This window comes from Methylotuvimicrobium sp. (assembly GCF_050611805.1).
Classification (GTDB): domain Bacteria; phylum Pseudomonadota; class Gammaproteobacteria; order Methylococcales; family Methylomonadaceae; genus Methylotuvimicrobium.
The window spans coordinates 1-46,707 of the sequence record NZ_JBNGHF010000038.1 but is presented as its reverse complement, the minus strand read 5'-3'; the positions used below and the strand labels follow the sequence as shown (position 1 = coordinate 46,707).

45 protein-coding genes, 1 tRNA gene and 1 pseudogene are annotated in these 46,707 nt (G+C 44.3%); 30 read left to right on the top strand and 17 right to left on the bottom strand.

Annotation, left to right across the window (positions count from 1 at the left end):
- Nucleotides 1-535: 535 nt before the first annotated feature.
- Nucleotides 536-988 carry a nucleoside deaminase gene (locus ACRJJO_RS16410; protein ID WP_341328790.1) on the top strand — a complete coding sequence of 151 codons (453 nt, stop codon included), beginning with the start codon at nucleotides 536-538 and terminating at the stop codon, nucleotides 986-988.
- Between the two features lie 16 nt (nucleotides 989-1,004).
- Here ACRJJO_RS16410 and ACRJJO_RS16405 read toward each other — a convergent pair whose 3' ends face one another.
- The 3 genes from ACRJJO_RS16405 to ACRJJO_RS16395 all read right to left on the bottom strand — a co-directional run bounded on the left by ACRJJO_RS16405 (nucleotide 1,005) and on the right by ACRJJO_RS16395 (nucleotide 4,555).
- Entirely contained in the window at nucleotides 1,005-1,976 is a 972-nt protein-coding gene (locus ACRJJO_RS16405) for a COX15/CtaA family protein (protein WP_431066733.1), read from the bottom strand.
- Nucleotides 1,977-2,184: 208 nt separating this feature from the next.
- Complete coding sequence (locus ACRJJO_RS16400; RefSeq protein ID WP_431066732.1) at nucleotides 2,185-3,027, bottom strand: HDOD domain-containing protein; 843 nt, start codon at nucleotides 3,025-3,027, stop codon at nucleotides 2,185-2,187.
- 538 nt (nucleotides 3,028-3,565) lie between these two features.
- The gene (locus tag ACRJJO_RS16395) at nucleotides 3,566-4,555 is read right to left on the bottom strand and encodes a YgfZ/GcvT domain-containing protein (RefSeq protein ID WP_431066731.1); all 990 of its coding nucleotides are present in this window, start codon (nucleotides 4,553-4,555) and stop codon (nucleotides 3,566-3,568) included.
- A 245-nt stretch (nucleotides 4,556-4,800) separates the two neighbouring features.
- On the opposite strand from ACRJJO_RS16395, the gene ACRJJO_RS16390 reads away from it, so the two are divergent.
- From ACRJJO_RS16390 to ACRJJO_RS16370, 5 genes are all read left to right on the top strand, one after another.
- The gene (locus ACRJJO_RS16390) at nucleotides 4,801-5,226 is read left to right on the top strand and encodes a protein YgfX (RefSeq protein WP_431066730.1); all 426 of its coding nucleotides are present in this window, start codon (nucleotides 4,801-4,803) and stop codon (nucleotides 5,224-5,226) included.
- Between the two features lie 167 nt (nucleotides 5,227-5,393).
- Entirely contained in the window at nucleotides 5,394-6,485 is a 1,092-nt protein-coding gene (gene ychF / locus ACRJJO_RS16385) for a redox-regulated ATPase YchF (RefSeq protein ID WP_431066729.1), read from the top strand.
- Nucleotides 6,486-6,538: 53 nt separating this feature from the next.
- A tRNA-Met gene (locus ACRJJO_RS16380) sits at nucleotides 6,539-6,615 on the top strand.
- A gap of 533 nt (nucleotides 6,616-7,148) precedes the next feature.
- On the top strand, nucleotides 7,149-7,679 hold the full coding sequence (locus tag ACRJJO_RS16375; RefSeq protein ID WP_431066728.1) for a CIA30 family protein: 531 nt from the start codon (nucleotides 7,149-7,151) through the stop codon (nucleotides 7,677-7,679).
- Nucleotides 7,680-7,691: 12 nt separating this feature from the next.
- Complete coding sequence (locus ACRJJO_RS16370; protein WP_431066727.1) at nucleotides 7,692-8,120, top strand: dirigent protein; 429 nt, start codon at nucleotides 7,692-7,694, stop codon at nucleotides 8,118-8,120.
- A gap of 185 nt (nucleotides 8,121-8,305) precedes the next feature.
- Here the strand turns inward: ACRJJO_RS16370 and ubiD are convergent, their stop codons facing one another.
- Genes ubiD through ACRJJO_RS16345 form a run of 5 tightly spaced genes read right to left on the bottom strand, consistent with a single transcriptional unit; the run spans nucleotide 8,306 to nucleotide 15,900 of the window.
- Nucleotides 8,306-9,766, bottom strand: a complete 1,461-nt coding sequence (gene ubiD / locus ACRJJO_RS16365; RefSeq protein ID WP_431066726.1) for a 4-hydroxy-3-polyprenylbenzoate decarboxylase — start codon at nucleotides 9,764-9,766, stop codon at nucleotides 8,306-8,308.
- On the bottom strand, nucleotides 9,763-11,802 hold the full coding sequence (prlC, locus tag ACRJJO_RS16360) for an oligopeptidase A (protein WP_431066725.1): 2,040 nt from the start codon (nucleotides 11,800-11,802) through the stop codon (nucleotides 9,763-9,765). The genes ubiD and prlC overlap by 4 nt, the downstream gene beginning before the upstream one ends.
- A 16-nt stretch (nucleotides 11,803-11,818) precedes the next feature.
- Entirely contained in the window at nucleotides 11,819-13,192 is a 1,374-nt protein-coding gene (locus ACRJJO_RS16355) for an HDOD domain-containing protein (RefSeq protein WP_431066724.1), read from the bottom strand.
- A gap of 3 nt (nucleotides 13,193-13,195) precedes the next feature.
- Nucleotides 13,196-14,542 (bottom strand): HDOD domain-containing protein, encoded by a 1,347-nt coding sequence (locus ACRJJO_RS16350; RefSeq protein ID WP_431066723.1) that lies wholly within the window; start codon nucleotides 14,540-14,542, stop codon nucleotides 13,196-13,198.
- Between the two features lie 5 nt (nucleotides 14,543-14,547).
- On the bottom strand, nucleotides 14,548-15,900 hold the full coding sequence (locus tag ACRJJO_RS16345; protein WP_431066722.1) for an HDOD domain-containing protein: 1,353 nt from the start codon (nucleotides 15,898-15,900) through the stop codon (nucleotides 14,548-14,550).
- Nucleotides 15,901-15,957: 57 nt separating this feature from the next.
- On the opposite strand from ACRJJO_RS16345, the gene ACRJJO_RS16340 reads away from it, so the two are divergent.
- On the top strand, nucleotides 15,958-17,688 hold the full coding sequence (locus ACRJJO_RS16340; protein WP_431066721.1) for a hypothetical protein: 1,731 nt from the start codon (nucleotides 15,958-15,960) through the stop codon (nucleotides 17,686-17,688).
- Here the strand turns inward: ACRJJO_RS16340 and ACRJJO_RS16335 are convergent.
- The 4 genes from ACRJJO_RS16335 to ACRJJO_RS16320 all read right to left on the bottom strand — a co-directional run bounded on the left by ACRJJO_RS16335 (nucleotide 17,685) and on the right by ACRJJO_RS16320 (nucleotide 21,484).
- On the bottom strand, nucleotides 17,685-18,611 hold the full coding sequence (locus ACRJJO_RS16335; RefSeq protein ID WP_404361360.1) for an ExeA family protein: 927 nt from the start codon (nucleotides 18,609-18,611) through the stop codon (nucleotides 17,685-17,687). The two genes, ACRJJO_RS16340 and ACRJJO_RS16335, sit on opposite strands and share 4 nt — an antisense overlap.
- A gap of 247 nt (nucleotides 18,612-18,858) precedes the next feature.
- Nucleotides 18,859-19,299, bottom strand: coding sequence for a hypothetical protein (locus ACRJJO_RS16330; protein WP_431066720.1), 441 nt, complete (start codon nucleotides 19,297-19,299; stop codon nucleotides 18,859-18,861).
- Between the two features lie 509 nt (nucleotides 19,300-19,808).
- Complete coding sequence (locus tag ACRJJO_RS16325; protein ID WP_431066719.1) at nucleotides 19,809-20,471, bottom strand: zf-TFIIB domain-containing protein; 663 nt, start codon at nucleotides 20,469-20,471, stop codon at nucleotides 19,809-19,811.
- Nucleotides 20,472-20,476: 5 nt separating this feature from the next.
- Nucleotides 20,477-21,484: an SPFH domain-containing protein gene (locus ACRJJO_RS16320; protein WP_431066718.1), complete on the bottom strand. Its 1,008-nt coding sequence runs from the start codon at nucleotides 21,482-21,484 to the stop codon at nucleotides 20,477-20,479.
- Between the two features lie 410 nt (nucleotides 21,485-21,894).
- Between ACRJJO_RS16320 and ACRJJO_RS16315 the strand changes: the two genes are divergently transcribed.
- The 7 genes from ACRJJO_RS16315 to ACRJJO_RS16285 all read left to right on the top strand — a co-directional run bounded on the left by ACRJJO_RS16315 (nucleotide 21,895) and on the right by ACRJJO_RS16285 (nucleotide 27,720).
- Nucleotides 21,895-22,455, top strand: coding sequence for a gamma carbonic anhydrase family protein (locus tag ACRJJO_RS16315; RefSeq protein ID WP_431066717.1), 561 nt, complete (start codon nucleotides 21,895-21,897; stop codon nucleotides 22,453-22,455).
- Between the two features lie 8 nt (nucleotides 22,456-22,463).
- Nucleotides 22,464-23,507, top strand: a complete 1,044-nt coding sequence (gene dusA / locus ACRJJO_RS16310; protein WP_431066716.1) for a tRNA dihydrouridine(20/20a) synthase DusA — start codon at nucleotides 22,464-22,466, stop codon at nucleotides 23,505-23,507.
- A gap of 39 nt (nucleotides 23,508-23,546) precedes the next feature.
- Nucleotides 23,547-24,089 carry a GTP cyclohydrolase I FolE gene (gene folE / locus ACRJJO_RS16305; protein ID WP_404361354.1) on the top strand — a complete coding sequence of 181 codons (543 nt, stop codon included), beginning with the start codon at nucleotides 23,547-23,549 and terminating at the stop codon, nucleotides 24,087-24,089.
- Nucleotides 24,090-24,134: 45 nt separating this feature from the next.
- Nucleotides 24,135-24,326, top strand: a complete 192-nt coding sequence (locus tag ACRJJO_RS16300; RefSeq protein WP_404361353.1) for a hypothetical protein — start codon at nucleotides 24,135-24,137, stop codon at nucleotides 24,324-24,326.
- Nucleotides 24,323-25,936, top strand: a complete 1,614-nt coding sequence (locus ACRJJO_RS16295) for a MutS-related protein (RefSeq protein ID WP_431066715.1) — start codon at nucleotides 24,323-24,325, stop codon at nucleotides 25,934-25,936. The genes ACRJJO_RS16300 and ACRJJO_RS16295 overlap by 4 nt, the downstream gene beginning before the upstream one ends.
- 343 nt (nucleotides 25,937-26,279) lie before the next feature.
- Nucleotides 26,280-26,852, top strand: a complete 573-nt coding sequence (locus tag ACRJJO_RS16290; RefSeq protein WP_431066714.1) for a transglycosylase SLT domain-containing protein — start codon at nucleotides 26,280-26,282, stop codon at nucleotides 26,850-26,852.
- A gap of 13 nt (nucleotides 26,853-26,865) precedes the next feature.
- Nucleotides 26,866-27,720, top strand: a complete 855-nt coding sequence (locus tag ACRJJO_RS16285; RefSeq protein WP_431066713.1) for an HDOD domain-containing protein — start codon at nucleotides 26,866-26,868, stop codon at nucleotides 27,718-27,720.
- Nucleotides 27,721-27,746: 26 nt separating this feature from the next.
- Here ACRJJO_RS16285 and ACRJJO_RS16280 read toward each other — a convergent pair whose 3' ends face one another.
- Entirely contained in the window at nucleotides 27,747-28,331 is a 585-nt protein-coding gene (locus ACRJJO_RS16280) for a Maf family protein (protein ID WP_431066712.1), read from the bottom strand.
- Between the two features lie 59 nt (nucleotides 28,332-28,390).
- Here ACRJJO_RS16280 and ACRJJO_RS16275 point away from each other — a divergent pair, with 59 nt between their 5' ends.
- The 14 genes from ACRJJO_RS16275 to ACRJJO_RS16210 all read left to right on the top strand — a co-directional run bounded on the left by ACRJJO_RS16275 (nucleotide 28,391) and on the right by ACRJJO_RS16210 (nucleotide 39,387).
- Nucleotides 28,391-28,915, top strand: a complete 525-nt coding sequence (locus ACRJJO_RS16275) for a YceD family protein (RefSeq protein ID WP_431066711.1) — start codon at nucleotides 28,391-28,393, stop codon at nucleotides 28,913-28,915.
- On the top strand, nucleotides 28,915-29,097 hold the full coding sequence (rpmF, locus tag ACRJJO_RS16270; RefSeq protein ID WP_083877628.1) for a 50S ribosomal protein L32: 183 nt from the start codon (nucleotides 28,915-28,917) through the stop codon (nucleotides 29,095-29,097). The genes ACRJJO_RS16275 and rpmF overlap by 1 nt, the downstream gene beginning before the upstream one ends.
- 93 nt (nucleotides 29,098-29,190) lie before the next feature.
- Nucleotides 29,191-30,219, top strand: a complete 1,029-nt coding sequence (gene plsX / locus ACRJJO_RS16265; protein WP_431066710.1) for a phosphate acyltransferase PlsX — start codon at nucleotides 29,191-29,193, stop codon at nucleotides 30,217-30,219.
- A complete protein-coding gene (locus ACRJJO_RS16260) occupies nucleotides 30,216-31,184 on the top strand; it encodes a beta-ketoacyl-ACP synthase III (protein WP_431066709.1) in 969 nt (322 codons plus the stop codon). The genes plsX and ACRJJO_RS16260 overlap by 4 nt, the downstream gene beginning before the upstream one ends.
- A gap of 11 nt (nucleotides 31,185-31,195) precedes the next feature.
- Nucleotides 31,196-32,146, top strand: coding sequence for an ACP S-malonyltransferase (gene fabD, locus ACRJJO_RS16255; RefSeq protein ID WP_431066708.1), 951 nt, complete (start codon nucleotides 31,196-31,198; stop codon nucleotides 32,144-32,146).
- Nucleotides 32,139-32,867, top strand: a complete 729-nt coding sequence (fabG, locus tag ACRJJO_RS16250; RefSeq protein WP_431066707.1) for a 3-oxoacyl-ACP reductase FabG — start codon at nucleotides 32,139-32,141, stop codon at nucleotides 32,865-32,867. Before fabD ends, fabG begins: the two co-directional genes overlap by 8 nt.
- Nucleotides 32,868-33,008: 141 nt before the next feature.
- The gene (gene acpP / locus ACRJJO_RS16245; RefSeq protein WP_014148504.1) at nucleotides 33,009-33,239 is read left to right on the top strand and encodes an acyl carrier protein; all 231 of its coding nucleotides are present in this window, start codon (nucleotides 33,009-33,011) and stop codon (nucleotides 33,237-33,239) included.
- Nucleotides 33,240-33,470: 231 nt separating this feature from the next.
- Nucleotides 33,471-34,715 carry a beta-ketoacyl-ACP synthase II gene (gene fabF / locus ACRJJO_RS16240; RefSeq protein ID WP_431066706.1) on the top strand — a complete coding sequence of 415 codons (1,245 nt, stop codon included), beginning with the start codon at nucleotides 33,471-33,473 and terminating at the stop codon, nucleotides 34,713-34,715.
- Nucleotides 34,716-34,743: 28 nt separating this feature from the next.
- Nucleotides 34,744-35,574 (top strand): aminodeoxychorismate lyase, encoded by an 831-nt coding sequence (gene pabC, locus ACRJJO_RS16235; RefSeq protein ID WP_431066705.1) that lies wholly within the window; start codon nucleotides 34,744-34,746, stop codon nucleotides 35,572-35,574.
- The gene (gene mltG / locus ACRJJO_RS16230; RefSeq protein WP_431066704.1) at nucleotides 35,568-36,560 is read left to right on the top strand and encodes an endolytic transglycosylase MltG; all 993 of its coding nucleotides are present in this window, start codon (nucleotides 35,568-35,570) and stop codon (nucleotides 36,558-36,560) included. Before pabC ends, mltG begins: the two co-directional genes overlap by 7 nt.
- Nucleotides 36,560-37,201: a dTMP kinase gene (gene tmk / locus ACRJJO_RS16225; protein ID WP_404361436.1), complete on the top strand. Its 642-nt coding sequence runs from the start codon at nucleotides 36,560-36,562 to the stop codon at nucleotides 37,199-37,201. Before mltG ends, tmk begins: the two co-directional genes overlap by 1 nt.
- Nucleotides 37,185-38,174, top strand: a complete 990-nt coding sequence (locus tag ACRJJO_RS16220) for a DNA polymerase III subunit delta' (protein WP_431066703.1) — start codon at nucleotides 37,185-37,187, stop codon at nucleotides 38,172-38,174. Before tmk ends, ACRJJO_RS16220 begins: the two co-directional genes overlap by 17 nt.
- A gap of 8 nt (nucleotides 38,175-38,182) precedes the next feature.
- Entirely contained in the window at nucleotides 38,183-38,536 is a 354-nt protein-coding gene (locus ACRJJO_RS16215; protein WP_404361339.1) for a PilZ domain-containing protein, read from the top strand.
- A 71-nt stretch (nucleotides 38,537-38,607) separates the two neighbouring features.
- Entirely contained in the window at nucleotides 38,608-39,387 is a 780-nt protein-coding gene (locus tag ACRJJO_RS16210; protein ID WP_404361338.1) for a TatD family hydrolase, read from the top strand.
- A 13-nt stretch (nucleotides 39,388-39,400) separates the two neighbouring features.
- Here ACRJJO_RS16210 and ACRJJO_RS16205 read toward each other — a convergent pair whose 3' ends face one another.
- Nucleotides 39,401-40,183 (bottom strand): methyltransferase domain-containing protein, encoded by a 783-nt coding sequence (locus ACRJJO_RS16205; RefSeq protein WP_404361337.1) that lies wholly within the window; start codon nucleotides 40,181-40,183, stop codon nucleotides 39,401-39,403.
- A gap of 95 nt (nucleotides 40,184-40,278) precedes the next feature.
- Between ACRJJO_RS16205 and ACRJJO_RS16200 the strand changes: the two genes are divergently transcribed.
- Both ACRJJO_RS16200 and ACRJJO_RS16195 read left to right on the top strand, forming a co-directional pair.
- Nucleotides 40,279-41,013 (top strand): PEP-CTERM/exosortase system-associated acyltransferase, encoded by a 735-nt coding sequence (locus ACRJJO_RS16200; RefSeq protein WP_404361336.1) that lies wholly within the window; start codon nucleotides 40,279-40,281, stop codon nucleotides 41,011-41,013.
- Between the two features lie 4 nt (nucleotides 41,014-41,017).
- Nucleotides 41,018-43,888 (top strand): EAL domain-containing protein, encoded by a 2,871-nt coding sequence (locus ACRJJO_RS16195; RefSeq protein ID WP_431066702.1) that lies wholly within the window; start codon nucleotides 41,018-41,020, stop codon nucleotides 43,886-43,888.
- Here the strand turns inward: ACRJJO_RS16195 and ACRJJO_RS16190 are convergent.
- The 3 genes and pseudogenes from ACRJJO_RS16190 to ACRJJO_RS16180 form a co-directional block, all read right to left on the bottom strand.
- Nucleotides 43,885-45,099 carry a hypothetical protein gene (locus tag ACRJJO_RS16190; protein ID WP_431066701.1) on the bottom strand — a complete coding sequence of 405 codons (1,215 nt, stop codon included), beginning with the start codon at nucleotides 45,097-45,099 and terminating at the stop codon, nucleotides 43,885-43,887. The genes ACRJJO_RS16195 and ACRJJO_RS16190 overlap by 4 nt on opposite strands.
- 14 nt (nucleotides 45,100-45,113) lie before the next feature.
- Nucleotides 45,114-45,572 carry a hypothetical protein gene (locus ACRJJO_RS16185; RefSeq protein WP_431066700.1) on the bottom strand — a complete coding sequence of 153 codons (459 nt, stop codon included), beginning with the start codon at nucleotides 45,570-45,572 and terminating at the stop codon, nucleotides 45,114-45,116.
- A gap of 697 nt (nucleotides 45,573-46,269) precedes the next feature.
- Nucleotides 46,270-46,628 (bottom strand): annotated as a pseudogene (locus tag ACRJJO_RS16180) (SIR2 family protein); the annotation flags it as partial.
- Nucleotides 46,629-46,707 lie beyond the last annotated feature (79 nt).

Here is a 46,707-nt window from a genome sequence, read left to right as displayed (position 1 = left end):
CGGACAGTCGTCCGTCTGGATCGGACATGCTACGCTTAGCGTACGATTTTTTCCGGATTCTGTGGGCTTGACTAGTAGATTAAAGGAGCCAAAGCCGTTCAGGGGGAATCCGTACAGCATCCATACGCAAGATGCTTGACTGGAAAATAAGCCATCGGCAATAGACCTAACGGGCTAAAATTTGGCTACTGCTATACGGCGACACCATGTAAATAGCGTTTAGGAGTAAAGCAGAGAAAAAATTTAAAGGTCGCTACATAGTCCGTTGCCGTCACTCGGGATCAAAGTATCAAAGTCTTCTTTTGGCCGTTCCCTTCCTTTAGAATGTGTAAAACATCGGTCTGCATTCTATTAAAATGAAGCATACCTGATTAGGATGTTACTCATTTACGAAGGAATCCTTACGGTCCTCCAAACTATCCTTCACCCTTCGACAGGGCTCTCCTGAGCGTAGCCGAAGGGCTCAGGGCGAACGGTAGTTTGAGGCTCTCAACTGCTCTTTTTAGGTTAAAACACCATTCACTAGGAGTTGCTGATGAATTATTTGGATATGTTATCCGTGGCTTTGGAAGAAGCCCGTGCGGGATTTGATGAAGGCGGCGTTCCGGTTGGTGCGGCATTATTCGATTGCGAAGGCCGTGTGCTTGGTCGGGGGCGTAATCGGCGAGTTCAAGACGGCGATCCATCGATACATGGCGAAACCGACGCATTTCGTAAAGCGGGGCGGCAAACGAACTACCGCGATAAAATTCTCGTGACGACCTTAGCTCCTTGTTGGTATTGCTCCGGATTGATTCGACAGTTTAATATCGGCACCGTTGTTGTCGGCGAATCGGTCAATTTTTCAGGGCATTTGGATTGGCTCAGGGAGGCAGGAGTCAATGTCATCGAGTTGCACGATGCCGATTGTATTGAGCTAATGCGCCGTTTTATCGAGCAATCGCCGCATATCTGGTTTGAAGATATCGGCGAATACGTTGGTGCTTAATCCTAAATCCGGCGGCTTAATCTTTCTGCTTGGAATAGATCAAGCAGATATAAATAAAAAACTGCGTACCGAAAATTAGATTGGCCATCAATAAATGTATCGGTTGCGCGCTAGCGGGAAAACCGAGTCTGTCGAGGCTGACTCCGGCCAGAATTGCAATGACGACCATGGCGGTCAAGGCTATGCCGAGTGTATGCAGTAGTCTGTTTTGAGCGGGCGAGCGATACAGTTTCCAGGCCAGCCATAGATTTGTAAACAAGATAATCGACGAAAACGAGCGGTGTACATAAAAAATGATGGGGAGGTCATCGCGCCAATATTGACGGTCGATATAGGCATGTTCGTTAGCAATTAGATCGACGGCTTCTCGAACTTGCGTGCCCATTGCTACTTGAATCAAGGTCATGGCCAATGCGGCGGTCAACACGCCCTTGAAAACATGGGGCAGCGACTGTGTATCAAGGCTTTGAAAAAACTCCCGCTGCGATCTTGCTATCACGTAAATTAGCAAAGCCACGATGAACAATGCCAATAGCATATGTAAGGTTATCATCAGCGGCTTTAGATTGCTGGCGACAACCACGGAACCTAGCCAAGCTTGAAAGCCGACGATAAAAACCACCGCCAAGCAAAGATAAAATACCGTCTTATCGGACTTGAGATAAATACGGGACGACCAAGCGGTCAGTAAAATCAGAATTCCAATGCTGGCGCCGGTTAAGCGATTTAGATACTCGGTCCAAGTTTTGACCGGATTGAAATCGGTGTTTTGATAACCTCGTTCGGCATAGATGGTTTTGTAGTCCGGCGGAAGCTGAGAAATGTCGGTTGGGGGAATCAATTTGCCGAAGCAAGTCGGCCAGTCAGGGCAACCCATTCCGGCGCCTGATGCGCGAACGATGCCTCCGACCAGGATCAAGAAGTAAACAGCGAAAATGGTAATGGTTCCGATGCGTCTGAACCTGAGTGCGGCTTCAATATCAATCATTGGTGTGATCTATAAGTTTTTGAGAGGATATCAGTGATACTTTTGGTTAGCCGAATCTCGGCACCGGATTGCCCGTCATAAGCATTGCTCCAAAAGTAGCTATGATTTTGAAACATCGACAATGATCTATGGGATTTAGACGCTGCCTAAGTACGGGTTTTGCATAACGCCACGGATGTTGTGTAGTAGGGCAATGCAGGAGCGAAAATCAGGAAAACATAGACTGTGCAATTTCTATTTCTTCGGATAATCCTTCTATTTCCAGAATTTCAGCATCGGAAGACAGACCCAGCTTGGCAAATGCCGGCACGGTAGACCAGTCAACCCGTGTTGCAGGATGATCGGTCCCGGCTATGCTTTGTAAAAAAGCCACTTGTACAAGATCAACATAATCGGCTTTTTCACCCGAGTCATAGCCAAAGTTAACGTATTGATACGGCACGGCTTTTAACTCATCGGGAAAGGTCCATGTATCCATAATGATTTTTCCAACGGCCGGATGGGCTTTTTCCAGCAATTTTTCAAGACGTGAAGGGCTGTCTCTGAATTCCGGAATATCTTCTACCAGCATCAAAATTGGCAATTTGCCAATTTGGTGAATGAGCCCTGCTAGCATAGCTTCATCGGGATTTAGATGCCGGGTGCATGTTGCCAATGCTCTACTGATGGCCGAGACATTGATACTTTGTTCCCAGGACTGTCTGAAGTAATGCTCAAGCACTGTTGAAGTCGGGCTGAACATTTGTTGCATTACCAGGCTGCTTATCAATGAGCTAATGGTTTTAAGCCCTAGACGCGTGACCGCCATTTGAATGCTCTTGATCTCGTTGACTCCGCGATATAAAGGGCTGTTAGAGACTTGAATCAAGCGCGTAGACAAGGCTGCGTCGGTGACAATCATGTCTGCTAATTGCTGTGCCGTTGCTTCGCCTTTAGCTACTGCGTCGCGAACCTTTAACGCAATGTCAGGGAGAGTTGGCAATATCAGGCGATTGGCATCCAGTTCTTTTTGAACATGGTCAAGAAAAGCCTGGACTGATTTAAATTGCATTCGAGTTCAAGTTCCCATCAAAGATTTACAGTTTAAATTCAAATAGCTGTCCAAGTAGGAAAGCAGCCGTCAAGCCTAAGTTTTCGAAAAAACCATTTTTAGCTAAGGATTTCGTGAAAAATAACTTCCTGGAGCTATGAGTTTTGTAGCGGGTTCGGTAACTCACTTGACAGGACTCCGTGAACCCAGCACCTAAATTATCTAAGATAGTTAACCATAGCCAATGGGCTATGGAATTTAGGTGCTGGGTGAATACGTCCGTGTAGGTTTCACGGCGGCGACTGATTGCCATGGATGGCATGAATGCAGATTTTGCAGGAACAAAAATCTGCCCTGCCACCGACACCTGCCAATCGAGTTACCGAACCTGCTTACCTTGCATTAAAATTTTGAGGCTCTCAACTGCTCTTTTTAGGATAAAGCGCCAGCTATTTACTTAAAATCCATAACCCAGTCATTTTATCCGACATGAAAATCGGTAAATTTCGACATCCAACGTCAAGCATGGACGCGATCGCTCAGCACCAATTCCATAGAATTATAGCGTTATTAGCCTGATTTTGTCCTTAGTCGTTGTATCAAGCATTAAGTTTTCGCTATCGAGTTCGCAATTCGGAAGAACTGCAAGCAGCTTAATGGTATTTCGTTCCTTTTGAGCGCGCAGGATTTTTCCTATCGTTTGACCGCTGTCGTCGAGAATAGCCGTTTTCGGAGGCGGCACTTCCGCGGCAGCGGATTCGGCTAAGAACAGCATTCTTTTCGTTTTTCCAAGATAATGTGTGCGCGCTACGATTTCTTGTCCGGTATAACAGCCCTTGTTAAAACTGATGCCGCCTAATTGATCGAGATTCAGCATTTGCGGAATAAATTCTTCGCTAGTTTCCTTATCGACCCACGGTATTCTGTCTTCGATATCGAATAGCCGCCATTGCTCAGGGTTGCTTGCATGGTAGCCTTGTTCTTGGGTAAGCGAGGACCATAGTTCGATGGCTTGTTCCGCCGATTCAACGGCTATATAACGTGATTTCGATGAAGGCAGTTTTATCAAGCGGAAGGGCTCGGCAAGCATGTGAAGTTCATGCTCCGGAACGGGCGAAAAAGAGTTTGACGAGCTTTTGTTAATCCCAACTAGGCAATACTCGTCTCGGCTATCGATCAGCTGCACATCGGCCCGTAAAATATATTTTCGTAGTTTTTCGATGATGCTATCGAGTAATTCGGAAGGCAAGATTAGAAGGAAGCCGTCGTTCGACTTGAATACAAGAAAATTGGCGATAACGCGCCCTTTAACATTGCAAAAGGCTCCGAAACTGCACTTTTGTTCGGTGAGTTCGTCGATATTGCAAGTTACTTGGCCTTGAAGAAATCGGCCTGCATCGGTGCCGGTGACTTTTAACACGGCTAGATCGATAACCGGACAAACCTGCCCGGTTTGTTTGTCTAAATCGTCGATTTTTTCTATGTTGGCAGTCTCGGTATTAATTCGAGTCTGCTGTTCAATAAGAAAGGATTTCCAAGCTTGATTCATGAATTATCGCTAGAGTTAATTGAAAGTTTCCGATTATATACTTCGCGCGGTCACATTTGCGATTTTCTGACGCGCTCTTTTGTCCGATAGCGGCGTTACGAAAACAGTTACATAGCTTGCTATGCGCCTGTTTTCGTGCCTTGCTACCGAACAAAATAGCATTGCCATAAAAGCCGCAAACATGACCGCACGAAGTATACTTCTGTCTGTTTAATGCTTGAAAAATATCAAACCATCGTTATTGTATGAAACATTTAGAGTTGGTAACGCTGCAAATCGGAATGTCGAAACGAGAGAAAAAAATTCTATTGCTCATGCACTTGATGTCTTTGCTTGCGATTGCGCTCAGTGCTATCGAGCCTTATGTTCAATGGCTGTTGATTGCGGTTGTTATCTTTAGCGGCATTGTCTCTCGACGCCGCTATTTTATTGGCGATACCGAACGCTTGCTTAGATATTCCGAAGATTACGGCTGGCAGCTTTTCACAGGGGATAGCTTCGCTCAAATTCGGATTCTCGGATCAACGGTCTTGACGCCGCTTGCGATTTTTTTTCATTATGAATTGCAAGGTAAAAACCATTACCAGGTCATTTTTAACGATGTCATGGACGAAATCGATTTTCGAAGACTAACCGTATATCTAAAAATAACCGTTTCAACAGAAGAGTAGGAAATCGGTTTTTATGCGGCATTTTTTTTGGTTCGCTCCTGCTTTAAGGCTTACCGCTTAAATATCCGGCGAATGTTGTTTCATCAATCCGTCCGGGAATTGTATAATTACGAGTTTTTTATCATCAAAGCAACTATCCCAATTGCTTAAACACTTCAGAGACCTCTATGGCGCTATATTGCGGAATCGTCGGATTGCCTAATGTCGGTAAATCAACTTTATTCAATGCTTTAACCAAGGCGGAAATCGCCGCCGAAAACTACCCTTTTTGTACTATCGATCCCAATGTCGGTGTTGTTGCCGTGCCAGACCCGAGGTTGGATAAACTCGCTGAAATCGTCAAGCCTCAACGTGTACTGCCAACCACGATTGAATTCGTCGATATCGCCGGATTGGTTGCCGGTGCTTCGAAAGGCGAGGGGCTGGGCAATCAATTTCTTGCCAATATTCGCGAAACCGATGCTATCGCACATGTCGTCCGTTGTTTCGAAGACGATAATGTCATTCACGTTGCCGGAAAAATCGATCCGATAGCCGATATCGAAGTCATCAATACCGAATTGGCGCTGGCCGACATGGCGACCGTCGAAAGGGCCTTGCAGCGGGCAGCCAAGGCGTCAAAATCCGGCAACAAAGACGAACTAGCCAGAAAAGCCGTATTGGAAAAAGTTAACGAACATTTGAACACCGGCGAACCGGTTAGGGCGATGGATTTATCCGATGATGATATGGCCCTGATTAAAGACTTGTGTCTGTTAACTGTTAAACCCACGATGTACATCGCCAATGTTCAAGACGACGGTTTTGAAAACAATCCGATATTGGACAAAGTAAAAGCATTCGCCGACAAAGAAGGTGCCATGGTCGTACCGGTATGCGCGGCAATCGAAGCGGAAATCGTGCAGCTTGATGAAGACGAAAAACAAGAATTTCTTGATGATTTAGGGTTGGACGAGCCGGGTTTGAATCGAGTCGTGCGTGCTGGTTACCGGCTGCTTAATTTATCGACGTATTTCACGGCGGGCGTCAAAGAAGTTAGGGCTTGGACTATACACGTCGGCGCCACGGCTCCGCAAGCTGCAGGAGTCATTCATACCGATTTTGAAAAAGGTTTTATCCGCGCCGAAGTTATTTCCTATGAAGACTTCGTTACTTACAAAGGTGAGCAGGGCGCAAAGGATGCCGGTAAATGGCGTCTCGAAGGCAAAGATTATGTCGTTAAAGACGGCGATGTCATGCATTTTCGCTTCAACGTTTGACAAAACAAGAGCGGGTCTCTATAATGCCCGCTCTTTTGCAAGACCTCTTCAATGGCGATGTAGCTCAGCTGGTTAGAGCACGGGATTCATAACCCCGGGGTCGGTGGTTCAAGTCCACCCATCGCCACCATTAAATCAATAAGTTAGTGAACTTTTGATTTTGTTATATTATCAGTTGCAACCGATTTCGCAACGATTCCATTAAGAATTTTTCATGTTCCGCTAGAAGCTAGATTTTTAAATGAGCGTAGCTCGTGACTATCGTACTTCGCACGATTCTTTTTCAAATTTCTGACGCGCTCTTTTGTCCGTCTTCTTCGTTACACAGTATATGTGATTCGCCTATTTGCGAGTCTTGAATACGAACAGAAAATTCTGTCAGTTGCGTAACTTATTTCATGCCCATCCTTTACTAGCGGCACTTTCATGTGATCAAGCTGATTCGATCATAAGTGAATCTGCTATCGCTTCTCAGTCGAGTAACCGCACCCTCTTCGGAACCGGAATTGTTTTTCATATCGAAAAATGAGATAAAGAGTCCTAATCTACGAACTTTCATAGTAAAAAAACACTCATCTGCATTTTTAGGACTAATGTTTGGAAAATAGGATGAATTTTAGAAAACTCAGCGCAAGACTGTTCCTAGTAATAAGCCTTGGAGTCATGAAAACAATGTTGGCAGGCGAGTTTGTAATCGATGATCGTAGCAGTGGCAATTTGAAATCCAACCTTGGTATGGAGTGGCGACTGGTCAGCGATCAGGTCATGGGTGGAGTTTCCAAGGGAAATCTAAAATTAGATACTCATAAAGGAAGAGATTGCCTACGTATGCAGGGCGATGTTTCAACCGAACAAAATGGTGGCTTTGTGCAAATGGCTTTGTCTGATGAAGACAACTTCGATGCATCGGCCTTTGACGGTATTGTCTTCGAAGTAGCCGGTAATAATGAAGACTACAATATTCATTTTCGCACTTCGGACCTTTGGTTCCCCTGGCAATCTTATCGTGCCGAATTCCATGCGACCGACGAATGGCAAACCGTTCGTATTCCTTTTGCTAATTTTGATGCCTATAAAACATCACAGAAATTTCTTCAACGTAATCTGAAACGTATCGGATTGGTCGCTATTGGCCGAGATTTTAGGTTCGATTTATGTCTCGGTTCTCTACGTTTTTATAGTGTGGATAATTAGGTGTCTGACTCTTTGAGTCGTATCTTAATCGCCAGCCTCTTTGGTATCACTGCCTGCACATATGTCGCACCTCAAACGGTCATAACCATCGCGGATGCTAGAGCGCATAAATCTAACTTCATTGACATTGGTGTGCCAGGTGATTCCGAAGGGGATATTCTGACGTTCGATCAACCCTTACTAGATGAACAAGGTTCGCGGATCGGTAATAATAGCGGCATGTGCATACGCACGCGCGTTGGCCATAGCTTCCAATGTCAATGGACCTTGACCATGAAGAACGGCAGTATTCAGGTGGCTGGGCGTGAATTCGATACAGGAACGTCAGCTATAGCGATTGTTGGCGGTACAGGCCGATATTCGGGCATCAGCGGGCAAATGGAGTCTGTTAACAATGGAGACGGTACTTTCACACAAATTTTGCACTATTGGGTTCGATAACAGCCAATTGTGCTGCTCGGATTTTGTAGTGGTGCAGGCTTGAAAATCTTTTCGGTGAGCATACTTCCCTGTACGCCGAAACATTTCAACCGTGGTCGAAGCAAGCCGAAACCACTTAGGCCAATCCGAAACGTTGGGGACGGGTTAAATAACCCGTCCCGCAGCAAGACTTGCAAAAAATACCGTTAAAACAACCCTTCCCAAATACTATCCACTTTCTGAATAATTTCCTTGGACATCACGATCGGCCGCCCCCATTCGCGGTTGGTCTCGCCAGGCCATTTGTTCGTCGCGTCGAAGCCTGCCTTCGAGCCCAATCCCGATACCGGCGATGCAAAATCGAGATAATCGATCGGCGTGTTGTCGAGCAGCGTGAAATCTCGGGTTGGATCCATACGCGTGGTCATCGCCCAGATGACATCTTTCCATTCGCGCGGATTGACGTCGTCGTCGACGACGATGACGAATTTTGTGTACATGAATTGGCGTAGAAACGACCAAAGCCCAAGCATGACCCGTTTGGCGTGACCGGGGTATTGTTTTTTGATGCTGATCACGGCTAGACGATAAGAACAACCCTCGGGCGGTAGGTAGAAATCGACGATTTCAGGGAATTGTTTTTGCAAGATCGGCACGAAAACTTCGTTTAATGCCACGCCCAGCACGGCCGGTTCATCGGGCGGTTTGCCGGTATAGGTGCTGTGGTAAATCGGATCGCGGCGCTGCGTAATTTTTTCGATCGTAAACACCGGAAATTCGTCGACTTCGTTGTAATAGCCGGTATGATCGCCGTAAGGACCTTCGGGTGCGGTTTCGTTAGGATAAATGAAACCTTCCAATACGATTTCGGCGCTGGCCGGTACCTGCAAGTTATTGCATAAGCATTCTGCCAGTTCGGTTTTGCTGCCGCGCAGTAATCCGGCGAAGGCGTATTCGGACAAGCTATCCGGTATCGGTGTGACGGCGCCTAGTATCGTCGCGGGATCCGCGCCTAGCGCGACCGTAACCGGAAACGGCTCGCCGGGGTGAGCCTCTTGCCATTCCTTGAAGTCCAAAGCGCCGCCGCGATGCGCGAGCCAGCGCATGATGACTTTGTTCTTTGCGATGACTTGTTGCCGGTAAATGCCCAGGTTCTGACGTTCCTTGTAGGGTCCTTTGGTTATAACCAATGCCCAAGTGATTAAGGGTGCGGCATCCTCGGGCCAGCAAGTTTGTATCGGATAGTTGCCTAAGTCGATTTCATCGCCTTCGAGCACGACTTCCTGGCAGGGCGGCGATTTAACGATTTTCGGCGCCATGTTCAATACTTGTTTAAATACCGGAATTTTGTCGAGTGCATCGCGAAAACCCTTTGGCGGTTCAGGTTCTTTTAAATAAGCCAAGAGTTTGCCGATTTCGCGCAGGGACTCGACTGAATCGGCGCCCATGCCCATCGCGACTCGGTGCGGCGTGCCGAATAGGTTGCCGAGCAGCGGTATCGAATGACCTTTCGGGCTTTCGAAGAGCAGGGCAGGGCCTTCTTGTTGTAATGTGCGATTACAAATTTCGGTGATTTCGAGCACCGGGTCGGCTGGGTATTGAATTCGCTTCAATTCGCCTTGTTTTTCCAGTTGCGCGATGAAATCACGCAGGTCGTGATACTTCATGCAGCGATTCCGTTGTGTCTGAGCAGTGCATCGATTTCAGGCTCGCGTCCGCGAAATTGGATAAATAATTCCATTGCATCGTCGCTGCCGCCTTGTTCGAGAATGTTGGTCAAAAATGCATGGCCGATGGTTTCATTGAAAATGCCATGTTCTTCAAACATCGAAAAGGCGTCGCTGGATAGGACTTCGGCCCATTTGTAACTGTAATATCCTGCCGCATAGCCCCCCGCGAAGATATGCGAAAAACTGTGCGCAAAGCGGTTAAACGACGGTGGCGTAACCACGGCGACTTGTTTTCTGACTTGCTCGAGAATTTCGTAGATACGCCCGCCCTTGGCCGGATCGTATTCTTTATGGATTCTCAAGTCGAATAGACTGAATTCGAGTTGCCGAACCATCATCATGCCGGATTGAAAATTTTTCGCGGCGAGCATTTTATCAAATAAGCTGTCCGGTAGTTTTTCACCGGTTTGATAATGGCCTGAAATCAATTCCAGCGCGTCTTTTTCCCAGCACCAGTTTTCCATGAACTGACTCGGCAATTCCACCGCATCCCATTCGACGCCGCTAATGCCGGAAACACCGAGATGGTCGACTTTGGTCAGCATGTGATGCAGGCCGTGTCCGAATTCGTGAAAAAGCGTCGTTACTTCGTCGTGGGTCAACAAAGCCGGGTCTTCGCCGGTCGGCGGCGTGAAGTTACAGGTCAGATACGCGACCGGCGTTTGGACTTCGCCTTGGTATTTCTTGCGGCTGACGCAAACGTCCATCCAAGCGCCGCCGCGTTTTTTCGGACGGGCATAGAGATCGGTATAGAATTGGCCGCGAAGTTGTCCGTCGCGGTCGAGAATCTGGTAGAAACGGACGTCTTCGTGCCATCTGTCGAAATTGTCGATTTCGCTGATGTCTAGCCCGTAGAGTTTTTCTACGATTGCAAATAGGCCGGGCAAGACTCGGTCGATCGGAAAATAGGTTTTTACTTCTTCTTGTGAAAGTTGATAAAAATGCTGGCGCATTTTTTCCGAGTAATAACCGATATCCCAAGGCTGTAAGTCTTTTATTCCGTAGTTTTTCGAAGCGAATTCGCGCAATTCGTATAAATCTTTACGCGCTTGTCGCCACGATTTATCAGCCAAGTCTTCGAGAAAGCCGATGACCTGGTCGGGGTTGTCGGCCATTTTAGTTGTCAGGGATAATTCGGCGTAATTGTCATAACCTAATAGGCGCGCTTGTTCATGGCGCAGCGCCAGGATTTGTTCCATGATTAGGCTATTGTCCCAGCGACCTGCGTGCGGCCCGAGATCTGATGCACGCGTGACGAATGCTTCGTAATGTTCTCGGCGCAGCTCTCGGCTGTCGGCATAGGTCATTACGGCTTGGAATGACGGAAATTGCAGCGTAATCATCCAGCCATTTTGTTGATTGGCCTGTGCGGTTTGTTTGGCTTGCGCCAATGCCGATTTCGGTAGGCCGGCTAAGTCGTCGCTATCGGTAATCAGTTTGCTCCATGCATTGGTTGCATCCATCAGATTTTCTTCGAAGCGGGAAGTCAGCCTCGACAGTTCTTGACTGATTTCTTTGTAGCGTTGTTTTTGGGACGGTTCCAAGTCGATGCCGGACAGTTTGAAATCGCGCAAGGCATTAGCGACGATTTTTTTCTGGGCCTTGTCATGACTTTGAAATTCGTCGCTTTGTGCGATCGCTTGATAGGCTTTGAACAAGGCTTCGTTTTGGCCCATTTCGGTCGAATAATTACTGAGCATCGGCAAGCAGGCATTATAGGCTTCACGAAGGGCTTCGCTATTAACTACCGAATTCATATGGCTGACTGGGGACCAGGCTTTATTAAGCTTGTCTTCGGCGTTTTCGATCGGCTCGATCAGGTTTTCCCAGCTATATTGGTCGGCGGCCTTGAGGTGCCAATCGACCTGCGCGCGCGCGTCTGCAAGTAATTTTTCGATGGCGGGTACGACATGTTCGGGTTTGATTTCGGAAAAATGAGGTAGAGTGTTATCGGTCAGTAATGGGTTATTCATGTGCTTTGGATATCGATCAAGAAAGAATTTGCATCGCTGCATCGATGCGCTGCTGCGCTTTGTGCAGGATATGCAGTGAAAAGTCCGGCGTCAATTTGCCGTTGTTTAATTTCGTGTATGCAGGAATCGAATTGATATAGGGTAGCTTTTTATCATGTTCAATGCCGATATAGCTGTGTAATTTAGCCAGTATGACAATGTCGGTCAGCGTGAGTTTATCGCCGCTGTCATAATACCAGTCTTCGGCATGATGCGGAATTTGCGCAAGTTCTTCGGAAAAACCGAGGGTATGCAAGACTAATTTGCCGATTGGAGCTCTTAAAACCATGATCGCCTCATCAAGTTCCGATAGATTTTCATAGTGTTCAGGGTGCTGTTCGGCAAAATGGAGCAAAGGGATGATGCCGATATCGCTGATTAACCCCGCTAATAATGCGTCTTCGGGGTTAACCCGGCCGCTTTCCTGAGCCAATATAAAGCTGAGGCTCGAAATGTAAAGGCTGTTTTTCCAAAGCGATTGCATAACGTTAAGCAAGTGTTTGTTTTGACATCGAAACATTTGTTTGAGTCCGATGCCCATCACTAATTGACGAGTAGCGTTTAATCCAAGGCGGGTGACCGCTTCTTGGCAATTGGTTACTGGGGAAATTGGAGAGTAAAGAGGGCTGTTGGCGATCTGGATTAGCTTTGTTACGATTGGCGGGTCGATTTGAATAATTTTGGCGGCTTCGCGGATATCAATCTCGAATTCCATCGCTTGTTTGAGTTTTAGAGCGACTGCGGGTAAAGACGGTAAGATTAGCTTATTTTCGCGATAAATTCGGGAAAAGTCGGTAAAAAAACCGTTATCTTCGATTTGTTTAGGCAGGTCGATATCGATCAGTTCTAATTGCGTTGCATCCGCTTTACTTTGTTCTGTCCACAAATTAATGAGCTCTTCTGAGATTTCAATGATCTCAACATCGGTTTTGGCGAGTGCCGTAGCACCAATAATTTTGCCGCTGTTAATCGGTAAATGCGACAGCGGTGAATCGGCGCTTATTTGATAGATGCTTTCGCAGTCTGGCGTTAATTCGAGTGCTCCTTTGTGCAAATAAAACACTTTCCCTTTATTGTTTTGGCCTCTTACGAAAATCGTATCGCCAGTCTGATAAGAGTATGTCCGTTGCTGCAAAAGCTCGATTGCCGCATCGTCAAGGTTCCTTATCGGTACGAATTGTTTTAGTATTTCGACTGACTGTTTTATGCGGCTTGTCTTGAAAGGTTTGTCGCAGGATAAAATAGGAGCAGCCGCAACAGGGCAGCTATCAAAATGTTCCTGTGGATCGTTTTTAGATTCGTGGGGCTCGGACGTAAAATGCTCGATTATATGTGAAAACCAATTGGACATACGTCAAGCCATGAAAAATTTCATTGTTTCGCTAATTTGCTGCTTCGCGTCTTGTAATATTTGCAATGATTGTTCCGGAGTCAATAATTGCGCATCCAGCTTTTGAAATGCCGGCAAAATATTGATTAACGGCAGTTCAACCCTTTGCTCATGCTGCGTCAATAAGAAATGGAATTTAGCGAGCAAAACAATATCGCTTAGTTGTAAAGTCTCGCCGGAATGATCGAACCAGTTGCTTACTTTTACCGGAACTGCTTTGAGATTATCAGGAAACCCCCATCTTTCCAGGATGATCGTGCCAATTTGGCCTTGCAATGACTTAATGCATTGGTCAAGTTCGCTCACCTTGAACGCGTTTTCCGATAATTGGTCGGCAAACATTAACATGGGTAGGCTTCCGATATTGTGCAGAAGTCCGGCCAGCAAAGCTTCTTCCGGGTTGGTTTGACGAGTCAAGTCTGCTAGCGTATAGCTAATGCACGAAACCTTAATGCTCTGAATCCAATTTTCCTGAATACGCTTCTTGATTGTTGGCTTCTCACTCTTTATCAGGCTTTTCATGCTGATCGCAGTAACTAGGTTCATGGTATTTTTAAGGCCCAATCGATTAACCGCATCATGGCAGTTGGAAATTGGGTTTAGTGTTCGATATATCGGACTATTGACGATTTGAATTAATTTTGCAGCGATAACCGGATCCATGTTGACTATCTTGACGACTTCGGCAATGCCGATGTCTTGCATTGCCGATCGTCTAAGTTTGAGAGCAACCTCGGGAAAGCTGGGGATTTTTAAATCGTGTTGCTGAAAATGATCGTAAAATCGAAGGAAAAATGGATTATTTTGCAGCGAATCCGAGGCAAGTAGCGGGTCTTTTAACGGGTTGATCGGGTTACGGTTAAGTAGTAATACGGTTTTTGGAATATAGATCACCATAACATTCGATTTAGCGATGGCGGTAAACTGGTGAAAATCCCCGCTCGATAATGGAAACAATGCTTTTAGAGTGGCTTCGTTAATTTCTTGTCCGATGCCATCGGCCGTTTCTAAATATATCGTACCTTTGCACAAATAAACGAGTGAATCGACCTCGGTACCCCGTATGAAAAGGGCAGACCCAGGGGTAAAATTTTCGGTGCAGATTTTTAAAGCTTGTATCTCTTCTTCAATTAATAGTTGTCCTAAAGGCATTAACCGTTTAAGAAATTTAACCGGAATGTTAACCGGCTTAATGTTGTTGCTCGATTGCTTGGTTCCTGAAAATTGTCTTTCAGCCGTTATCGTTTGTTCCCTTTTGGGGGCTTGCTTAGTCTTTGGAATAGGTTTTTTTTTAAATAGATTCAGTAGCATAATATCTATATTGCAAAAGCTCGCTTGGCTTCGTTAATTTTAGTTTGTGCGTCATGAAGAATATGTAACGAGTTTTCCGGCGAGAGTTGGATGAAATCTAGTTTGCTTGCCGCCGGTATGGAGGTTATTTCCGGTAAATTAGCCATTTCCGATGTGCCGATTTTACTATGTAACCGTGATAATACGACGATATCGATCAGAGAAATTTGGTTGTCGCGATGTTGGTACCAATCATCGGCATATAAAGGTATTTCGTAGAGCTCTTTGGGAAATCCCCATTCTCGCAAGATATAGGCGCTGACGGGGCCTCTTATAAAGGGCATGACACGCTCAAGCGACTCTTCCTTGTAGTAATCCTCTGGAAGGTTCGCGGCAAAATTTAAAAAAGGGACAATCCCTATATCGCAAACTAAGCCTCCTAGTAATGCCTCTTCCGGATTAACTTTTTTAGTTTCACTAGCTAGTACGTAGCAAATACAGGAAATGTAGATGCTTTGCCTCCAAACCCGATCCAGTATTTTTTTGATCAGTGGATTCGGTGAATGAAATATTTGTTTGAGACTGAGAGAAATCACTAAATTTTGGGTTGCCTTTAAACCGATTCTATTGACTGCTTCGAAACATGTTTTAGCTGGAATGGCGGTTAAATATAACGGGCAGTTTGCAACTTGAATCAATTTCGCCGCAATAACCGGATCCAACTGGATTATTCTAACGGCTTCGGCCACACCAATGTCGGCTTGAATTGCTTTGCGCAGTTTAAAAGCAATATCCGGCAGCGACGGAACGTCCATTTCCTCTTCTAGGTAATACTGTGAAAAAGCTTGTAATAATCGATTGTCGGTTAATTCTTTCGGTATATTAAGCGGAGCGGGGTGATGGGAAGAGGGGGGCAGCGCGCACATGATTTTATGCGAAACCCTCAATAGACTTACGTCGGTTTTTGCGATAACGTTCAAGGCGTGTTTGATACCGCTACAGAGGGGAAATTTAGCGCGTGCGGTATTGGCTTCAACCTCATAATTTTTTCCGGCGCTGTCGGAAATAATGACAGTTCCCTTCAATAAAAAATAAGCGGAGTCGTTTTGTTCGCCCTGATTGAACAAAATAGTGTTGGCGGGAAAAACATCAGAGTATCGGTCTGTTGCGAAAGACTCCAGCATTTCTTCATTTAAACTGCGAATGGGAATCAACGTTTTCAGCGTTTCAACCGTTATCGGGTTAGGTTTAATGCTGCACGCGGAACCTTGTTTGTTATCCTTGAAAAAAAAATTCAATAAAGACATGCTGATTCCGTAAAAAACATTCGCCAAAAGTAAAAATTGGAATACCGATTCGACTGTTAGTCTAAACTGCATTCGAGTATAGCAGAAACTGCGTTCGCTTAATGACACTTACTGATGATTAAGGACAAAATGAATAAACTTAAATTCAGAATGCAACCCAACTTAACAAACGAAGCAATGCCATTTGCTCCTGATGAACAATCTTTTGCAAAATGGCTGGATTTACTGTCTTCTAAAAATGGTTACGAGATTTGTCGTGAACTGACTTCGGCTTTTCATGTTATGAATAGCATGGATATCAGTCCTCGATTTCGCTTTATATGTCTGTATCAAGCAATGCCGCTGGTTAATGAAGTTGCCGAGAAGCTTGAAAGCGTATACTTGGATAGCGGCTTTCCCTTATCTGAAGAAGAAACTTCGAATGTCGAAATTTTAGTTTGGGTTTACACACAATTGACGATGAATTTTTCGGATTTGAGTCATCAGCTCGAATCGATAGATTCCAATTGGAGCAAGCAGGAACAAGCGCAAATATTATTTTCGGCAATGTATGCCGCGAGTCAAGTTTTACTGCATATAAGCCAAGTCTATGCTAGCGTTCAGAAAGGCTTTTGGTTAAATTGTTACCGTAATTACATAAGGGCGGAAACCCTAGGGCTTTTAAATATTCCGGTAAATATGAGTCATGTAAAGCATACAACGATCGCTAGCATCTTCAAGCAAATGCTGATTTTTTCATGCTGTGATACCGATTGTTTTAGAGTTCGTGAAATGAATACGCTTTTCAATCTGTTAGAAGAATGTGTTGAAACTATCAGCTTAAATAACGCTATTGAGCTTGAGGCGATACAGGGTGTTTTTCAGCTTAATTTGGATGTCGATGAAGCGCCGACCAAATGCTTGCAATTCCAGGCCGAACCACAAAATAATACCCGTTATATCGCCACACTGCCGGTCGTTAATAATCTCATTATTGCCGCTCAAAAAAGAAAAGATAAAAAATCGAATTATCGCTTTATCGACAAGGACTTGCTTTTCAGAGTGGCGGAAGTATTGACCAAAAAGCGTACCCGAAAATATACTCGAATCGTATCAACAGAAAATGCTAGAGGCTATATCGGTTTTAAGTCGATCGTCAGTATGCTCGCACAAATACAGGGGGTCGACAATGAAACGATTAAGGTAAAGTTTGAGCATGACCCCAGAATTGCCGGAAGTTGGCAAGTACCGGATTTAGACTTAGTTCCGGAAGGCGATGAAATTGCCTATAACCTAAACCAGAAAAAATCCGGGCATTTGGCTATCGATCCGAAAGCAGCCAAAATCCATAAACTCGGCGCACTGGCTTCAAGCGGTAATAAAATTTGGTCGCAACCTGAAACGATTGAGCTGCTCAATAAAATTCCATTCGGCGATTTTTTGATCTTGAATAGCAGTATTAAGGGCTATGCCTTGATTTGGAATTCGGAAGACCAAAGAATCAAAGTTGGCGAGCTGTTCGCAGTTCAACAACCAGAATTTAATGAATTGGAAATCGGTCAGATCAGAAGAATCAGTCGACTTGAAGACGAGGATTTGATTCTGGGTATTGAACTGATGGGAATGCGTTCTGAATTGGTTTGGATCATTTTACTTGATATTAATAAGCAACAAGGACAGATGGCGATTTATATTCCTGCCGATTCGATTTTACATCAGCCGGAGAGTATTGTTGTAGATACACATTGCTTAAAACCGGGGCAGACGATTCAGGTTCATCGCGAAAAACATAGAACGCTGTATCGTACCGGAAAAATTTTGCATGTCACAGCCGCGTTACAGCATATTGAATTAGTGGCTATTAATGAGGGTTGTAATTAATGGCATTTTGAAATATCGACTCCGGTTTTTTCGAGAATTGCCCGGCGTAATTTTTCTGCTTCCGCTACTTTCTGCATTAAGTCTGGCTCTGGGCAATGCTTTCCTCTGAAGCGCTTAATTCCGCCCGTTTTTCTTTCGTTGATAACCTCGACAATCGTTTTCCAGCCAATCTCCTTCGTATCGTTGGCGAATGCAAAAACCATTGCTAAGTCGCATATGTTGTTGATTAGACGAGGGACGCCTGCGCTGTAATAAAAAATGGCTGCGCAAGCCGATTGGTTAAATATTTTGGTTTGGCTGCCGGCGGTTTGCAAGCGATGGTCGATGTAAAGCTCGGTTTCTTCAAAATTAAGGGGAGTCAAGTGGTATTCGATCGAAATACGCTGAGCGAACTGAATCAACTGCGGTTCATTCAATTTATCCACGAGCTCAGGTTGACCGATCAAAATTAACTGGAGCATGATCTCTTGCTGGACATTAATATTAGAGAGTAGCCTGAGTTCTTCCAGCGTTTCAATTTCCATGTTTTGAGCTTCGTCGACAATCAGTACTACGCGCCGCTTTTTGCGGGCTTGTTCACTAATGAATTTGACGAATAATTGGTAGCGCTCTGCCTTGGACTTCGTGTCATGGCTGATGTTGAACGCACCTAGTACCCAAGTCAACAAATCACCGAAAGCACTATGAGTATTGGTGATAACGCCGACGGTGCACTGATCCTTGATTTTATTTAACATACTTCGAATCAGTGTGGTTTTACCTGAGCCGATTTCGCCAGTTATTACGGTAAAGCCGGCGTGACTCATCAAGCCGTACTGCAAGGTGCTTAAAGCTTTTCGATGCTTCGAACTTAGGTATAAGAATTCCGGGTCGGGAATCAATGAGAATGGCTTTTTTTTAAGACCAAAGAATTTTGTGTACATTTAGATTTCTCATTCAAGCTGAATTGATTGCGGTATTAGATTCAGCAAAACTTAAATAACGGTTAAAAAATATAGAATACTTCAATAACAGTTGCATTTTGCTGGTTTCCCGTCAATGTATGAGTGTCGTCATGTACTTAGCGTCATTTAATGGATAAGAAATTTTTTGTCATTCAAAGATCTTTGAAAATAAGTTTAAAAATTGAGCTGCCCATTATAACTGAAATAAGCATCCGAAGTAGTTTCGTTAAAGTTGTACCAGCAATTCCCAATTTGAGAATAAAAAAGGGTGCGGAGTGTGCTTGGCGAGGATGTCGACGGCAGGGGCAAATTTTTGCTCCTCGGCAATTGCTCCTGCATTGCCTAATACACGCCATCCCTGGCGTTTAGCCGCCGCCAATCCCCCATGGATGGGATTACGGCGTTCCTCGACAGGCATACCCCGCACCCTGAACACGAAGAAATTTCTCAAACTGGGAATTGCTGAAGTTGTACGGGTTTGCCGAGCCTTCATATTAGCAGAGGAATTGTTGATATCTACTCCTGTCAGCCTGAAAAGTCGTGAAGGTGGAGGATGTGTCTGCCGAGGACCGTAGTAAATCCATGAAAGTTTAGCGTCAACCTGATTGGTATGGAAGGAGTGAATCAACCCAGCGCCTTTTAAATTATTAGACGTTTTTTCGTTCAAATCTAATGAGTAGCTACTCTTTTTGATTGAAAAACCGTGTAAAAATAAAAGTTATGGGGTGTGTTTATCGAAGACCGCCGTTCACCCAGCACCTAAATATTCAAGACAATTAACCATGGCCAATGAACTATGGATTTCGTAATAAATAACGTCCTGGAACTATGATCCTTGTTGAGGGTTCGGTCACTCGCTTGGCAGGACGCCGTGAACCCAGCACCTAAATTATCGAAGGTAGTTAGCCATAGCCAACGAGCCATGGAATTTAGGTGCTGGGTGAATACGTTCGTGTAGGCTTGACGGCGGAATCTGATTGCCATGGATGGCATGAATGCAGATTTTGCAGGAGCAAAAATCTGCCCTGCCGCCAACACCTGTCAATCGAGCAACCGAGCCCTCCTTAAACTAGGGAAGTTATTTACGGCCAAATCCTATGGTATTTAAGTGCTGGCTGAACGGCATCCTTTGACGGGCACCCCGGTGCCGAATTTTGATCTTCGATGGGTATGCAATCAATTAAAAAGTTTGGCAATTAACGAAGATAGCGTGTCCAGCAAAACGGGTTCGCTCATTGCGTTTTCGGAAGTAGGTCTAGGTATTGAAGGAGATTTAACATATTGCTTTCTTTGGTTTTTATGGTGAATTTTTTGTTCATGTAGTAGTAATCCGCCCGCTTTTTTCCATTCCATCAAGTGCGTAATTTCCCCATTATCGAGCCATATTCCGTGTGCATTGCATCGGTCGATGACGACGCCGCTTCGATGACCGTAATTAATGCGACGCATGAAGGCATCGCATACAGGACATCTGATGTATTTAACTTTTTTGCTGTGTTCTTGATAACGCTCAACACTGATATTATGAAGCAATTGTTGATTGATACTGAAAACATTAGAAACCGAACTTTTCAATAATCGTTCAATCTCACCGGGGTCGAAAAATAAACCAAAACAGTGTTCGCAGCGTTCTATCATGAATTCGCCGAGGCCATCATCGAGGTCTAAGCCAACCGTGTGTAAAGCCTCTGCGCAGTGCGGACATTTTCGTTTTGATTCATGATCAATGGTGACAAAATGATGCTTTCCATGTAAGTCGACGTCATTTCGCGTACCGCAATAGCGGCACAGGTTGGTGTTGGCGAGCAGCGGCGCGGAGCAGCTATGACAGCGTTTCATAGGACTTAAAAACGATCGAGAATTTCTTTTCTTTTATCAGCGTATTCTTGCTCGGAAATCAAGCCGGAATCATGCATCTGTTTTAATTGCGCTAACTTTTGTACCGCTTCCGAATTACTTTGCGGTTGGCTGGTTTGAACCGGTGTAGCGGTTTGCGCCATGGACTGCCCGAAGCCTAGGCCCGCCCCCATGGCCATGCCGAGTCCTGCCGCGCCGCCTTCGTTTCTGGCTGCATCGCGCATCGCTTCTAGTTGTTGCAGTTGCGTATAATCGATACCTGCGATTTGCGCGGCATGCGTTTCGGCCGTTAAGTCAGCAATCCGTTTGATGCGTGTTTGCGTATCGTCATCGAAATCGGTGCCTTCGATGCGAAAATCGGTGATTTCAAATCCGAGTTTTTGAAAGGCGGTCGATAATTTGATGTGCATGCCGTACGCGATTTCTTCTCTATTCGCATCAATGTCGGCGTAACTAAAACGGCTTTCGGCAAGATAATCGGCTAAAGGATGCATGATTCGCGCGGTCATAACCTCGCGAAACTCGTTGATGTAAAAATTGTTATGATTACCGACGACGTTATTGAAAAAATCCTCGGCGTCGAAAATTCGATAACTGAAATTGCCGTAGGCTTTCAGTCCTACCGGAAAATGATACTTGGGATCTTCATATTTAATGGGTGATGTGGTCCCCCATTTTTGATCGAGTATTTTAGTTTTTCTGAAAAAATAGATCGCAACTTTATGTTCGCTGACAAAAAACTGCATGAATTTTTTAATCGTCGTCCAAAATGGGATATTCGCGGTGTCGAGTTCGATTAGGCAAGGTTCTTGAATGACCGCTTTGACTTTACCTTCGTAAACAAAAATGCAGCCTTGTCCGGGCCCGACTATCAACTTGGAAGCATTTTTGATTTCATCGCCGTTGTCTGTCCATTGTTCGAGCAGCGCTTCCGGATGCGGGTTATTCCATTGTATGACAGAACGAAGTTGTCGTTTAATACCGTTAAAAATCACAATGGCAACCTCGGTTTTATTAACTTGTTAAGCATTGGCGTCCTCGTCTAAAAGCTATAATGCTTCAATTTAAGTCGGTTGACGACTTTTGTTAATCGCATTAAAGTTTTTCGTTTTTGAATTTAGGAATATGCACAAAATAACTTCTACAAGTAGTAGGCTTTGTGGCAGTTCGGTAACTCGCTTGACAGATGTCTAAGTTATACCCGTCGTAGATCAAAATTCGGCGCCTGGGTGTCCGCTAAAGGACGCAGTGAATACGTCCATGTAGGCTCTATGCCAGCTCCATTCTGGCAAAGCCTTTATCGGACACCCAGGCGCCTCCTCCGGCACTGCCGAAATTTGAAGAGCAAAAGGTATATTTCATGCTCGTCCCTTAGCAAAATTATAGTAAATAACCTGGAGGTTATGTGTCGATTAGAAAATTTAAAGATAAACAGCCTGTTATAGGGCGTTCGGTTTTGATTGACCCAAGCGCTGTCGTCATTGGCGACGTCGTATTGGGAGATGATGTGTCGGTTTGGCCTTCGACCGTTATTCGGGGCGATGTAGAGTCGATACGTATCGGCGATGGTACTAATGTACAAGACGGTTCGGTCTTGCATGTTTCCCATGCCGGTCCGTTTTCGCCTCAAGGTCAGCCTTTAACGATCGGTAGAGGCGTTACGATAGGTCATAATGCGGTGGTTCATGCCTGTACCGTCGGCGATTATTGTTTAATCGGCATCGGGGCGATCATTTTAGATGGGGCGGAACTAGAAAATTACGTCATGCTCGGCGCCGGTGCGTTGGTGCCGCCCGGTAAAAAGCTCGAAAGCGGTTTTCTTTATGTCGGCAGTCCGGCCAGGCAAATACGTCCGTTGTCGGATCGTGAAAAAGAATTTTTGGAATATTCCTATCAGCATTACATTCAATTGAAAAATGAGCATTTGCAACAAAATACGGCTCAACCGAACCAGCCCAGTTGCTGAATACAATCATGGCTCAATCTGAATTTCAAACTTGCAGTGTACCCACTGTCATCACATCGAAATCCGATTCAGCATTGCCGGAAATCATAACGCCAAGAAGGTTCTGCGTTGCCCCGATGCTCGATTGGACGGACCGGCATTGCCGGTATTTTTATCGCTTGATGTCAAAACACGCTTATTTATATTCCGAAATGATTACGACCGGTGCCTTATTGCATGGCGACAGGGATCGGTTTTTACAATACCACCCAGACGAAAATCCATTGGCATGTCAATTGGGCGGCAGTAACCCAAAGGATCTGGCGGCATGCGCTAAAATGGTCGAAGATTACGGCTATCACGAAGTTAACCTGAATGTCGGCTGTCCTAGCGACCGTGTACAAAATGGACGATTTGGCGCATGTTTGATGGAGACTCCGGAATTAGTTGCCGAATGCTTATCGGCAATGAATCGGGCCGTGTCGATTCCGGTGACCGTCAAATGTCGGATCGGTATCGACGACCAAGATTCCTACGAAGCGTTACATCGTTTTATTACTCTGGTCTCCGAAGCCGGGTGCCGGGTGTTTATCATTCATGCCAGAAAAGCCTGGTTGAGCGGACTGTCTCCAAAGGAAAATCGGGAAATTCCGCCGCTACGCTACGATGTGGTATATAGAATTAAAAGGGATTTTCCAGAATTGGAAATTATTTTGAATGGCGGCGTCCGTTCATTGGATCAAGCGCTTATCATTAATGATGAGGTCGATGGCGTCATGGTCGGAAGAGAGGTTTATCAGAATCCTTATTTATTAGCCGGCGTCGATGAACTATTTTACCGGGACTTTCATGCAATTAAGAGTCGTGAAGAAATAGTAGAAGTTTTACTTCCTTATATTTGTGAACAATTAAAACAAGGTGTGCGATTGTATTCGATAGCACGACACCTGCTTGGACTTTTTCACGGAGTTCCCGGCGCCAGGTCTTGGCGGAGGCATATTAGCGAAAACGGGACGAAACTGGGGACCGATCAAAATACGCTACTCAAGGCATTAGATTTAATATCCCGATAAGGTATACTGGCCTGCTTTTTTAATTATCGAGAACGAACGATGGAAGAGTATTTTTCCAAAATTATCGAAGCAGTCGGCGAAGATGTAACCCGGGAAGGTTTAGTCGATACGCCTAAGCGGGCATCGGATGCATTCAGGTTTTTGAATAACGGTTATGAAAAATCTTTGGACGATGTGTTAAATAACGCTATATTTGAGGCCGATACTGAAGACATGGTCATCGTTAAGGATATCGAGCTTTATTCGTTATGCGAACATCACCTATTACCCTTCATTGGCAAATGCCATGTCGGTTATCTACCTCAAGGTAAGGTGCTGGGTCTTTCGAAGGTTGCACGAATTATCGATATGTATGCTAGACGCTTACAGATCCAGGAAAAATTGACTAAACAGATTGCCGATGCTATCGAGAAATCCATCAATGCCAGAGGTGTTGCGGTGGTCATAGAAGCAAAACATCTATGCATGATGATGCGCGGTGTCGAAAAACAAAATTCGGTGATGACGACGTCAGTGATGACGGGAATTTTTAGGGAAGAAATTAGTACCCGCTCGGAGTTTTTGAATTTGATCAATCGTTAATGTTTGCCAATAAAGGTAGGCATTGAATCCTCGTAAGGTTTTGCGATGAAAGACTACGATAGAAATTGTGCGGTTTGTAGGCTGATGCGCAGTTTAGCGTTTAGCGGGCTCGGCATGGGTATCGGCGGTGGAATCGCTTATCTGTTCGGAGCGTCAAGAGAAACCATCATGATGGTCGGAATTGTGACTGCGGCCATTTTTGTGTTTGGAATTATCGATAGAAAGAAGAAACCATGAAGTCGACAATATTACAAGCTTGGCCTGAAAATTGGCCGGATACACGATCAAGTCGGTTTGCCGAAGGCGAACAGGGCGTAATCGACGCCGGCGCTTTCAGCGCGATTGAAGTCGATGAAATCTTCGATACTTTAAATCACGCTCAAACTATCGCCGGACAATCGGTTTTGTATCGCTCTCTCGCCAAACCGCTCGACTCGATCGAAGCCATCAAAGCGAAGCAACAAGCGACCGAAGCCATTGCTGATGACGCCGAATTGAGGCAACAGCTTCAAGGCATTGTTGAACAAGCCTCGAGTAATGAAAAGAATCTTTATTTGTTGTTATACGGAGAGTTTTTGGGTTCTTTCGGAACAGCGCGTGAAGAAAATGAAATCGAAGGTTTCGGCTATCTTCAATACAAACGTGGCACCCGGTTCATGTTGGACCTAGTTGATCAAGTTAAGACCGTGCCTGAAACGCAAAGCACCTATCTGAATGAGGTGTTGGGGCAGATTAAAAACTTTACCGATAGCCGAGCTTATTCGTTGATGAAAGGCCCGGTATTTATCAGCGAACAAGGCATACAGAGCAAACAGGAACGTAAAGGATCGTGGGTTCCAGCGATTATTTTTAAGCCTAATCTCTTTAAACCCTTATTAATTGCTCTTTTTTTTGGGGTGCTTTGGGCGCTTGCGAACTTCTTTCCTACCAACTTGTTTAGTATTTCGAAGGAATCGATACCGGTGGCATCGATTTTCTTTGTGCCGCTACTATTAATTTATTTTCCTATAGTTGGCGGTTTTGATCGGGACAGTTGTATTATTCCGTTACGCAATGAGTTTAAAATTTCGCACGCGGTTGGCGAAACCTTAGATGCGCTTGGCCAATTAGATGAATTGCTTGCTTTTATAAGGTTCCGAGAAAGCTTTGGTGGGGATCTTGCTCTGCCGCATTTTATTGAGGCTGATCATCATCGTATCAATCTGGTTAATGCGCGCAATCCTGTTCTTGCTTACCAGAATCCGGAGTATGTCGGTAACGATTTTCAATTGGATGATGATAAGCTGGTTTTAGTTACGGGCCCCAACAGCGGTGGTAAAACAGCATTTTGTAAAACGGTCACGCAAATTCAACTATTGGGGCAAATCGGCTGCTATGTACCGGTCAAATCGGCAACTCTAACCGTTGCCGATAAGATTTTCTATCAAGTACCGGAAATCAGTCATTTGGATGATGGAGAAGGGCGCTTCGGTACCGAGCTAAAAAGAACTCGGGATATCTTTTTGGCTACGACAGCTAAAAGTCTCGTTGTGCTCGATGAGCTATCCGAAGGCACGACCTTCGAAGAAAAGCTCGAGTCGTCTTCCAATGTGCTTAACGGTTTTTACCGAAAAGGCAATAGTACTATTTTAATCACACATAACCATCAATTAGTCGATAATTTTGTTGCGAAAGGCATCGGCTTGCCGAAACAAGTCGAATTTGCCGGCGGTGCGCCTACCTATAAGTTAATAGAAGGTATATCCAGAGTCAGTCATGCCGATCGAGTAGCTAAGAAAATCGGGTTTTCCAAGGAAGATATCGACAAATATTTGGCTGATTCAAAAAGCAGTGCCGATAAAACATAAAGTGTTTATGAGTTGAACTATACTGATTGTGTGAAATGGTGCTTAGGATTTGGTCGAAAATAACTTCCCTATTTTATGGAGAGTTCGGTAGCTCGATTGGCAGGCGTCGGCGGCAGGGCAGATTTTTGCTCCTGCAAAATCTGCATTCATGCCATCCATGGCAATCAGATTCCGCCGTCAAGCCTACATGGACGTATTCACGGCGTCCTGTCAAGCGAGTTACCGAGCCCTCAACAAAGCTCATAGTTCCAGGATGTTATTTATCACGAAATCCTTAGGTTTATGACAATTGTTACGCATACTTTGGACTGATCGTTCGAAATATAAAAATTGGGAACAAGTCATGCGAAAAAAGATTTTTTTCTATGTAGCCTTTTTTTTGTTCTCCGAGGTTTTGTCGGCCGATATTTATAAGTATGTTTCGCCCGACGGAAAAGTTTATTATACCGATCGGCCTGCTCATCGATTTTATAAGCGAATCATCCGCACCCGTCCCTCAAGTTACAATTGGGCTGTGGGGCGAATGAAAGGTAATAAACAGAAATATGACGATATCATTGCGAAAGCGGCCTCGAAACATCAGGTCGATGAAAAGTTATTGCATGCCGTTATTCAAGCAGAGTCCGCTTATCATGCCCAAGCAATTTCATCGGCGGGCGCGGTAGGGTTAATGCAATTGATGCCGGATACTGCCAAGCGCTACGGCGTTCGAGATCGTACCGATCCGGTGCAAAATATCAATGGTGGTACACGCTATCTGAAGGATTTGCTAAAGATGTTCAATTCAAATTTAACATTGGCTGTTGCCGCCTATAATGCTGGCGAAGGCGCGGTAAAAAAATATAATAATTCCATTCCTCCTTATCCTGAAACCCGTAATTATGTTAAACAGGTTTTAGCGCTTTATCACAAGTAAGGCGGGCTCAACGGTGACAAAGAGTTTGACTGCAAAATCCTTAATTGAAGACTCCGTCAAGCTCTATTCGTTGCCCGATATCTATTTTCAAATCAGGGAAATGGTTCGAGATCCTCGCTATACCGCTATCGATATCGGTAGGGTCATAACGAAAGATCCGGCTTTAAGTATGCGTTTATTGAAAATCGTCAATAGTTCATTTTACGGTTTTCAAGCAAAAATCGATACGATTTCTAGAGCCGTTACCATTATCGGAATAGATGAATTACAGAGCTTAGCGTTAGCGACTTCAGTTGTCGATACTTTCGAAAATATTCCCGACGACCTAATTAACATGACCGACTTTTGGATACAAAGTATTCATTGCGCAGTCATTGCTAAATTACTAGCTAAGAAGGCGGCAGTTTTGCATTGCGAACGATTATTTTTGACCGGTTTGCTGCACGACATCGGGGCATTAGTCATCTATACCAAGTTGCCCGATCAATCTCGGCAAATACTGAAGAACAATTTCCAAAACAAGCGCCAACTGGCCAATTTAGAGCGGCAAATCTTGGGCTTTACTCGTGCCGATGTGGGAGGTGAGTTGGCAGAATCATGGAAACTCCCGGAATCGATATCGGAAGCGATACGTTACCAAATGCACCCTGAAAGGGCGTTGATCCATAAATTGGATGCCCATTTGCTTTATTTGGCGATAAATTTGAATGAAAGTAAAACGCGTGATGAGTTTTTGTCGACCTTATCGTCATCAACCTTATCTATTCTTCGTCTCAATGAAGCTAAAATAAAACAAGTGATGGCGGCGGCGGTTGATGAGGCTAATGCCACATTCGATATATTGGCTCCGGGCAAGCAGTTCCATTGAGCCTTTTCAAGGCCTTGACGAATTATTTAAATCACCTTGACGCCGAACTTTTCCAGTAAGCCAATTAATTTAATTAAAGGCAGCCCAATCAGGGCATTAGGATCGTCTCCTTCAATTTTGTTCAATAAAGCGATACCCATTCCTTCAGATTTGAATCCTCCCGCGCAATTAAACGGTTTTTCCAAATCGACATAACGATTAATAGTGGTCTGCGTTAATTTTTTAAAATAAACGTGACACTCATCGATGTCGCTAATCACTTCACCGGTTAAGCTGTTTGCAACCGCTACTCCCGTGTAAAATATCACACACTGATCAGAGGCGGCCAATAGTTGTTCAATGGCGTTTTTTCTATTGCCTGGCTTACTAAGTCGGCAGTCCTTGAGCACCGGGACTTGGTCGGAACCGATAATTAAACTGTTTGGAAAATTTTCGATTAATTCGCTGGCCTTGGCTTCGCTAAGCCGGCGAGCGGTTTGCTTCGGAGGCTCATCGGGTAGCGGCGTTTCATCAATATCCGGTGAATCACAAATAAATTCCAAATGCAATTTTCGTAACAAAGATTGTCGATATTCGGAAGATGAAGCGAGGACCAGATGTTTGAATTCCATTTTAGTAAGTTAGATTGCGGTTTGACGAAGGGCTCTATTAGAGCTATTATTGCCCGGTTATGTTGGATCGATTACCCGAACTTATAGACCCTCTGAGTTTTGCTGATAAGCATAGCGAACTCTCGGGACAAATAAAACTAAAAAGCCTAAGTCGTTTAGCGCCTTTGCTAAAAGATGACTCGGGCGTTGCTATTGTTGATCTTTTTTTTAGCAGACAAGGACGACTGGCAAGCATAGAAGGGAAAATTTCAGCGACTTTGACCGTGGCGTGTCAAAACTGTTTAAATGCAATGGATTGGCATATAGAAAACAACATTAAGCTCGGAATCGTCAGTTCACTGGATGAAGCGGATCGGTTACCGCAAGATTACGAGCCTTTGCTGGTCGGAGAAGGGAAAATTCCTCTCAAAGATATTGTTGAAGATGAGCTATTGCTCGCCCTGCCTGATTTTCCGCGGCATTCGGAAGCCTGTCTTAAAGTCAAGGTTAGTCACGATCATCAAGGCGACTTAAATACCGAACAATCGAATTCTAATAACCCTTTTTCAATTTTAGCCAAACTAAAGCATACTGGAGTGAAATAATGGCTGTACAAAAAAGTAAAGTAACCCGCTCAAGACGTGGACAACGTCGTTCTCATGATGCGTTAACCAGTAAAACCCTGTCTCAGGACCCATTGACTGGAGAAACTCACCTGCGTCATCACGTTAGCCCCGATGGTTTTTTCAAAGGCCGCCAAATCGTGAATACTAACGACGAAGACTAAGTTAAGTCGATTTCTTTTATACCAAGATGCTCAACCGGACCGGAATTTGTCCGACTCGGTTGAGCATCTTATTTTTTAGGGTCATTCGCAGGCGTGAGTTTAACAATTTCAATTGATGCGATGGGCGGGGACCACGGGCCCGCGATAACTATTCCGGCGTCATTGGATTGCTTAAAGAACAATCCAAACTTAAAGCTGATCTTAGTAGGCGACGAAGTCGTGTTAAAAGATCATATGCCTCAGGCTTTGGTCGATTTTGCCGGCCGACTTTCGATACACCATGCATCGCAATGTGTAGGCATGGATGAGTCTCCTTCTAAAGCATTAAAAAATAAAAAAGATTCTTCGATGCGCGTCGCGATTAATCTAGTTAAGAGCGGCGAAGCGGATGCTTGTGTGAGCGCGGGTAATACCGGTGCTTTGATGGCAACCGCACGCTTTGTTTTAAAAATGATTCCAGGCATAGATCGACCGGCTATTATCTCGACAATACCTTCGATATTCGGTCACACTCATGTTTTGGATTTAGGCGGCAATGTCGATTGCACGGCAGAGCATCTTTTTCAATTCGCGGTAATGGGATCTGAATTGGTTAAAGCCGTTGAAAACATCGATAATCCGACCGTCGGTTTACTCAACATCGGCGAAGAGGAAGTTAAAGGTAATGAGCAAGTTAAAGCTGCCGCGAAACTGCTCGAAAACTCATCGTTAAATTATATAGGTTATGTAGAAGGGGATTCCTTGACCGCGGGTAACGTCAAGGTCGATTTGATTGTCGCCGACGGGTTTGTCGGCAATGTAGCTTTAAAATCCATCGAGGGTGCGGCTAAGATGATCGGCACCGTTTTGAAAGAAGCGTTCAATAAAAATATTTTTACGCGACTGTCGGGTTTGCTAATCTATCCGGTCATTCGATCCTTCAAGCAGAGAATAGACCCGAGAATGTATAATGGTGCCAGTTTTCTTGGCTTGAATGGTCTAGTGATCAAAAGCCATGGCGGTGCGGATGCTCTGGCGTTTAAAACGGCCGTGCAATTAGCGGAAATAGAAGTTTCCAAAGGCGTCATTAGAAAGATTGGCGAGCAGGTCGAAACCATTTTATCGAAAAGAGAGAGTTTATGACGCATTGCTCTAAAATAATTGGCACAGGCGGTTATTTGCCTAAGCAAATCCGAACAAACGACGATATTTCAAAAATCGTCGATACCTCTGATGCTTGGATTTATGAGCGCACTGGCATTAAAAGTCGCCGTATCGCCGCTCCCGACGAGACGGCGTCAAGCATGGGAGAAATTGCCGCACGTCAAGCTATTGCGGCGGCAGGCATAGCTCCGGAGCAAATAGATATGATTATTGTCGCGACCGGAACACCGGATCGCGTTTATCCGAGCACCGGCTGTTTATTGCAAGAGCGTTTGAATATCAAAAATTGTGTGGCATTCGATATTCAAGCCGCTTGTTCGGGAACCATCTATGCATTAAGTATTGCCGACCAATATATTAAGTCAGGCACGGCCAAGACCATTTTGATTGTCGGCACCGAAATCTATTCTCGGATCATGGATTGGACCGATAGAAGTACCTGCATCCTCTTCGGCGATGGAGCAGGCGCCGTTTTATTGCAAGTTTCCGATAGTCCGGGCATCTTATCGACCCATATCCACTCGGACGGCGGATATGAAGAGTTACTCTATTTACCTAATCCGCAAGTCGCGGCAGAGTCTAATCGCGATGAACTCGGCTATGTCAATATGCGCGGTAACGAGGTATTCAAGATCGCTGTCAACACACTCGGCCAAATAGTCGATGAAACATTGGCGGCAAACAACATGGAACGCTCCGAAATCGACTGGCTGGTCCCCCATCAAGCCAACACGAGAATCATTGCTGCAACCGCTAAGAAGCTTAAAATGTCGATGGATAACGTCATATTGACATTGGAAACTCAAGGCAATACTTCATCGGCGTCCGTGTTGCTGGCATTGAATGAAGGTATTAGAGACGGGAGAATTCAGCGCGGTCAAGTGCTCTTATTGGAGGCTTTCGGTGCTGGGTTTACTTGGGGCTCCGCTTTAATCAAATATTAGAGAATAAATGAATGACTGAACAAATTTATAATTTGGCTTTTGTCTTTCCGGGTCAAGGCTCTCAATCGGTAGGTATGTTATCGGCCATGGCAGAAGCCTATCCGGAAATTAAGCAAACTTTTGAGCAGGCTTCCGAGGTGTTGTCTTATGACTTATGGTCAATCGTTGAAGCCGGTCCTTTAGAAAAATTAAATCAAACGGCAATAACTCAACCGGCCATGTTGGCTGCCGGCTATGCTGTTTGGAAAATATGGAATAAACAGTGTCCGGTCCAACCCGGTTGGGTGGCAGGGCATAGTTTGGGTGAATATACTGCATTGGTTTGCTCCGGTGCGATGGCTTATGAAGATGCGATCAAATTAGTCTCCGAAAGAGGCCGCCTGATGCAGGAGGCGGTTCCGGCCGGGCAGGGCGCTATGGCGGCAATTTTAGGGCTGGAAGATCACGAAGTCGTAAAGCTATGCAAGGATTCGGCCGAGAGCGAAGTGGTTGCGCCGGCTAATTTTAATGCGCCAGGTCAAGTTGTCATTGCCGGGGACAAAGCAGCGGTCGAGCGTGCAATGGCAAAGGCTAAGGAAGTTGGTGCAAAACGAGCAGTTTTGCTTCCGGTTAGCGTACCTTCACATTGTGCATTAATGCAGTCAGCTGCGGAGCAATTAAGCGACCTCTTACAGCAAACCAGCATCGATTCACCTCGAATCACCCTAATCCACAATGTCGACGTCAGCACCCATAGTGCTCCGGAAGTCATTCGCAATGCGCTAAGGGAGCAATTATTTAAGCCGGTGCGTTGGGTGGACGGAGTCAAGTTTATGTCCGATCAAGGTGTTACTGCGTTTGTTGAATGCGGCCCCGGTAAAGTGCTCATTGGCTTGAATAAACGAATTGCCAAAAATGCTGAACATTTAAGCATCTATGATCCTGACTCATTAAATCAAGCCTTGGAGATAGTGAATGGTTAAAAAAATAGCATTGGTAACCGGTGCGAGCAGGGGTATCGGTCGCGCAATTGCCGAGCAATTGGCTGCCGACGATTTTTTTGTGATCGGAACGGCAACAAGCGATCAGGGTGCTGAAGCGATTGCCGGCTACTTAGGCGATGCGGGAACGGGCATCAAACTCAATGTCGCAGATCCTGACTCGATTAATGCGGTAATAAAAACCATTTATGACGATTTTGGGACTCCTAATGTTCTCGTCAATAATGCGGGTATTACCCGGGATAACTTACTGATGCGTATGAAGGATGATGAATGGGATGATATTATTACCACGAATCTTTCATCGGTTTTTCGTATGAGTAAAGCCGTTTTGCGCGGCATGATGAAAGCTAAAACCGGTAGAATTATCAATATTTCCTCGGTAGTTGGTGCGACCGGCAATGCCGGCCAAGCCAATTATGCCGCAGCTAAAGCCGGCATCGTGGGGTTTTCCAAGTCGCTAGCCAAGGAAGTCGGTTCACGCGGCATCACCGTAAATACAGTCGCTCCCGGGTTTATCGATACCGACATGACCCGTGAACTCGCCGAAGAGCATAAGCAGGCACTATTAAGCTCAATACCATTAGGCCGCTTGGGCGATGCTAAAGAAATTGCCTATGCCGTTTCTTATTTAGCATCGGAGCGTGCCGCGTATATCACCGGAGAAACGCTGCATGTGAACGGCGGCATGTTCATGGCATAATATTGTGATATTTTTATAATATAAAGTATAATTCCCCCGCCGTCTGGAATGAGATGACGGGATTTCTAAGTAAAACAAATAACTATACTATTGTAAGTAATATTTTTTAAAAATAATCTTACATTGTTGAGGATAATAATTATGAGTAATGTTGAAGAAAGAGTAAAAAAGATTGTCGCTGAGCAATTAGGTGTTAAAGAAGATATCGCTAACGATGCTTCTTTTGTCGATGATCTTGGTGCAGACTCTTTGGATACCGTTGAACTCGTCATGGCCCTTGAAGAAGAATTCGAATGTGAAATTCCGGACGATGAAGCCGAAAAAATCACTACTGTTCAACAAGCGATCGATTACGTCGAAAAAAACGCATAAAAACTGCTTTATATTTCGAACGGTCATGTTCTCGGCGAATTATGACATGATAATTTTGTTCAACGCATACAGGGAAGTAAGTAGCAAACTGAAGTGTGAGCGTTATAGAACAAAAGAGGGCGTCAAACCACCGAAAATATGACCGTTCGAAGTATGTAAGTGGATGCTGTTAATGTCCACTTATGCATGCCTTAATATCCCCTCTTTAAAATTAACTTCGGGTACAAAACATTGAGCACACGCCGAGTTGTAATAACTGGACTAGGCGCGGTTACGCCTTTAGCTAACACAGTTTCGGAAACCTGGGACGGAATCGTCAATGGTAAAAGCGGTATTTCCGCGATTGATTCCTTCGATATTTCTGCATTTGCCACGACTTTCGGTGGCGTAATAAGAAACTTCGATATTTCTCAATATTTTCCTGAAAAAGACGCGAAACGCATGGACGGCTTTATCCATTACGGATTAGCCGCAGGATCTCAAGCGTTCGAGGATTCCGGCATCGAGGTTAATGATAATAATGCCGAAAGAATCGGTGTGGCAATCGGTTCGGGAATAGGCGGGATAACAGGCATTGAAGACTGTTATGCGCTATATGATAAAAGTGGTCCGAGACGTATTTCGCCGTTTTTTGTACCCGGCAATATCATCAATATGATTTCCGGTAATTTATCGATTAAATATGGCTTAAAAGGACCTAATTTTGCGATTGTTACCGCCTGTTCAACCGGTACACATAACATTGGCGATGCCGCCAGAATGATCAAATACGGTGATGTCGACGTAATGATCGCCGGAGGCGCCGAGCGTTGTACCACTTCACCGACCGCGATGGGCGGGTTTGCGTCAGCGAAAGCCTTATCGAGAAGAAACGATGATCCGCAACGTGCAAGTCGCCCATGGGATCGGGACCGTGACGGCTTTGTGTTAAGCGATGGTGCCGGTGTTGTTGTTCTGGAAGAGTTGGAACATGCTAAAGCACGAGGTGCGAAAATCTATGCCGAGTTGGTGGGTTACGGCATGAGCGGAGACGCTTATCACATGACTTCACCTTCGCCAGGCGGAGAAGGCGCTGCTCGATGCATGAAAAATGCATTACGCGATGCCGGTTTGAATCCTGAAGACGTCGACTATATCAATGCGCATGGAACATCTACGCCCGCCGGCGATCTCGGTGAGACACAGGCGATGAAATCCGCGTTAGGCAATCATGCCTATAAGGTTGCGATTAGTTCAACTAAGTCGATGATAGGGCACCTCTTGGGTGCTGCAGGCGGCATCGAAGCGGTACTCACGGCATTAAGCCTCAAAAATCAATTAGCGCCGCCGACTATTAACTTGGATAACCAAGACCCCGAATGCGATTTGGATTATGTTCCGAATGTTGCTCGGGAAATGTCGATGAATGTGGCCTTATCGAATTCTTTTGGCTTCGGCGGAACTAACGGCACGTTGGTTTTTAAGCGATTTGAATAATTAGCTCGATGACATAGGTGAGTTTTCGGTGTTTTTAATCAATGGTGCGATGAGTTGTACCATCGATGTTTCGGATCGCGGATTCCAATATGGCGACGGTTTATTTGAAACGATTGAAATCAATCAAGGCAGACTGGTTTTTTTTGACAGACATATCCGCCGCCTAAACGAAGGTTGCCGGCGTTTACAAATCCCTTTAGAAGATACCGGCAATTTAGTTGCGGAAGCCGAGAATGCGGCTAAAGATGTCGATCGAGGCGTGTTAAAAATTATCCTGACGCGCGGAACGTGTGGTCGAGGTTACCGGCAACCGGACAGCATCAAACCGACTCGTGTTATTAGCGTTTATCCATTTCCTGATTATCCTAAAAATTATACACGCAATGGCATTACTGCCAGGGTTTGTACTACTCGCTTAGGGCTAAATCCGGCGCTTGCCGGCATTAAACACCTCAATCGCCTCGAACAGATTTTAGCTCGCGCCGAATGGAACGATCCCGGCATTCAAGAAGGTTTGATGCTTGATGCCGATGGGAACGTTATAGAAGGAACAATGACTAATTTGTTTTATGTCATTAACCGACAACTCCATACCTCCGAGATCCTTCGCTCCGGCGTAGCCGGCATTATGCGCGAAATTATCTTAGAACTCGCCGAATCAAATGCGTTAGTCTTGTCGAAACGTTATTTCGGTATCGACGAATTATTAAACGCGGATGAAATATTTGTTTGTAATTCGGTCATCGGTTTATGGCCGGTCACCCAAGTTGATGGCAAGCCATTTGCTGTCGGCCCTGTAACCCGCGAAATAACGGCCTGGCTCGAACAGTACAAAAAAGAATGGCTTCAAGCATGCTAAATAAACTCATGGGGATTTCGATTGTATTAACCAGCTTTTTACTCGGCTGGCTATGGATCGATTACCAGCACTTTGTGGCTACTCCTTTAGTCGACAAGCCGGTTTATATTGAAATCAACAAAGGCGATTCGTTCGGCCGCATTACTGAAAAACTTCAGGAACAAGAATTAGCGGTTAAACCGCTATGGTTAAAAATACTAGCCCTGCAAACACAATCCGCCGGTCGTTTGAAAGCCGGAGATTATGAAATCGCTCAAGGCGCTACCGCTTTTGATATTCTTTCCTTATTCGCATCCGGAAAAAGCAGACAATATGCCATCACCTTTCCAGAAGGGTGGAATTTCAATCAGTTTCTTGAGCAAATAAATAGCCACCCTTACATTCAAAAAACGCTAGATAAATCCGAAAGCGAATCTTTGCTCAGTTATTTAAACTCTGATTACGGTCATCCCGAAGGTCTTTTTTTTCCCGACACGTATTTCTTTGATAAAAACACGACCGATCTTGCCTTATTAAAAAGGGCTCATGATCGCATGCTGAGCATCTTGGACCAGGAGTGGCGGCAAAAGCAGGATAATCTTCCGTTTGAGTCTCCTTATCAAGCATTGATACTGGCGTCGATTGTCGAAAAAGAAACGAGCGTTCCCGAGGAACGTCCAATAATTGCCGGCGTGTTTATTCGCAGACTTAAAAAAGGCATGTTACTGCAAACCGATCCAACCGTTATTTACGGTATGGGCGAGGATTATCAAGGCAATATTCGCAAGAAAGACCTGTTGACGCATACTCCCTACAATACCTATGTCATTAGCGGGTTACCTCCGACGCCGATCGCGATGCCCGGACAAGCCTCGATACATGCGGTTCTTCATCCTGAGGCAGGAGAGAGCCTTTATTTTGTTTCTAAGGGGGATGGCACGCATGCTTTTTCCGCCAATCTTGCCGAACACAACCAGGCCGTGACCACTTATCAATTGAAACAATGATGATTAAAGGAAAATTCATAACGCTTGAAGGTGGGGAAGGGGTCGGCAAAACCACCAATATGAGTTTTTTAAAGGATTATCTAAGCTTGCACGGAATTCCGGTGATTCTCACTCGAGAGCCCGGAGGCACTCCCCTCGCGGAACATATTCGAACCTTGTTATTACAACAGTCATCCGACGAAGTCATCACCGATCAAGCGGAATTGTTATTAATGTTCGCTGCCCGCGCTCAACATCTCAAACAAGTGATCGAGCCGGCCTTACATGCCGGCTCTTGGGTAATATGCGACCGCTTTACGGATGCAACCTACGCCTATCAGGGCGGAGGGCGCAATATGAGTGCTCAAGCGATTCAGTGGCTGGAAAATTTCGTTCAAGGTAATCTACGGCCCGATTTAACCTTTTTATTTGATGCGCCGGTCGAAATAGGACTCAAGCGTGCTCGTCATCGCAGTTCGTTAGATCGCATCGAATCCGAAACCTTGGTTTTTTTCGAACAAGTTAGGCGTGCTTATTTATTGCAGGCTAAATTAGAACCGGAACGTATTAAAGTTATTAAATCCGACCAACCACTCATCGATGTACAAAGCGAAATAACACGTTTTTTACACCCGTTTGTTTTTAATGACCATCACTCCTGATTTATTGCCTTGGCAGGAAGCGGACTGGCAGCATCTTGTCCGCTACATTACCGGTCAACGCATACCTCAAGCCCTATTGTTTGCCGGAAATAAAGGCATAGGCAAAAGCCGATTGGCGGAGCGTTTCGCACATTCCTTGCTTTGTTCTGAAACAGATGCTAACGGATTGCCTTGCGGCCGATGTCATAGCTGTCAATTAGTCAATGCACAAACGCACCCTGACTATATCAGACTGAATCCGGAAGAGCCCGGCAAGACTATCAAAATCGATCAAATCAGACACATCCTTTCGGTGTTATCATTAAAACCGCAATATGAGGCAAATCGTGTCGTCATAGTTGAACCGGCCGATCAATTAAATATCTCAGCGGTTAATGCTTTTTTGAAATTTCTTGAAGAACCGACCGAGCGAACCGTTCTGCTACTTATCACGGATAAACCTAGTCGACTCCCGGCCACTTTGATGAGTCGATGTCAAAAGGTCTATTTTTCGAGGCCCGATCCGGAACAAGTTAAACAGTGGTTGTTAGATCAAGGAATAAAAAAAGATAGCGACTTATTGCTAAGCGTATCGAAAGGCTCGCCCTTGTTGGCCTTGGATTATGCGAAAAACGATACCCTTGAATTACGTCGAAAATGTTTCGATCAATGGCTCGACATCGCCGCTTTGCGCACTCATCCGTATATTGTCTCGGAACAATGGGTTAAACTGGATCCCGGCCTATTGTTGACTTGGATAACGGGATGGGTTACGGATTTAATTAAATGTTGTTTTCAATTACCTGCCGAAAAACTGATTAATCGTGATTTATTTGAAGACTTGTACAAATCCGCGCAAACTTTAGAATTATCTCATTTGTATAGCGTCTACGATCTTATGCTTACCACTCGAAACCGCATCGATACCCAGCTCAATAAACAATTGCTATTCGAAGAGCTATTAATCGAGTGGGCACGGCTTAACGAAAAATAGGAAAAAGCATGTCCGAATCATCATCGCCCAGACAAGGAATATTATCCTTGTCGATTAAAGATAAAAATGCACTCTATGCCGCCTATATGCCTTTCATTACCAATGGCGGATTGTTTATTCCGACAAATCGCGAATATGAAATGGGGCAGGAAGTTTTTATGCTATTGAATTTAATGGAAGAAACAGAGAGATTGCCGATTGCCGGTAAAATCATTTGGAAAACACCAGCTGGTTCGGAAGGGTATCGCACTACCGGTATCGGCGTTCAGTTCAGCGACCAGGATGGAGGTATGGCTCGTAATAAAATAGAAACCTATTTAGCCGGCGCACTGGATTCGGATCGAGCCACTCATACAATGTAACGATTTGGTTTTGTCGGGCCTCACGCTCCAATTTTTCCAATTAGACTCAATTTTAACATCCGTTTTATCTCATGCTAATCGACTCTCACTGCCATTTAGATCGTATCGACCTGACTCCCTATCAAGATGACTTTTCTTGCTTCATGCAAGAAGCTTCGAAACATCAAATCGAGCACATGCTGTGTATCAGCATCGATCTTGAAGCTTACCCGTCGATGTGCGAATTGGTCGCTCCTTATCCTCAGATCTCCTTGACGGTCGGCGTGCATCCTAATTCGCATGACGGAAAGGAGCCGACAACTGATGAATTGATTACACTCGGCCAAGCCGAAAAAGTCATCGGCATCGGTGAAACCGGATTGGATTATTTTAGAAGTGAAGGGGACTTATCTTGGCAACACCAGCGATTTAGACGACATATCGCGGCGGCGAAAAGTTTAAATAAACCTTTAATCGTCCATACGCGAGAAGCCCGAGAAGACACTTTACGCATTTTGAAAGAAGAAGGTGCCGATTCGGTCGGCGGTATTATCCATTGTTTTACCGAAGACTGGGAATTTGCGCTTCGTGCGCTCGAGTTGAATTTTTATATTTCCTTTTCAGGAATTGTAACGTTCAATAATGCTAAAGCAATACAAGAAGTGGCGCAAAAAATTCCGGCGGATAGATATTTGATTGAAACCGACTCGCCCTACCTAGCTCCGGTTCCTTTTCGCGGGCGGCCTAATTATCCGATTTATGTTCGACATGTGGCCGAATTTATAGCTAAATTAAGAAATACTTCGTTGGAAGTCATCGCGGACCAAAGTAAAGAGAACTTTGTACGCCTATTTAATTTTGAATGCCTATGAAATTCAATACTTTTCAAGACTTTTGAGCTGAAACCACTAAAACGTTGATACAGGCATAGAAAGAATCATCCGTTGCGGCGCGTTGTAAGTCGGTTCGCCAATGGTTCAGTTCTTGTTCCGTAATCGCATGATTGGCCAAGGCTTGATTTTCGACAATCTGCTGTACCGATAATGAATAGAAAAGGTTTATATCGGTTGCAATAATCGGAAATACTTCGACTTCAATATGACTGAAACCGCATTTTTTGAATTGCCTGTATAAGCTTCTGCCTGAGTAGCCATTGTTCATCATATGCGACATACGATAATGAGAAAGAGTGCGCTCGACTCCGGGTAGTTGGGTATCGATCGACAAGCTAGCCCAGTCTGTTTCCACAACGACAACGTATCCATTGTCTTTAGTGACTCTTTTTATTTCCAAAAGTGTTTGTTCCGGCTGTTTGAGGTGCATGAATAATCGCTCGCTTCGACAACTATCGAATAACCCATTCCTGAAAGGTAACTTTTCGGCACTACCTTGTATTAAATTAGCCTGTTGAATTGTAGAAAGTTGTCTACAATTCTGGATAGCGCTTTTTAACATCTCTTGATCATGATCATACCCGAAGACTTCACCGTCTTTCCCAACCATTTTCGATAGTTCGGCAACATCTACTCCAGGCCCGCATCCGATGTCGGCTATTATATTTCCGTTGGAAATATTCATTTTTTTATAACTGTGATGCTTAATCGGTAAAAAAATATCTGCCGCTTTTTGCAGATATTCCGAGCTGACTTCTCCGTGAAAAACTTTCATAGTTGACCTAACATGGGTTCTAGATAAATAAATGCTTTGAACTATGCTTAGAGTCTAGTCAATATTTTAGGATATGAGAAGGAAGAAGGATACAAATGAAAGATACAATGACGCTATGCGAACACTATCAAAATTATTTTTATACGGTTAAGGCGAATACTCAGGATTTACTAGAGCAAGCTTATCACGTTAGATACCAGGTTTATTGTGAGGAATTAAAAAAATTATCGCCGAATTCTGAAAACGAATTTCAAGAATCGGATGAATGGGATGACGATGCCGTTCATGGTCTTTTATTTTATAAAAGAGATAAAAAACCTATTGGAAATATTCGTATCATCACATTAGAAGGTGACACGGAGAAAAAGTTACCGATTGAATTGTATTATAAAAAAGAATTCGACTTTAGAGGATCTGGTATAACTTCACTAAAAGAAGGTAAGACAGGCGAAGTATCCAGAATGGCTCTGATCTCTCGATTTAGAAGAAGACCATCCGATAAAGACTATTCGATAAATAACAATATGCGTGAAAATGATCACGAAAACAGACGATTTTCCACTAATTACCTACCAATGAGCTTAACTTTCTCTTCTATCTCTCTTATGCTGGAACACGCACTCGATTATGGTATTGCATTAATGGAGCCTCGTTTAGCTAGATTATTAGTGCGCTTTGGCGTTGAATTAAAACAGATTGGACAACCCATAGACCACTTTGGCATACGTGCACCTTTTATTATTTTTCCTAAAAAAACTTATCAAAACTTAATGCCGGAATATCGACTCTTATTTGACATTATCAGTTCGGAACTAAAAGATTCTCATTGACAACATGCCATCTGTCAAAAAACAAAAACAGCCGTCTCTTAGTCTGGTTTGGAAAACAATACTCGCTGTCGGTTTTGCAACAGCATTAGCATCCGGTGCCATTGTTTTGTTCGGACAGTTTTCATTGAATCAAAATTATCAGCAAGAAAGGTCTCGTGTTCATCGCTTTTATCGACAAGCCTTTCAAGGTATTTTGGAAGGCATCAAGAACGACAGGGTCGATATCGGTTGGTTGATTCCGGCATTTATCGATGACAAAACCAGCCCCCAAAACGCATTAGAGGTCATTGACCATTTTATCGATAACAACTGGTTTAAAATTGAAGTCGAATCGGATATTGAGTCGGCATTTTTGTTTAGCACGGATGGAAAGTTGATTGCTTCTTGGGGGAATACGCCGTATCAAGGGCAGTTTTCAGAATGGTTGGATTATGTCATTACCCACGAATCACCGTTCGACAATATTTTGTGCGAGGAGCGCTGCGTTCATTTTCATGCTACGCCGTTTTTACATCACGGAAGTTTTATCGGCGTATTCATTTTTGGTATCGATCTTGCCGATACGGTTTTAAAGATGAGAGACTTGACCGGTTCCGGGATTAGTATCTTAACGTTACCTCATGAATTCACAAATCCAAAAAAAGAATTACTTTCTATTCCGCCATGGCAAGCAAATATAGTGGCTTTAACGGATTCAGAACGCAATATCGGATTACTTAACGCTTTTAGTCGGCAATATCCTGATGGAATACCCGATCATCCGAAGATATTTAAGTTTGTGAATAGGACTTATGAGATCATCCCTTTTCCGTTTAACGGAAACAACAATACAGTACTTTTGATTATTGAAGACATTAGTCGGGGCTTGGACGAAATCAAAAAAGCGACTGCTCTCTATGCCATTAATGGATTGCTTAGTTTATTGTTGTCCGGCGGAGTATTGTTACTATTATTGATTGGACCGACGCAAAAATTAAAAAGACTCATTGCATTATTGCCGTTGATCGCAAAAAAACAATACGACTTAGTGGCTAAATTATTACTTCATTCGAAAAAACACAGTTTCTTTAAAGATGAAATTGATGTTTTGGAATCCGCCTCGCATCAACTGATTTCAACCCTTAAGCAACTGGACGATGAAGTTAATTTACGCACCCAACGCCTCTCCGAACAGGCTTTGGAACTGCAAATTGAAAAGAATTTTATTGACAATATTCTTAATTCGGCTCAAGTCATTATTATGACGGTCGATAGTGTGGGGCGCATTAAATCCGTCAATCAGTATGCGCAATATTTGCTTCAATATACGGAAGCCGAATTATTAAATACAGATTTTGTTGAATTTATTCCTACTGAAGAACATAGAGGAATGATTGAAAGTTCAATAACACAACTACTTGATAAGCATAATAATACCTTTCAATACGAATGTCCGATTTATTCCGTCGACGGTGCTCAACTCTATATCTCATGGTTTTTATCGCCATTAGTGCTCAAAGAGCTAGGTATCGATGCCGATCCTGAAGTTCTCATTGTCGGGTTGGATTTAACCGATAGACGCAAATCCGAAAAACAATTGACTTGGTTAGCCGAACACGACCCATTGACAGGTCTATATAACCGCCGAAAATTCGAAAAAGAGTTCGAGCATGCTATCAATATGGCGAATCGCTATCATCATAGCTCGGCCTTGATTTTTTTCGATGTCGATCAATTTAAATACGTTAACGATAGCAGCGGACATCAAATCGGTGACGAACTATTAGTTAAAGTGGCCGAAAAACTGCGCAGTTTCACTCGCGATACCGATGTAATCGCTCGCTTTGGAGGCGATGAATTTATCGTGATGGCTCCTGAAATCAGTCAACAAGCGGCTGAGGATTTAGTGCAAAAAATTTGTACAGGAATGACCTCGGTATCGATAACGGACAACAATCAACAACACCGGGTTTCGGTTAGCGCGGGTTTGTTAATGTTTCCGGAGCCTAATTGCTCTGCTCAAGACCTTTTGGCAACTGCCGATGTTGCAATGTATAAAGCCAAAGAATCCGGTCGGGGAGGGTGGAGACTCGCAAATAGCGAGGATATTCATCGGAGCGAAATCAAAACGAAGGTCAATTGGAAAGCCAAAATTGAACAGGCACTTAACGATCGGCAATTTAAGCTGTTTTACCAACCAATCATGCATATTCGTGATAAGACTATATCTCATTACGAGTGTTTATTGAGAATGATTGGAAGCAACGACGAAATCATTCCGCCAGGTATGTTTATCGAAGTCGCTGAACAAACGGGATTAATTTTTCAACTCGATATGTGCGTTGTCGAACTCGCTTTCGTAAAGCAGGTTGAATTGATAGAACAAGGAATCGATATTAGGCTGTCAATTAATTTGTCCGGGGAGACGCTTTCAAATGTCGATGCTTTTTCAAAAATCGATAAGCTGTTGCGCTCATATGGGCTCGATGCACATAAATTTATTTTTGAAGTGACCGAAACTCAGGCCGTAACCAATCTGCAGTCCGCCCATGAATTTATAAATAAAATAAACAACATAGGCGGAAGTTTTGCTTTGGACGATTTCGGTGTGGGCTTTTCATCGATGAGCTATCTAAGACAATTACCGGTTGAATATTTAAAAATAGACGGGTCATTTGTAAAAAATATTAATTCAAGCTTGGATGACCAATTATTTGTCAACGCAATTAACAGTGTAGGGCAAGGAATGGGCTTAAAAACGATTGCCGAATTCGTTGAAAATGACGCTATTTTCGAAAAACTGGGAACACTTGGTGTCGATTATGCCCAAGGTTATGGAATAGGCAAGCCGATGCCATTTCTTGAATTTCATAAGAATGACGATGCAGACTATTAGAAATCGTAAGACATCATAATGGTATACATATCCCAATGCTGCGTTGTTCCTTGTGGGTTTTCCAGGTTGGATAACCAGCCGGTTCCATTAATTCGGTGGTATTCGGCACTGAAATTCAATGCCGGCAATATTTCATAACGTAAACCAAAAGTCCAATCTTGAGCAAACCTGGAATGATTGGCAATTCCGGGTGCTGCTTGCGCGATTTTCAAACCTTTTCTATCATCCATATCCCAAATTAATTCGTCATAACGCACTAATGCTTCCAGAGAAGAAGTCAGTCTGTAGGTGCCTTGTACATAAAAACTTTGGCCGGTAAATTCAGTGTCCGGAATAGCCCCGAAATTCCTCAATTGGGCCCGGCGTAAGGCGTATTCTCCGGTAAGTGACCATTTTTCGGCGTTATATTGTGCTGAAAAGATTAATGGATTAAATCGCCAGGAGCCTGCCTGAAAAAAAGCGCCGGCTGATGGTTTGTAATCGCCATTAAAATCCGCATAGGTTATAGCTAGCTTGGCTAAGCCGTTTTCCCATTCATACCCGGTACGCAACACCCAGGATATGTCGCCTTCCATTTTCCCAGGATCTGAACCGACTAGTGTATTTTTGAAATCAGGATCGTCCATTCTTGGGACGACTACACCGAAATTCAACGAAAAATCGCCATAGTCGGTTCTATGTTCTCCATAGATATAGCCGCCATCGGCTGATAACGCTAAATTTCTATTGACATCGAAATAAATCGATTGCGGTAATAAGATGTTGGGGCGAGTCGAAGCCACGTCCCGCGTATCGTTGTATAAGCCTAGCGGAGTAGGGACTCTGCCGCCCCTAAGTGTTAATAGTGAAAGTTCCGACGAATATAAAGTATAACTGGCTACTCCGTAATCGATTCGGACGTTGCTATCGTCGGTTTTACCCGCATCGCGCCATACTACCTGCATGGCAATTTGCAATTCCGGCAAAATCCTATAAGAGGCATTGATACCGAGTTCTCTAAAGTCGGTTGATATCGAGTCGTCAGTTTTACCAAAAAAGTTATTATCGGAAGTATGAATAAATCCTTGGGATAAAAAACCGTGAATTTGAAGGTTTTGAGGTAACCAATCGCTTTCAAAGGCTTGAGCATTTGTAAACAGGCAGCATAAAACTAATACGATACCGTAGCTATGCAATTTAAAAAAACGGTTTAAAGTCGACGTATGACGCATGACTGGAAAAGGCCTTATTTAATGATCAGGATTTTGATATTTTCAGGGATGTCTTCATCGCTTAAATATCCTATTGCGCCAGGTGTAGATGCGATTTTATCAACCATTTCTTCCTTGCTGGCAACGGTAACAGGAGCCTGGCCGGTCCCGCTAAATACCAGCTTGTTCCAGCTTCGACGCATCTGATGTGGAAATACATTCAATACTTGTTTACAAAACTGTTTATGAAGAGGGTTGCTGTCATGTAATACAAAAACAGTAATGGGAGAACCGTCTTGCCATTGGCGAAGCCGCATTCTAAAAATAGCACTCAATCCGTTTCGGCTAACAGAGTTTTGCGTTAATGCCCTGTTGACAACGGGATAAATACTTAGCGTGGGAGCGGATAAAACCTGCGACATCAAAACAAAGAGCAACACTAAAAATCCTAATTGCTTTCGTCGTAGATTTTTATTCGATTCGTTTGACTTCAAATTGGAAGCGCCTTAGGTCTTAAAGTGAGCTGTAAAAAGAAATCAAAGTTTAGTTACTATTCTGTGAATATCAAATGATCAGGGTTAATTGATAAAGATTCTTGTAAGCGACAAAACTACCAATACCATGTCATTATTTAACATAATATACATTATGCGCAATTATAACTACTTATTGCTTTGCATTTTATGATACTGGCTTTATTCCTCCGGCAACCCATAAGTCTTGTTTGGCGGCTATCTCCTCGGCTCCGCCGCTTTTCGACAACAGATACGAGCGTAGTATTCTTCAATGCGTTAACGCAGACTTCTCCGGTAACAGTTGTACGAATCGCGTGAAATTGCGAATTGCATAGAGATACATAGAGATAATAGCGGTTGCAATTGCGTTCCGACAAATCCGACTAATTCATTGATTTGTAAAAACATTTCCTTATGGCGAGCCAACAGACCGTCTGTACTTTCCGAATGTTCAGAATACCGCTCACATTTGGCGGAGCCGGCGTGGTTGTTCCGGATTTATTCTTGTCTTTTCTCAACCAGTTCAAAACGCCGCGTTTGGGGCCGCGCGAAGTATAGATCTGAATGCCGCGACAGAAAGTGAGGATGAAGACAAAACCTGGGGATCTTGCAACAAAGTCGATGAAGCTTTTTTGAAATTCATGACGGAGCGCCGCCCCGCCCTAAGATTACACTGCTAAGCCGCTTCTTTCGTCATCATATAATCTAGAAAATCACGGCAGTCGGCCATGATGATTTCCAGCCCCAGTCGTTTGCAGAAGCGTTGTTCCTTCTCGGTAGGGTTTTTCCGCAGCACCCAGCTTTTCGTTCGCTGGCTGCGTAAACGATGTCGTTCATGACCATGCGCTCGGAATCGCGGTTCTGCGGCAGACCGATCAGCAGATATTTCTTGCCTTTGCGGTATTCCTTCAAAAAATTGGGAATCGCGAAGCCACCCATCAATTCGGTAATGTAGTCGACATAGTCTGCGTCCGAGGCGATGTAGTTCGACACCGGTCTGGGCGAACCCATCGGCGTGAACAGTATAGGGATATTTCGGATTCATCGCGCGGGAACTTGCCGCGTTCGCGGAAGAAAGTCAGCAGAATAGCAAAGCCTAACCGGTTTGCTCGGT

Excerpts from the sequence above, each read along its gene's own strand:
- ychF (WP_431066729.1), top strand. The coding sequence starts at position 5,394 with ATGGCGCTATATTGCGGAATCGTCGGATTGCCTAATGTCGGTAAATCA.
- dusA (WP_431066716.1), top strand. The coding sequence starts at position 22,464 with ATGGCTCAATCTGAATTTCAAACTTGCAGTGTACCCACTGTCATCACA.
- fabD (WP_431066708.1), top strand. The coding sequence starts at position 31,196 with ATGACTGAACAAATTTATAATTTGGCTTTTGTCTTTCCGGGTCAAGGC.
- ACRJJO_RS16325 (WP_431066719.1), bottom strand. The coding sequence starts at position 20,471 with ATGAAACGCTGTCATAGCTGCTCCGCGCCGCTGCTCGCCAACACCAAC.
- ACRJJO_RS16290 (WP_431066714.1), top strand. The coding sequence starts at position 26,280 with ATGCGAAAAAAGATTTTTTTCTATGTAGCCTTTTTTTTGTTCTCCGAG.
- prlC (WP_431066725.1), bottom strand. The coding sequence starts at position 11,802 with ATGAATAACCCATTACTGACCGATAACACTCTACCTCATTTTTCCGAA.
- folE (WP_404361354.1), top strand. The coding sequence starts at position 23,547 with ATGGAAGAGTATTTTTCCAAAATTATCGAAGCAGTCGGCGAAGATGTA.
- ACRJJO_RS16350 (WP_431066723.1), bottom strand. The coding sequence starts at position 14,542 with ATGCTACTGAATCTATTTAAAAAAAAACCTATTCCAAAGACTAAGCAA.
- fabG (WP_431066707.1), top strand. The coding sequence starts at position 32,139 with ATGGTTAAAAAAATAGCATTGGTAACCGGTGCGAGCAGGGGTATCGGT.
- ACRJJO_RS16405 (WP_431066733.1), bottom strand. The coding sequence starts at position 1,976 with ATGATTGATATTGAAGCCGCACTCAGGTTCAGACGCATCGGAACCATT.
- ACRJJO_RS16215 (WP_404361339.1), top strand. The coding sequence starts at position 38,183 with ATGTCCGAATCATCATCGCCCAGACAAGGAATATTATCCTTGTCGATT.
- ACRJJO_RS16295 (WP_431066715.1), top strand. The coding sequence starts at position 24,323 with ATGAAGTCGACAATATTACAAGCTTGGCCTGAAAATTGGCCGGATACA.
- ACRJJO_RS16345 (WP_431066722.1), bottom strand. The coding sequence starts at position 15,900 with ATGCAGTTTAGACTAACAGTCGAATCGGTATTCCAATTTTTACTTTTG.
- ACRJJO_RS16275 (WP_431066711.1), top strand. The coding sequence starts at position 28,391 with ATGTTGGATCGATTACCCGAACTTATAGACCCTCTGAGTTTTGCTGAT.
- ACRJJO_RS16220 (WP_431066703.1), top strand. The coding sequence starts at position 37,185 with ATGACCATCACTCCTGATTTATTGCCTTGGCAGGAAGCGGACTGGCAG.
- ACRJJO_RS16190 (WP_431066701.1), bottom strand. The coding sequence starts at position 45,099 with ATGCGTCATACGTCGACTTTAAACCGTTTTTTTAAATTGCATAGCTAC.
- ACRJJO_RS16335 (WP_404361360.1), bottom strand. The coding sequence starts at position 18,611 with ATGTACACAAAATTCTTTGGTCTTAAAAAAAAGCCATTCTCATTGATT.
- ACRJJO_RS16300 (WP_404361353.1), top strand. The coding sequence starts at position 24,135 with ATGAAAGACTACGATAGAAATTGTGCGGTTTGTAGGCTGATGCGCAGT.
- acpP (WP_014148504.1), top strand. The coding sequence starts at position 33,009 with ATGAGTAATGTTGAAGAAAGAGTAAAAAAGATTGTCGCTGAGCAATTA.
- ACRJJO_RS16200 (WP_404361336.1), top strand. The coding sequence starts at position 40,279 with ATGAAAGATACAATGACGCTATGCGAACACTATCAAAATTATTTTTAT.
- ACRJJO_RS16400 (WP_431066732.1), bottom strand. The coding sequence starts at position 3,027 with ATGCAATTTAAATCAGTCCAGGCTTTTCTTGACCATGTTCAAAAAGAA.
- ACRJJO_RS16260 (WP_431066709.1), top strand. The coding sequence starts at position 30,216 with ATGACGCATTGCTCTAAAATAATTGGCACAGGCGGTTATTTGCCTAAG.
- ACRJJO_RS16375 (WP_431066728.1), top strand. The coding sequence starts at position 7,149 with ATGAAAACAATGTTGGCAGGCGAGTTTGTAATCGATGATCGTAGCAGT.
- ubiD (WP_431066726.1), bottom strand. The coding sequence starts at position 9,766 with ATGAAGTATCACGACCTGCGTGATTTCATCGCGCAACTGGAAAAACAA.
- ACRJJO_RS16410 (WP_341328790.1), top strand. The coding sequence starts at position 536 with ATGAATTATTTGGATATGTTATCCGTGGCTTTGGAAGAAGCCCGTGCG.
- ACRJJO_RS16395 (WP_431066731.1), bottom strand. The coding sequence starts at position 4,555 with ATGAATCAAGCTTGGAAATCCTTTCTTATTGAACAGCAGACTCGAATT.
- ACRJJO_RS16205 (WP_404361337.1), bottom strand. The coding sequence starts at position 40,183 with ATGAAAGTTTTTCACGGAGAAGTCAGCTCGGAATATCTGCAAAAAGCG.
- ACRJJO_RS16210 (WP_404361338.1), top strand. The coding sequence starts at position 38,608 with ATGCTAATCGACTCTCACTGCCATTTAGATCGTATCGACCTGACTCCC.
- ACRJJO_RS16355 (WP_431066724.1), bottom strand. The coding sequence starts at position 13,192 with ATGTCCAATTGGTTTTCACATATAATCGAGCATTTTACGTCCGAGCCC.
- ACRJJO_RS16340 (WP_431066721.1), top strand. The coding sequence starts at position 15,958 with ATGAATAAACTTAAATTCAGAATGCAACCCAACTTAACAAACGAAGCA.
- ACRJJO_RS16195 (WP_431066702.1), top strand. The coding sequence starts at position 41,018 with ATGCCATCTGTCAAAAAACAAAAACAGCCGTCTCTTAGTCTGGTTTGG.
- tmk (WP_404361436.1), top strand. The coding sequence starts at position 36,560 with ATGATTAAAGGAAAATTCATAACGCTTGAAGGTGGGGAAGGGGTCGGC.
- ACRJJO_RS16390 (WP_431066730.1), top strand. The coding sequence starts at position 4,801 with ATGAAACATTTAGAGTTGGTAACGCTGCAAATCGGAATGTCGAAACGA.
- rpmF (WP_083877628.1), top strand. The coding sequence starts at position 28,915 with ATGGCTGTACAAAAAAGTAAAGTAACCCGCTCAAGACGTGGACAACGT.
- mltG (WP_431066704.1), top strand. The coding sequence starts at position 35,568 with ATGCTAAATAAACTCATGGGGATTTCGATTGTATTAACCAGCTTTTTA.
- ACRJJO_RS16280 (WP_431066712.1), bottom strand. The coding sequence starts at position 28,331 with ATGGAATTCAAACATCTGGTCCTCGCTTCATCTTCCGAATATCGACAA.